Source organism: Megasphaera sp. ASD88 (genome assembly GCF_002287425.1).
In the GTDB taxonomy this organism is placed as follows: Bacteria; Bacillota; Negativicutes; order Veillonellales; family Megasphaeraceae; genus Megasphaera; species Megasphaera stantonii.
This window is the reverse complement of the sequence record NZ_NQXW01000013.1, coordinates 1-57,671: the sequence shown is the minus strand read 5'-3', so window position 1 is coordinate 57,671 and position 57,671 is coordinate 1. Positions and strand designations below refer to the sequence as shown.

At 55.7% G+C, this 57,671-nt stretch carries 48 protein-coding genes, 1 riboswitch and 1 other annotated feature; of the genes, 43 read left to right on the top strand and 5 right to left on the bottom strand.

Annotated features, from left to right (window positions below; translation table 11 throughout):
* Positions 1-643: 643 nt before the first annotated feature.
* Positions 644-1,069, bottom strand: coding sequence for a hypothetical protein (locus CJ260_RS12820; RefSeq protein ID WP_158221385.1), 426 nt, complete (start codon positions 1,067-1,069; stop codon positions 644-646).
* A 703-nt stretch (positions 1,070-1,772) separates the two neighbouring features.
* On the opposite strand from CJ260_RS12820, the gene CJ260_RS12815 reads away from it, so the two are divergent.
* From CJ260_RS12815 to CJ260_RS07870, 14 genes are all read left to right on the top strand, one after another.
* A complete protein-coding gene (locus tag CJ260_RS12815) occupies positions 1,773-4,205 on the top strand; it encodes an autotransporter outer membrane beta-barrel domain-containing protein (protein WP_158221384.1) in 2,433 nt (810 codons plus the stop codon).
* 6 nt (positions 4,206-4,211) lie between these two features.
* On the top strand, positions 4,212-4,649 hold the full coding sequence (locus CJ260_RS07930) for a hypothetical protein (protein ID WP_095629808.1): 438 nt from the start codon (positions 4,212-4,214) through the stop codon (positions 4,647-4,649).
* 108 nt (positions 4,650-4,757) lie between these two features.
* On the top strand, positions 4,758-5,135 hold the full coding sequence (locus CJ260_RS07925; RefSeq protein WP_095629807.1) for a winged helix-turn-helix domain-containing protein: 378 nt from the start codon (positions 4,758-4,760) through the stop codon (positions 5,133-5,135).
* Position 5,136: 1 nt separating this feature from the next.
* On the top strand, positions 5,137-6,156 hold the full coding sequence (locus tag CJ260_RS07920; protein ID WP_095629806.1) for a molybdopterin-binding protein: 1,020 nt from the start codon (positions 5,137-5,139) through the stop codon (positions 6,154-6,156).
* Between the two features lie 8 nt (positions 6,157-6,164).
* Entirely contained in the window at positions 6,165-6,656 is a 492-nt protein-coding gene (moaC, locus tag CJ260_RS07915; RefSeq protein WP_095629805.1) for a cyclic pyranopterin monophosphate synthase MoaC, read from the top strand.
* Positions 6,653-7,618, top strand: coding sequence for a GTP 3',8-cyclase MoaA (gene moaA / locus CJ260_RS07910; protein WP_095629804.1), 966 nt, complete (start codon positions 6,653-6,655; stop codon positions 7,616-7,618). Before moaC ends, moaA begins: the two co-directional genes overlap by 4 nt.
* Position 7,619: 1 nt before the next feature.
* On the top strand, positions 7,620-8,552 hold the full coding sequence (locus CJ260_RS07905) for an MOSC domain-containing protein (protein ID WP_095629803.1): 933 nt from the start codon (positions 7,620-7,622) through the stop codon (positions 8,550-8,552).
* A gap of 33 nt (positions 8,553-8,585) precedes the next feature.
* Entirely contained in the window at positions 8,586-9,422 is an 837-nt protein-coding gene (gene modA / locus CJ260_RS07900) for a molybdate ABC transporter substrate-binding protein (RefSeq protein WP_095629802.1), read from the top strand.
* A gap of 2 nt (positions 9,423-9,424) precedes the next feature.
* A complete protein-coding gene (gene modB / locus CJ260_RS07895; protein ID WP_095629801.1) occupies positions 9,425-10,096 on the top strand; it encodes a molybdate ABC transporter permease subunit in 672 nt (223 codons plus the stop codon).
* On the top strand, positions 10,093-11,115 hold the full coding sequence (locus tag CJ260_RS07890) for a sulfate/molybdate ABC transporter ATP-binding protein (protein ID WP_095629800.1): 1,023 nt from the start codon (positions 10,093-10,095) through the stop codon (positions 11,113-11,115). Before modB ends, CJ260_RS07890 begins: the two co-directional genes overlap by 4 nt.
* Positions 11,116-11,140: 25 nt before the next feature.
* On the top strand, positions 11,141-12,229 hold the full coding sequence (locus CJ260_RS07885; protein WP_095629799.1) for an XdhC family protein: 1,089 nt from the start codon (positions 11,141-11,143) through the stop codon (positions 12,227-12,229).
* 58 nt (positions 12,230-12,287) lie between these two features.
* A complete protein-coding gene (yqeC, locus tag CJ260_RS07880) occupies positions 12,288-12,971 on the top strand; it encodes a selenium cofactor biosynthesis protein YqeC (RefSeq protein ID WP_233127925.1) in 684 nt (227 codons plus the stop codon).
* The gene (locus tag CJ260_RS07875; protein WP_095629797.1) at positions 12,956-13,576 is read left to right on the top strand and encodes a nucleotidyltransferase family protein; all 621 of its coding nucleotides are present in this window, start codon (positions 12,956-12,958) and stop codon (positions 13,574-13,576) included. The genes yqeC and CJ260_RS07875 overlap by 16 nt, the downstream gene beginning before the upstream one ends.
* Before the next feature lie 454 nt (positions 13,577-14,030).
* On the top strand, positions 14,031-15,494 hold the full coding sequence (locus tag CJ260_RS07870) for an amino acid permease (RefSeq protein ID WP_095629796.1): 1,464 nt from the start codon (positions 14,031-14,033) through the stop codon (positions 15,492-15,494).
* Positions 15,495-15,667: 173 nt separating this feature from the next.
* Here CJ260_RS07870 and CJ260_RS07865 read toward each other — a convergent pair whose 3' ends face one another.
* Positions 15,668-16,558: a DMT family transporter gene (locus tag CJ260_RS07865; protein ID WP_095629795.1), complete on the bottom strand. Its 891-nt coding sequence runs from the start codon at positions 16,556-16,558 to the stop codon at positions 15,668-15,670.
* A gap of 142 nt (positions 16,559-16,700) precedes the next feature.
* On the opposite strand from CJ260_RS07865, the gene queC reads away from it, so the two are divergent.
* The 4 genes from queC to pyk all read left to right on the top strand — a co-directional run bounded on the left by queC (position 16,701) and on the right by pyk (position 21,778).
* Entirely contained in the window at positions 16,701-17,390 is a 690-nt protein-coding gene (gene queC / locus CJ260_RS07860) for a 7-cyano-7-deazaguanine synthase QueC (RefSeq protein WP_095629794.1), read from the top strand.
* Positions 17,391-17,420: 30 nt separating this feature from the next.
* On the top strand, positions 17,421-19,406 hold the full coding sequence (locus CJ260_RS07855) for a M13 family metallopeptidase (protein WP_095629793.1): 1,986 nt from the start codon (positions 17,421-17,423) through the stop codon (positions 19,404-19,406).
* Between the two features lie 202 nt (positions 19,407-19,608).
* Complete coding sequence (gene mgsA / locus CJ260_RS07850) at positions 19,609-20,001, top strand: methylglyoxal synthase (RefSeq protein WP_233127924.1); 393 nt, start codon at positions 19,609-19,611, stop codon at positions 19,999-20,001.
* Positions 20,002-20,029: 28 nt separating this feature from the next.
* Positions 20,030-21,778 (top strand): pyruvate kinase, encoded by a 1,749-nt coding sequence (gene pyk, locus CJ260_RS07845; protein ID WP_095629791.1) that lies wholly within the window; start codon positions 20,030-20,032, stop codon positions 21,776-21,778.
* Between the two features lie 195 nt (positions 21,779-21,973).
* Here the strand turns inward: pyk and CJ260_RS07840 are convergent, their stop codons facing one another.
* Positions 21,974-24,037, bottom strand: coding sequence for a transglycosylase domain-containing protein (locus CJ260_RS07840; RefSeq protein ID WP_095629790.1), 2,064 nt, complete (start codon positions 24,035-24,037; stop codon positions 21,974-21,976).
* A 344-nt stretch (positions 24,038-24,381) separates the two neighbouring features.
* Here CJ260_RS07840 and ppsA point away from each other — a divergent pair, with 344 nt between their 5' ends.
* From ppsA to CJ260_RS07810, 6 genes are all read left to right on the top strand, one after another.
* Positions 24,382-26,781 carry a phosphoenolpyruvate synthase gene (gene ppsA / locus CJ260_RS07835; RefSeq protein ID WP_087477874.1) on the top strand — a complete coding sequence of 800 codons (2,400 nt, stop codon included), beginning with the start codon at positions 24,382-24,384 and terminating at the stop codon, positions 26,779-26,781.
* Positions 26,782-26,907: 126 nt separating this feature from the next.
* On the top strand, positions 26,908-27,549 hold the full coding sequence (locus CJ260_RS07830; protein ID WP_087477873.1) for a helix-turn-helix transcriptional regulator: 642 nt from the start codon (positions 26,908-26,910) through the stop codon (positions 27,547-27,549).
* Between the two features lies 1 nt (position 27,550).
* On the top strand, positions 27,551-28,372 hold the full coding sequence (locus CJ260_RS07825; protein ID WP_087477872.1) for a pyruvate, water dikinase regulatory protein: 822 nt from the start codon (positions 27,551-27,553) through the stop codon (positions 28,370-28,372).
* A gap of 65 nt (positions 28,373-28,437) precedes the next feature.
* On the top strand, positions 28,438-33,315 hold the full coding sequence (locus CJ260_RS07820) for a phosphohydrolase (protein ID WP_095629789.1): 4,878 nt from the start codon (positions 28,438-28,440) through the stop codon (positions 33,313-33,315).
* A 1-nt stretch (position 33,316) separates the two neighbouring features.
* Positions 33,317-34,303 (top strand): lactate dehydrogenase, encoded by a 987-nt coding sequence (locus tag CJ260_RS07815; RefSeq protein ID WP_095629788.1) that lies wholly within the window; start codon positions 33,317-33,319, stop codon positions 34,301-34,303.
* Between the two features lie 14 nt (positions 34,304-34,317).
* Positions 34,318-35,403, top strand: a complete 1,086-nt coding sequence (locus CJ260_RS07810; protein ID WP_095629787.1) for a flavodoxin family protein — start codon at positions 34,318-34,320, stop codon at positions 35,401-35,403.
* A 58-nt stretch (positions 35,404-35,461) separates the two neighbouring features.
* On the opposite strand, the gene rpmB is transcribed toward CJ260_RS07810, so the two are convergent.
* On the bottom strand, positions 35,462-35,653 hold the full coding sequence (gene rpmB, locus CJ260_RS07805; RefSeq protein WP_087477868.1) for a 50S ribosomal protein L28: 192 nt from the start codon (positions 35,651-35,653) through the stop codon (positions 35,462-35,464).
* Between the two features lie 135 nt (positions 35,654-35,788).
* On the opposite strand from rpmB, the gene recG reads away from it, so the two are divergent.
* The 15 genes from recG to CJ260_RS07730 all read left to right on the top strand — a co-directional run bounded on the left by recG (position 35,789) and on the right by CJ260_RS07730 (position 53,647).
* Positions 35,789-37,831: an ATP-dependent DNA helicase RecG gene (gene recG, locus CJ260_RS07800; protein WP_095629786.1), complete on the top strand. Its 2,043-nt coding sequence runs from the start codon at positions 35,789-35,791 to the stop codon at positions 37,829-37,831.
* A 111-nt stretch (positions 37,832-37,942) separates the two neighbouring features.
* Positions 37,943-39,400, top strand: a complete 1,458-nt coding sequence (gene guaB, locus CJ260_RS07795; RefSeq protein WP_087477866.1) for an IMP dehydrogenase — start codon at positions 37,943-37,945, stop codon at positions 39,398-39,400.
* 21 nt (positions 39,401-39,421) lie between these two features.
* On the top strand, positions 39,422-40,153 hold the full coding sequence (locus CJ260_RS07790) for a WecB/TagA/CpsF family glycosyltransferase (protein ID WP_095629785.1): 732 nt from the start codon (positions 39,422-39,424) through the stop codon (positions 40,151-40,153).
* A gap of 14 nt (positions 40,154-40,167) precedes the next feature.
* Complete coding sequence (locus tag CJ260_RS07785; protein ID WP_087477865.1) at positions 40,168-40,806, top strand: phosphatidylserine decarboxylase; 639 nt, start codon at positions 40,168-40,170, stop codon at positions 40,804-40,806.
* Positions 40,803-41,477 (top strand): phosphatidylcholine/phosphatidylserine synthase, encoded by a 675-nt coding sequence (locus CJ260_RS07780; protein WP_095629784.1) that lies wholly within the window; start codon positions 40,803-40,805, stop codon positions 41,475-41,477. Before CJ260_RS07785 ends, CJ260_RS07780 begins: the two co-directional genes overlap by 4 nt.
* Positions 41,478-41,496: 19 nt before the next feature.
* Entirely contained in the window at positions 41,497-42,747 is a 1,251-nt protein-coding gene (locus CJ260_RS07775) for a glycosyltransferase family 2 protein (RefSeq protein ID WP_087477863.1), read from the top strand.
* The gene (gene surE / locus CJ260_RS07770; protein ID WP_095629783.1) at positions 42,748-43,500 is read left to right on the top strand and encodes a 5'/3'-nucleotidase SurE; all 753 of its coding nucleotides are present in this window, start codon (positions 42,748-42,750) and stop codon (positions 43,498-43,500) included.
* A 295-nt stretch (positions 43,501-43,795) separates the two neighbouring features.
* Positions 43,796-43,888, top strand: a riboswitch (glycine riboswitch).
* Positions 43,889-43,997: 109 nt separating this feature from the next.
* Positions 43,998-45,386 carry a sodium:alanine symporter family protein gene (locus CJ260_RS07765; protein WP_087477861.1) on the top strand — a complete coding sequence of 463 codons (1,389 nt, stop codon included), beginning with the start codon at positions 43,998-44,000 and terminating at the stop codon, positions 45,384-45,386.
* 235 nt (positions 45,387-45,621) lie between these two features.
* Entirely contained in the window at positions 45,622-47,061 is a 1,440-nt protein-coding gene (locus tag CJ260_RS07760) for a glucose-6-phosphate isomerase (RefSeq protein ID WP_095629782.1), read from the top strand.
* Between the two features lie 2 nt (positions 47,062-47,063).
* Positions 47,064-48,059: a UDP-glucose 4-epimerase GalE gene (gene galE / locus CJ260_RS07755; protein WP_095629781.1), complete on the top strand. Its 996-nt coding sequence runs from the start codon at positions 47,064-47,066 to the stop codon at positions 48,057-48,059.
* A gap of 85 nt (positions 48,060-48,144) precedes the next feature.
* A complete protein-coding gene (locus tag CJ260_RS07750) occupies positions 48,145-48,597 on the top strand; it encodes a hypothetical protein (protein ID WP_095629780.1) in 453 nt (150 codons plus the stop codon).
* An 11-nt stretch (positions 48,598-48,608) separates the two neighbouring features.
* Positions 48,609-49,721, top strand: a complete 1,113-nt coding sequence (locus CJ260_RS07745) for a type II secretion system protein GspD (protein WP_233127923.1) — start codon at positions 48,609-48,611, stop codon at positions 49,719-49,721.
* 53 nt (positions 49,722-49,774) lie between these two features.
* Positions 49,775-50,989, top strand: a complete 1,215-nt coding sequence (locus CJ260_RS07740) for an MFS transporter (protein ID WP_143747683.1) — start codon at positions 49,775-49,777, stop codon at positions 50,987-50,989.
* A gap of 99 nt (positions 50,990-51,088) precedes the next feature.
* Positions 51,089-51,305 (top strand) — a binding site (T-box leader).
* 144 nt (positions 51,306-51,449) lie between these two features.
* A complete protein-coding gene (locus tag CJ260_RS07735) occupies positions 51,450-52,898 on the top strand; it encodes a sodium:solute symporter family protein (protein ID WP_095629777.1) in 1,449 nt (482 codons plus the stop codon).
* Between the two features lie 113 nt (positions 52,899-53,011).
* A complete protein-coding gene (locus CJ260_RS07730; RefSeq protein ID WP_143747682.1) occupies positions 53,012-53,647 on the top strand; it encodes a hypothetical protein in 636 nt (211 codons plus the stop codon).
* Positions 53,648-53,694: 47 nt separating this feature from the next.
* Here the strand turns inward: CJ260_RS07730 and CJ260_RS07725 are convergent, their stop codons facing one another.
* Positions 53,695-54,603, bottom strand: a complete 909-nt coding sequence (locus tag CJ260_RS07725) for a metal ABC transporter substrate-binding protein (RefSeq protein WP_095629775.1) — start codon at positions 54,601-54,603, stop codon at positions 53,695-53,697.
* Between the two features lie 156 nt (positions 54,604-54,759).
* Here CJ260_RS07725 and CJ260_RS07720 point away from each other — a divergent pair, with 156 nt between their 5' ends.
* The 4 genes from CJ260_RS07720 to CJ260_RS07705 are packed head-to-tail and all read left to right on the top strand — an operon-like array spanning position 54,760 to position 57,495.
* Positions 54,760-55,434 carry a metal ABC transporter ATP-binding protein gene (locus CJ260_RS07720; RefSeq protein WP_095629774.1) on the top strand — a complete coding sequence of 225 codons (675 nt, stop codon included), beginning with the start codon at positions 54,760-54,762 and terminating at the stop codon, positions 55,432-55,434.
* Positions 55,427-56,230 carry a metal ABC transporter permease gene (locus CJ260_RS07715; protein ID WP_095629773.1) on the top strand — a complete coding sequence of 268 codons (804 nt, stop codon included), beginning with the start codon at positions 55,427-55,429 and terminating at the stop codon, positions 56,228-56,230. The genes CJ260_RS07720 and CJ260_RS07715 overlap by 8 nt, the downstream gene beginning before the upstream one ends.
* Before the next feature lie 12 nt (positions 56,231-56,242).
* The gene (locus CJ260_RS07710; RefSeq protein ID WP_095629772.1) at positions 56,243-56,722 is read left to right on the top strand and encodes a Fur family transcriptional regulator; all 480 of its coding nucleotides are present in this window, start codon (positions 56,243-56,245) and stop codon (positions 56,720-56,722) included.
* 2 nt (positions 56,723-56,724) lie between these two features.
* Positions 56,725-57,495 carry a serine hydrolase gene (locus CJ260_RS07705; protein ID WP_095629771.1) on the top strand — a complete coding sequence of 257 codons (771 nt, stop codon included), beginning with the start codon at positions 56,725-56,727 and terminating at the stop codon, positions 57,493-57,495.
* Positions 57,496-57,671 lie beyond the last annotated feature (176 nt).

The window sequence follows — 57,671 nt, the reverse complement described above, 5'->3', positions numbered from 1 at the left end:
AACAAGATGGAGTAGGCGATGGCGTTCGCATTGAAGGTAACGGTCAGGTTGAAGTCAATGGACGATATAATACGATTTCTGTTGGCGATGATGGGTTATATATTCATGAAATCAGTAATGCCAATTCTAAAATTGAAATTACTGCGACCAGCGCAGATGCCAATGGCGTAGGTAATACGATCAATGGTAAAAATGGTATTCACACAGACGGAGCAGGAACGGTTAATGTTATCTCAACCGATGGTGGAAACGTCATTCACGGAACGCAAAACGCTGTATATGCAAGCGGTTCGGGCACGATTACTATTAGTGCAACTGCGAATAATACCGGTGAAGGAATCTCTTGGCTAGCAGATTATGAGGACTATAATAACATATTAACTAGTGGTGGCAACGGCGTATATTCCGACAACACGGGTACAACAAATGTTATTGCTGATCATGATAATATCATAGCCGGTACGACGAACGGCATTTGGTCTGACAAAGCTGCAGGGACGATAAATGTAACAGCGGGCAATAATAATATTATTGGATTGTATGAAGATGAAAGTAAAACTATTACAAGTAAAGATGGTCTTAATGTTGGTGCTGGAAGTGTAAATTTAACTGCTGGATATAATAACTCTATTTATGGTACACATTATGGTGTTAGTGTTAGTAATGGTGGTAGTACAAGCATATCTTCTAAGTTAGGAAATAATACTATTTCTGCTGGTGAAAAAGGCATATATACTTCAGGAACGACTACTATATCTACTGTTGAAGGGAATAATGTTATAACAGGAAATACTTCATCAGGTATCCATGTAAACGAAAATGGTAGGATAGAATTAGAAACTGACAAAGGTAGTAATAGTATATCCGGTGGAACAGAAGGGGTTTTATTTAATTCTGCGGGAAATAAGATTAGCGCATATGGAAATAATAAGATTTCAGGTGGTGATTTTGAAAAACAGATAGGTTCAGGAATCAATAGTGCTCCTATAACTGAAACTAGTAGTTTAGAAATTGTTTCTTTAGCAGGAAATAATATTGTAAAGGGCGGAATGAGTGGTATTTTATTCAATCCAAATTCTCAGTTAATCATGAATGCTGCTCAAGGTATCAATAGTGTTAGTGGAGATATTAATGGCATTTGGGAAACTACAAACTCTTCGGTTACTTTGACGGCAATGAGAAATGAAGTATTTGCGAACAATGGTGTGTGGGCAGAACAAAATAGCAGTCTGGAGTTAAATGCAAATGGAGAAGATAATTATATCAAGACTGATAGTTATGGTGTGATTGCACAAACTACCTCTATTGTTAATTTAAATGCTATTGAAGGTCAAAATAGAATTGAATCTTCTGGCTATGGCATCTATTCCACAGATGATGGAAGTAAAGTTAAATTAGAGGCTGGAGAAAATACTGTTCTGGCTGATACTTGTGGTATTCAAGCAACCACATCTTCTGATATAGATATCATTGCAGGTAAAAGTAATAACAATGTTGATTCAAAACAAAACGGTATTTTAGCTCAATCAAATGGTACTGTAAGTCTTTTGGCTCAGTCAGGAAGCAATAAGGTCAATGCAGACAATGGCTATGCTGTATTTGCTTCTGGTGAGACGTTGATAGACTTGGACGCTAAATTAAATAATGTTGTCAGTGGCAATACCTATGGCATCGTTGCGAACCAAGGGGCTGTTACCTTGGATGCTGATGCATCGAATAGTGTTGAAAGCGTAAACCAAGGTGTGTATGCTTATTCTGGTGCAGATGTTAATATGACTGCTGGAATGGATAATATTATTCATGCCGGCAATACAAAGACGGTAGAAGGTTTTGGCACAAACTACGGCATTAATGCCCGGAGCGGCAGTGCTGTAACCTTAGACGCAGGTAATCAAAACGCCGTCTTAGGCGCCGTATTTGCTAGCAGGTCGGCTGATGATGCTATGACTAACGTTACCTTAGACGGCGCCAGCAACGTTGTCCAGTCTGCCGCGGCTATTGCCAACGCTGGCGGCTTAAATGATGGCAAGGAAGTCATTTCATCTCTCTATGCCGAACACGGCGCGCAGCTCAGCCTCAGCGGCGACCAGAACGTTATCCGCACCTATGCTGACAACACGAACGAAAACCAGCTCGAACGTACTGTCTGGGCGTATGAAACGGCTGATATTACTATCGACGGCCAGACCTATATCAGCACGGACCGCTATGAAACGAGCCCCAACAGCCTCGACATCGCCGTTGCTGCCGGCACGGCAACGGACTTGAAGGAAGATAAAGTCAACGCGCCCGTAGCTGACCGGGCAACCGTCAACATCAACTACGATTCCTATACGGACGGCGACGGCAACACCATACAGAGTTCCATTGAAGGCGATATTCTTTCTGCTTATGCCGGCGAAGTAAATATTACGCCGAAGAGCGATACGGCGAAGATAGATATTAAAGGCAATATCCTTGCCGGTAACAACGGCGTCTTAAACGTCAACCTCGGCAACGGCGGTACCCTCACAGGCCGCGCCGATGACTACGGCGACGCCGGCGTCGTCGACAATAGCGGCCACGGCACGTCCTTCTTCAACCCGGCCTTCAGCAGTAAAATTCTCAAAGGTGGCGAAGTCAACCTCACTATGGGCGAAGGCTCCAAGTGGAAGGTAACGGGCCAGAGCTGGATTACAACTGTCGACACGACGGGCAGCAGCAACGCCATCATCGACCTCGTTTCATCCAACACGGACAAGAATAGCTCGGCTCATGCTCTGACGATTTACGACATGAAGGGCGATGCGGAGTTCAAAATGAGCCTTGATGCTGACCGTAGCATCAGCGATATGGTATACATGAAGCATGCTGACGGTTCGTATGTAGTCAATGTCATCGACCCGGTTACGCAGCAGGACATGTATGCCGACAGAAGTGAAGGTGGCATCTTCGACGGCCTGCGCTTTGCAACGGTTGGCAAGGGTTCGAAGGCGACCTTCCGGGCTGTTACGTTGGACGGGGGCATCAACAACATCGAATACGAAGTTGGCACGGACAGCTATGATACGAGCAATGAAAACCATCATTATGACAGCTCGACAGGCGATGGCGTCGGCAATACGGAAAAACCGGGTACGGATTTGGTTGAAGGATTCTTCGGTAGCGATGGCACTCCGGGAGCACCGGAAGCTCCTGCTAACGGCATCATGATGATGGCTGCTCGGGCGGACGAAAGTCTGGGAACCAATACGGATGCCAACGGTACGGAAGTTGACGAAACGACGAACTTCAAGCTCATCGGCATCAAGAGCAGCGAAATCTCCGATGCTGGCAAGACCGTCGTAGCCATGTCACGTGTCAACTACTCCAACGCCGTATACATGGATCGCCTGAACAAGCGCATGGGCGAAGCTCGCTACATCGACGGCGACGAAGGGCTTTGGGTTCGTATGCGTCATGACCGCATCGGTAAGTCCGACGCCTTCCGCAGCATGAACACCATGATGGAATTAGGCTACGATACGCGGGTGAACGACCGCGAAGACGGCGAACACCGTCAGGGCGTGGCCATCGACTACATGCGCGGCACGGCGGACTACAAGAACGTAGCCGGCGAGGGCGACGTTCGCCGCGGCGGCATCTGGTTCTACGATACGTGGCTGGGCAACAAGGGACATTATACGGATTATGTCCTGAAGTTCGGCAGACTGTCCAATGATTTCGAACTGTACACGAGAACTCTCGGCGAAAAAGTCACCGGCGACTACAGCAACTTCGTCTACTCGGCCAGCGCTGAATACGGCCGCAAGAAAGACCTGGGCAACAACTGGTACATCGAGCCACAGGCGCAGATCCAGTACGCTCACGTTACCGACGCCGACTACACGACGAGCCAGGATACGCACGTCCAGCTCGACGCCATCGACAGCTTGATTGGCCGCGTCGGCTTCCGCCTCGGTAAGGACGTCGGCGAAAAGAGCACCTTCTATATTAAAGCCGACGTGCTCCATGAATTCCTCGGCGATCAGGATATCGAAGCCCGCGACGCCACGGGCCTCCTCAGCACGACCTACGAAAACGAAGGCACGTGGTACGACATCGGCCTCGGTTTCTCCCACCAGTTCAGCAAGGGCACCTATATGTACCTGGACATGGAAAAATCCATCGGCAATGACAACGAAGACACGTATCAGTTCAACTTCGGCATGAACTGGAAGGTCTAAGGAGCGGTGGAACGGGAAGCGAAGTGCCCGGTCTGCGGCAAGGTCTTTACGGCGCATCGCGCGACGGAGCGGTACTGCAGCGCGGCCTGCCGGCGCTATGCTTACCGCCATCGGGACGAAGCGCCGCCGTCTCAGCAGGCCAGCAGCGGAAAGACGCTGCGCTCCTTCTGCTGCATCCGCTGCGGCAAGTTGGTCGTCGTGACGCAAGGGGCGGACAAGCGGAGGAAATTCTGCTCGCCCCACTGCGAGCGGCTGTACTGGAAGCATTCCAAAAACGTGGAGTCCCAGCCCGTACAGCATGCCTTCAGCTGCCGGAACTGCGGCGTCCTAGTAGAAATACGGGACGCCAAGGACAGGCGGACGGCCTTCTGCAGCGCCGACTGCCGCAAGCAATGGTTTTCCCTGCATCGGAAAGCCGTCGCGCATCACAGCATAAAAGGATAGAGCAGTATGCAAAACGCTCGGACAAGTTGATTGTCCGGGCGTTTTCGTTTATACTTGATATAGAATCCGATATTCGTATGCGAGAATAACGATAAGGAGAGTCTTACGATGGAAGAGAGCGAATTGCACTGCAAGGTGACGGTGCGCATACTGGCCGATAAAAAGGCCTTCGGGCCCGGCGTGGCGGCCTTGCTGCGGGGCGTGCGGGACTGCCGCTCCTTACAAGGGGCGGCGCGGCAGATGGACATGTCCTATTCCAAGGCCTGGACGGTCATCCGCGAAGCCGAGCGCATCTGGGGATTTCCTCTGACGGAATGCCATGTCGGCGGCAAGCGCGGCGGCGGGTCGGTCCTGACGGCTCAGGGCGAAGCGGTGCTGCGGCGGTACGACGACATGGAGGAAGCGGTCAAAGCCGTGGCGGCGGAACAATTCGACCGCTTTTTCAGCCGCGAAGAACTGGAAAAGATAAAAGCAGGCGAGGTGTAATATGAAGAAAATCAAGACAGAAGAAGCGATCGGCCACGTGCTGTGCCACGACATTACGCAGATTATAAAGGACGTGTCCAAGGGGCCCGTATTCCGCAAGGGCCATATCATCCGGGAGGAAGATATTCCCGTGCTGCTGTCTGTCGGCAAGGAGCATGTGTATATATGGGAGTGCGACGACTCGACGCTCCACGAGAACGACGCGGCGGCCATCCTGCGGGATATTTCCATGGGGGCGAATATGCACGCTACGGAGGCGAAGGAAGGGAAAATCGAGCTCGTCGCCGACTGCGACGGCTTGCTTACGATTCGCCGGCAAGGCTTGCAGGCCGTCAATTCCTTGGGCGAGATGATGATCGCCTCGCGCCACGGCGGCTTTGCCGTCAAACGCGGCGACGTGCTGGCCGGGATGCGGGTTATTCCCCTGGTCATCTCCCAGGCGAAGATGGAAGCGGCCAAGGAAGCGGCCGGAACGGAGCCGTTGTTCAACGTCTTGCCCTTTACGGCCAAGACGGCCGGCGTCGTCACGACGGGCAGCGAAGTGTTTAAGGGCCGCATTGCCGATACGTTTACGCCGGTCATCAAAGAAAAGCTGGCTGAGTACGGCATCGCCGTGACGCAGCACGTCACGCTGGCCGACGAGCCGGCGGCCATTGCGGCGGCGATTCAGGATATGCTGGCCCAGGGAGTCGATATGGTGTTCTGCACGGGCGGCATGAGCGTCGACCCCGACGACCAGACGCCGCTGGCTATCAAGAACACGGGGGCGCGCATCGTGTCGTACGGCGCGCCGGTACTGCCGGGGGCGATGTTTTTGCTGGCCTATACGGACGACGGCCGTCCCATTGCCGGCCTGCCGGGCTGCGTCATGTACAGCAAGCGGACGATTTTCGACTTGGTTCTGCCGTCGCTGGCGGCTGGCGTGGAAATCCAAGCCGATGAGCTGACGCGCCTCGGCGAAGGCGGCCTGTGTCTGAACTGCCCCGTATGTACCTTCCCGAACTGCGGCTTTGGGAAATAGGAGGAGCTATGGAACATTTTACCCATATAGACGATAAGGGAAACGCCGTCATGGTCGACGTGAGCGGCAAGGCGGCGACGGCGCGGACGGCGACAGCTGCCGGGCGCATTGTCATGAGCCGGGAATGCTACGAGGCGGTGACGGCCGGAGACATCGCCAAGGGAGACGTCCTCGGCACGGCCCGCGTGGCCGGCATCATGGGGGCGAAGCGGACGAGCGAGCTCATCCCCCTGTGCCATATACTGAATCTGAGCCAATGCGCCGTCGATTTCATCTTTCACGACGAGGAAGGGGCTATCGAATGCCGCTGCACCGTCAAATGCCAGGGGCAGACGGGCGTGGAAATGGAAGCCCTGACGGGCGCGTCGGCAGCCCTGCTCACGGTGTACGATATGTGCAAGGCCGTCGACAAGAAAATGGTGATTACGGATATTCATTTGCTGGAAAAAATCGGCGGCAAGAGCGGGTATTTTTCTTTTGACGGACAGGATGACCTATGATAGATACATTAGGACGCCGTATCGACTACCTGCGCATTTCGATTACGGACCGCTGCAACATGCGCTGCCGCTACTGCATGCCTGACGGCATATCCGCCGTGGGGCACGGCGACGTCCTGCGCTATGAGGAAATCGTTGCAATCTGCCGGGCGGCCCTGCGCGTCGGGATTACGAAGTTCAAGGTCACCGGCGGCGAGCCCTTCGTCCGCAAGGGAGCCGTCGGCTTTATACGGGAGCTGCGGAGACTTCCCGGCGTTGAGTCCGTGACGGTGACGACGAACGGCTGGCTGTTGCCGCAAGTGCTGACGGAGCTGCGGCGCATCGGCATAGACGGCGTAAACATCAGTCTGGACAGCCTGGACAGGGAGCAATATCAGGCTATTACGGGCGTCGACGCCTTGCCCGAGGTGCTGCAGGCGGTCCGGCAGTGTGCGGCGTCGGGCTTGCCGACGAAGATCAACGCCGTCCTGTTGGCCGATACGAAGGAGCAGATTGCGCCTTTAGCCCGCTTGGCGGAAGAGATGCCTGTAGACGTGCGGTTTATCGAGCTCATGCCCATTGGCTGCGGCGCATACCAGCAGGGCTGCAGCGCCGACGAGGCCTTGGCGGTCCTGCGCGGTGTCTATCCCGATTTAGCGCCCCTGTCGGTCCGGCGGGGTAACGGCCCGGCGGCGTATTACGCCAGCCGCCAGCTGAAGGGATATATCGGGATGATCGCGGCGAATTCGCACGTCTTCTGCCGGCAGTGCAACCGCCTGCGGCTGACGAGCACGGGGGTTTTAAAGCCCTGCCTATGCTACGACGACGGCGTGGACCTGCGGGCTGCCGTCCGCTCCGGCCAAGGGGAAAATCTATTGGCGCAGGCCATAGAACAGGCCATACTCCGCAAGCCGGCGAGGCATTGTTTCGACGAAGCGAAGGCCGTTACGGAACGGAAGGCCATGAATGAAATTGGAGGCTAGTATGGGAATTGTAAGAGCTGTTTGTACGAGTCAGGCCAAGGGGACGCAGAAGCGGCCGGAGCCCTTCGTCCGCTGTCTCGTCGATTGGGGGATTGAAGGCGACGCTCACGGCGGCCGCTGGCATCGTCAGGTAAGTTTATTGTCTCAGGAAAAAATAGAAGAATTCCGCCGGCGCGGCGCGCCCGTATCGTACGGCGATTTCGGCGAAAACATCGTCGCCGAGGGCATTGATTTTTCGTCGTTGCCTGTAGGCACGCTCTTTCGCTGCGGCGACGTCCTTTTGGAAATGACTCAAATCGGCAAGGAATGCCACAGTCACTGTGCCATTTACCAAGCCGTGGGCGACTGCATCATGCCTCGTGAGGGCGTCTTCGCCCGCGTGCTGGAAGGCGGCGTCATTCGTCCCGGCGACAAAATCGTCGTGGAACCGCGGCAGGGGAAACGGCCCTATCAGGCGGCGGTGATTACCTTGTCCGATAAGGGAAGCCGCGGCGAGCGCAGGGACGAAAGCGGCCCTGTCGTCGCCGAAGCGCTGCGGCAGCGGGGCTACGACGTCGTAGAGGAGCTGCTGCTGCCTGACGGCATCGAGCCTCTCAAAAAGGAATTGATGCGGTTGGCCGACCAGCGGCAGCTGGACTTGATTTTGACGACAGGCGGCACGGGATTCGGGCCGCGCGACATGACGCCTGAAGGGACTCTCGCTGCGGCGACGCGGCAGGCTCCGGGCATCGCCGAGGCCATGCGGGCGGCGTCCTTGGCCGTGACGAAGCGGGCCATGCTGTCCCGGGCCGTCAGCGTCATTCGCGGCAAGACCCTTATCGTCAATTTGCCGGGCAGCCTTAAGGCTTGCCGGGAATGTATGGACGTTTTTTTAGATACGATTCCTCATGGGCTGGATTTGCTCCGCGGCGACGGCGGCGACTGCGCCCGATAGTATGAGCAAACAAACGGAAAGGATGAAGAACGTATGAAGTGGAAGACTGCCTTAGGTATGATATCGCTTCTCGTGAGTGTTGCCGTATTGGCTGGCTGCGGTGCTGAGAAACAGGGAGCGGCGGAGCAAGAGAAGACGAAGCTCACCGTTTTTGCGGCGGCCAGCATGACCGAAACGATGAACGAAATCGCCAAGGCGTATCAGCAGGAGCATCCCGATATAGAAATTGTCTATAATTTCGACTCGTCAGGGACGCTGAAGCAGCAGATTCAAAACGGCGCGGCCTGCGACCTATTCATTTCGGCAGCCCAGAAGCAGATGGACCAGCTCGATGCGTCGAAGGATGAAAGGGCTAATCCGGAGAAGCTGGATTTCGTGCTCCCGGGGACGCGGGTCGATTTGCTGGAAAACAAGGTCGTCTTGGCGACGCCGAAGGGAAATCCGAAGCAGATTACCAGCTTCGATGATATGGCGAAGAAGCTTAACGACGGCTCTATCCGCCTGGTCATGGGCAACAGCGACGTGCCTGTAGGCCAGTATACGCAGAAGATACTGGCTCATTACGGACTGGATGAACAGGCTGTTGCCGAGCAGGGCCGTATTACGTACGGTTCGAACGTCAAGGAAGTTACGACGCAGGTCAAGGAAGGCAGCGCCGACTGCGGCGTCATTTACGGCACCGACGCCTACAGCGCCGGCTTAAAGCCTGTCGACGAGGCGACGAAGGATATGTGCGGCCAAGTCGTCTATCCGGCGGCCGTGTTGAAGGCCAGCGCCGACCCGGAAGCGGCGAAGGCCTTCCTTCAATATCTCCGGAGCGACAAGGCCCTGGCCGTCTTTGAAAGCGTCGGCTTCAGCCGGGCGAGGTAAGTATGGACTGGTATCCTCTCTGGAACAGCCTGCGCATTGCCGCGATTTCGTCGGTTCTCGTCTTTTTTTGCGGTATCGCCGCCGCTTACTATGTGGCGAAAGCGCCGCGCCTCGTCAAGGGCGTCCTCGATGTCGTCCTGACGCTGCCCCTGGTCCTGCCGCCGACGGTATGCGGCTGGCTCCTGCTGCTGGTCTTTGGCCTGCGTCATCCCGTCGGCATGTTCCTCCATGACGTAGGTTTTCCCTTGGTCATGACTTGGTACGGCGGCGTCGCGGCTTCGGCTGTCGTCGCCTTTCCCCTCATGTATCGAACGGCCCGCGGCGCCTTCGAAAGCTTTGACGAGACACTGACCTGGAGCGGGCAGACCCTGGGATTGTCCAATACGTATATTTTTTGGCGCATCCGCATGCCCTATTGCAAGCAGGGCATTTTGGCCGGCCTCGTCCTGGCCTTCGCCCGGGCGCTGGGGGAATACGGCGCGACGAGCATGCTTATCGGCTATATTCCCAAGAACACGGCGACGATTTCGACGACGGTCTATCAGCTGTGGCGGACGAACGACGAATATGGTGCGTTCGTCTGGGTTCTCGTCAACATCGCGATCAGCGCCGTTGTCCTGGTGACGGTCAGCCTGATGGAACGGAAAAGCCGCCGAAGGGAGGTCTGGTCGTGATAGATGTGCAGTGTTATAAACGGCTCGGCCGGTTTTGTCTGGACGTGGAATTTCAGGCTCGCGGCGTACTGGGCCTGCTGGGGCCGTCGGGAAGCGGCAAGAGCAAGACCTTACAGTGCATCGCCGGCATTGAGCGTCCCGACCGGGGGCGTATCGCTGTCGGGAACCGCGTCTTTTTCGACGGGGCGAAGGGCGTGAATCTGCCGGTGCAGGAACGGCGCGTCGGCTATTTGTTTCAGCATTACGCCTTATTCCCCAATATGACGGCGGCCGAAAATATCGCCTGCGGCGTCCGGCGGCACGTTGGCCGGGGCGAACGGCGTGCCATCGTCGCGGCGATGATGGAGCGGCTCGGCTTGACGGGACTGGAAGGCCATAAGCCGTCCCAGCTGTCGGGAGGCCAGCAGCAGCGCGTGGCCCTGGCCCGTATATTGGTTAACGAGCCGGATATTCTGCTGCTGGACGAGCCCTTCAGCGCCTTAGATGCCGGCCTGAAGGAACAGGTCATGGCAGAGCTGACCGACGTGCTGCGCCAATTCGACAAGGATGTCGTCGTCGTAACCCACAGCTACGAAGAAGCGTACCGCCTGTGCCGCACCATCGCCGTCCTCCATGACGGGCGCATCGACATCATCGGCGAGCGGGACGCTGTATTCGCCCAACCCCAATCGAAGACGGCGGCGTCCCTCATGGGTTGCCGCAACATCGCGCCAGCCCGGAAAACGGGGCGGAGGACTGTCTTCGTGCCGTCGTGGAACTGCGAATTTACGGCGGCCTGCGACGTGAAGGATGAATTATGCGCCGTCGGCATCCGGGAGCGTTCGTTCAGCCCAGCCGTGCCCGTCAATTCGCACGCCGTTTCGATTACAGAAGAGACGAAGCTGCCCTTTGGGACCTTGGTCGCCTTTCGCTGCGACGGCCAGAGGCCCGACGCGCCGCCCCTCGTCTGGCTGGCCGAAGGCGGGCGCGCCGATACGTTGGGCGTGCGGCCTGAGGATATATTGCTGTTATACCGATAAGGACTATGCGGAAAGGATAGGATATATGGACGACGTATTTCTGAGATTGGAAGAAGAACTCCGCGCCGGCCGGCCGGCGGCGCTGCTGACGGTAGTGGAAAGTCACGGCGCGACGCCCCGCGGCGCCGGCAGTCGCCAGCTCGTATTGGCCTCCGGCGATACGGTGGGGACAATTGGCGGCGGCATCGGCGAGTATAAGGCCTGCGAGGCGGCGAGACGGGTTTTGCAGGACGGCGTATCCACACTGCTGGAATATGATTTGAGCCCCGGCGCGGCAGCGGATATGGGGGCCGTGTGCGGCGGTACGGTTATGGTCTTTTGCCAGTATATCGGGCCCGATGCGGCAGCCTGTATCGGAGCTATGGTTGAATCTGGCCGAAATCGCAGGCCCTATCTGCTCCTGTGCGATATGACGGAGCCTGAGCGGTGGGCTATGGCCGTTTCCGGGCCGGAAACGATATACTGCGGCGATAGACGACATGCGGCGGATTTGCAGCGGTTTTTACAGGATTGTGGAGAAAATCCTACATATAAGCCGCAGTTAATACAGTATAGTGGGAGATTACTATACGCTGAGTCCTTTTTTCCATCGAGCAGGGCCTTTATCTTCGGCGGCGGCCACGTAGCCTGCGCCCTGGTTCCCGTATTAGCCCGCGTCGGCTTTTCCTGCGTCGTCGTAGACGACCGGGAAGACTTTGCCAATGCCGAACGGTTTCCCGACGCCGAGTCCGTCGTCGTCGCCGACTTGGAGCACCTGCCGGATTTCCGCATCGGTGAAGACGATTACGTCTGCATCATGACGAGGGGCCACGTAGGCGACTACGTCGTAGAGCGGCAGATGCTGCCGCTGCGGCCTCAGTACATCGGTATCATCGGCAGCCGAAATAAGTTGCATTTCGTGCGGGAAAAGCTGCTGGCCGACGGCTTTGCAGCAGAAGAAATAGATAACACATACGGGCCCATCGGCCTTCCCATTTCTGCGGCGACGCCGGAGGAAATCGCCATCAGCATTGCGGCAGAGCTCATCGCCGTCAGGGCGCGGCGGGAAGGTCGGGAAAAGGCCGACGCGAAGAAGTGGAGGGCCGCCGATGTGCCGCATATTCTCCTGCCGTAACGGGGCGGCTGAAGAGATGCCGTCGCTGTGGCAGGGATTGGCATGCAGCTGTCCACTCTTGGCACGGAAGGAAACTGCCGTCGTCGCCTTTACCGGCTCAGGCGGCAAGACGACATGGATCTATAGGCTGGCAGAGGAACTGTGCCGGCAGGGAAAACGGGTCGCTGTCGCGACGACGACTCATATGTACGAGCCGCCGCCGGAACTACTGGCTGATGATGCCGAGACGATGAAATCGCTGCTGGAAGGGCGAGGCTTCGCCGTCATCGGGCAACGGGACGGCAGGGGTAAGATTACCTACGGCGGCGATGCTCTCTTTACTGCATGCCGCGCCTTAGCTGACGTCGTCCTCGTCGAAGCCGACGGGTCGCGGCAGCAGCCGCTGAAGTGCTTCGGCCCGCATGAGCCGGTCATCCCGCCGGATGCAGACTGCATCGTCCATGTGGCGGGATTATCCGCCTTGGGTCGTCCTCTGGACGAAATCTGTTTCCGCTGGGAACAAAGTCGATGGGAGCGGCGGCAGGCCGTTACGGACGAGGTCTTCGCCGCCGTCGTCCGTTCATGCCTAGCGTATTTGCGCCGGAGCTGGACGGTGCCGGTCATACCTGTTTTCAATCAGGCCGATGAGGAAGCGGCCCGGCTGCGGGGACAGGATTTGCTGCGCCGCCTGGACGAGCCCATAGGACTGATGACTTTTTTTGACAAGGAAGAACGGGAGGGTATACGGTGCATATCGCTTTGATTTACATGGCGTCGGGCTTCAGCCGGCGCTTTGGCGGCAATAAGCTGCTGGCTCCGCTGGCCGGCAAGCCCCTGTATCGCCATGGCTTTGACCAGCTGCAGGACGCAGCGCGGCGTATCAGCGTTTCCTTGTCGTGCTCGTGCTGCCTATACGTCGTCAGCCAGTATGACGAAATTCTGTCGTGGTGCCGGGCTCATGGTGCGATTGCCGTGAAAAATACGGCCGCCGGAGAAGGCATGGCTGCATCTGTCCGCCTGGGAGTAGAGACGTCTGCCGCCGCTGATGCTTGGGCCTTTTTCGCCGCCGACCAGCCCTTTCTTTCCAGCGAGATCATAAGCGATTTCGTCAAGCAATACGCGCAGTCGGGATGCGGCATAGGCTGCGCCGTATCGGGCAGCCGCCGCGGCAGTCCGGCGATTTTTTCCCATGTTTATAAAGACGAGCTGCTGGCCCTGCAAGGCGATAGAGGCGGCAGGGCGATATTGGAGACATACGAGGACGACCTATGGCAGTTCGCCGTGCCGGAAGGCGAGCTTTGCGATATCGATACGAGAGACGATTGGGAAGCGACGGAAAGACAGTTAGAAAAAAAGCGCTTGGATTAGAAAATCCAGCGCTTATTTTTATGGGCGAAGTTATATCGGCGAGGATTTGTGGGCATCCATCCTTGCTTTTCGGCAATGCTCGTTTGCTGCATTTTTTATTTAGATAGAACAGAATCCCCTATGCTTGCGCGAAGAAAAATCATAGGATTTTTGTAAAATATAAGATCTGCATACAATATAAAGATGAAATGATAGGAAATCCTTTGTATATACGGTATGGGAAGTCTTATTCGTAAATGTCATATGGCAAATGAATATTGAACATATAAAATTAACTGGAACGCCTGTTTTATAAAATATTTTCTAAATAAAAACACCGAAAATATAAAAATATAAAATAAAATTCGAAAATAACCTTTACAAATTAAAATAAGGGAGTATAATAAAGAACGTAATCGGAGCAGGGGGTTATACGTATAACTCCGATTACTAAGATAGGGGAAAGAGGGGTATTATGACTAAAAAAATATTTAGAACGAAAAGTATTAACGAGTTCATCTCCGAAACCAAAATGGACGGCGGGATGAACAAGTTCCTCGGCACGTTCGGTTTGACCATGCTGGGGATCGGCGCCATCGTAGGGACGGGGATTTTCGTCCTGACAGGCGTAGCGGCGGCAAATTATTCTGGTCCTGCACTGGTTATTTCATTTATTATCGCCGCCTTGGCCTGCGGATGCGCCGCCTTATGTTACGCTGAATTTGCCGCAATGGTTCCCGTTGCCGGCAGCGCGTACACCTATGGATATGTTGCTTTAGGTGAATTTTGGGCTTGGGTCATCGGTTGGGATTTGATTTTGGAATATGCCTTCGCCGTATCGACCGTCGCCATCGGCTGGTCCGGGTATTTTAACAACATTCTCATGAACTTGGGAATTACCTTGCCGACGGCGCTGACCATGGCTCCCCATGACGGCGGCATCGTCAACTTGCCGGCCGTTCTCATCTTAGCTGTCGTCGCCTTTGTCAACATCCGCGGCGTCAAGCAGAGTTCCTTCGTCAACAACGTCATCGTTGCCATTAAGCTGGCTGTCGTCGCATTGTTCCTCGCGCTGGGCTTCAGCCATGTCGACGCCTCGAATTGGGTTCCGTTCATGCCCTTCGGCTGGTCGGGCGTATTCGCCGGCGCATCGATTATCTTCTTTGCTTACATCGGCTTTGACGCTGTTTCCACGGCGGCAGAAGAAGTAAAAGACCCCCAGAAATCGCTGCCTCGCGGTATTATCTTGTCCTTGATTATCTGCACGATTTTGTACATCGCCGTTTCTGCCGTATTGACCGGCATGGTTCCCTTTATGCAGTTCCAGACGACAGCGGCTCCCGTTGCCTTCGCCTTGCAGGCTGTCGGCTATCACTGGGGTGCTGCGGCCGTATCGGTCGGCGCGATCTGCGGCCTTACGTCCGTACTGCTGGTCATGAGCTTTGGTCAGAGCCGCGTACTGTTCGTCATGTCCCGCGACGGCTTGCTGCCGAAATTCTTTGGCCACGTTCATTCGAAGTATAAAACTCCGGCTAGAAGCTCCGCTCTCGTCGGCGTCATTACGGCTATTACAGCAGGTTTCCTGCCCATCAACGCCGTAGCAGAAATGACCAATATCGGCACGCTCTGCGCCTTCATCATCGTTTCGGCTGCCGTCATCATCCTGCGGAAGAAGAACCCCAATCAGCAGCGCGCTTTCAAATGCCCGCTCGTGCCGCTTGTACCGGCTTTGGCTATCGTCTTCTGCGGCATCCTGATTTACATGCTGCCGCTCGTTACGCAGATTCGCTTCGTCGTTTGGCTCCTCGTCGGCTTGGCTATCTATTTTGGCTACGGCTACAGCCACAGCATCATTTCTAAGACGAGACGAAGCGCCGTTCCTGCCGGCTCTGCCGCTGCCAATATGAATCCGGCTGCGCAGCCGACGAAGGGGCATTAAGTTACAGTAGCCAGCCTTTTTCTGATAATGATATACTGACATGCATACGCTGAACCCCGCCTGCTGTTTATAGCAAGCGGGGTTCAGTCATATTATGGGAAGCACAAGAATACGAATTTTTATAGCAATTCGAATACAGTGGCTTTACGTAAGCTCGTATATGTTCGGTGTTGTTACGATTTTGAGCGATGAAACCGTGAGGACAGGGGCTTTGAGTTCTGCGCTACGATGAGAAGAATACCGGCTAATATCAGAACCATGCCGGCGGCAGTGCTGACATACAGCCTTTCGCCTAAGAAGAGGATGCCGCAGACGACGCCGACGACAGGGACGGCCAAGACGGCAATAGAGGCCTTGCTGGCTTCCATGCAGGTGAGGACGTAGTTCCAGAGGAAAAAGGCCAGGGCGGAGGCCAGGATGCCGTTGTAGGCCAGGCAGGCGACGGCCATAGGCGTCCAGTGTACCTGGCCTGTTTCCATACAGCTGGTGTAGACGAATAAGATGATAGAGCCGATGGTCATCTGCCAGGCCGTGTATTGAATCATATTGCAGTCCTTGCCTTTCAGCCTGCTGTTTTGATACTTGATGACGACGTTTGCTACGGCCCAGGAAATGGCGCCGCCGATAGTGATGAACAGGCTGGAGGCGTTGCCGAGGGAGTCGATGTGCATGAGGATAACCAGGCCGATCATGCTGACGACGACGCCTAAGGCCTTGCGCTTCGTCAGCTTTTCATTTAAAAAGAAATGGGCCAGGATGGCGACCCATACGGGCATGCTGTAGTTCAGGACGGCGACGAGGCCGGCGTCCAGGTCTTTAATGCCCATCTGCATGGCCGCGTTGTTGCCGGCGATCTGCAGCAGTCCCGTCAGGGCGATCCATTTCCAGTACCGCCGCGGCGGAAGGGGCAGCTTCAGCCAGGCGTTGACTGCCAGCAGGATGGCCGCGCCGACAGCGAAGCGGTAGCAGGCAAAGAGGACCGGAGGGAAAAAGAGCGTCGCCTCCTTCATGGCGACCCAGTTAAATCCCCAAATGGCGTATATGAGCAGCAGTGCTTTAATCATGATATCTACTCCCTTTACGATAGTGCGTTATGGTTTTTATTATAAAGGACAGCTGGGGGAATGCAAGGGATTTCGTCAGAAAAACGGCTTGGCAAAATATGGTATAATAGGGTCATCGTACAGATGGAAAGGAAGAATACATATGAAATGCATTGTACTGCTGAGCGGCGGCGTCGATTCGACGACCTGCCTGGCTATGGCTGTGGAACGATACGGCGCCGGTGAGGTAATGGCCCTGACGGCCTATTACGGGCAAAAGCACGCGAAGGAAATACAGGCGGCCCGCCAGGTAGCCGCCCATTACGGCGTGGCTCATAAAGAAACGAATTTATCCCAGGCCTTCGCCCTGAGTGACAGCTCCCTGCTGCAGGGAAGGGGCAGGGAAATCCGCCACGAGTCCTATGCGGAGCAGCTGAAGGAATTAGGCGGCGAAGGGACTGTTGATACGTATGTGCCCTTCCGCAACGGCTTATTTTTATCTTATGCCGCGGCGATTGCCGTCAGCGTCGGCGCCGAAACGATCTATTACGGAGCCCACGCCGATGACGCGGCGGGACGGGCGTATCCGGACTGTACGCCCGAATTTGAACAGGCCATGGCGACGGCTATTTACGAAGGATCGGGCCGCACGTGCCGCCTGGAAGCGCCGCTGCTGTCGTGGAACAAGGCCGGCGTTGTCAAGGAAGGGCTGCGGCTGGGCGCTCCGTACGAACTGACCTGGAGCTGCTATGAAGGCGGCGACAGGCCCTGCGGCGTCTGCGCGACCTGCATCGACCGGGCCAAGGCCTTTGCCGCCAACGGCGCAGTAGATCCGGCGCTGACGGCGCGATAGATTTCCGACTGTAAAGGAGTAAGGATACCGATGAGATATAGGACGAAACAACGCCTGACCGCGCTGGTGCTGACGGCGCTGCTGGCTTTCGGCACGGCCCAGGCCCAGGAGCCCGTTTCGGAACGGGACGACTTTTACTTAGCCGTCAACGGGCCGACGCTGGCGGAAAAGAAGATTGAGCCGACCGAGCCATCCTGGTCCTGGTTTAAGGAACAATCGCTGAAAAATACGAAAATTTTAGAACAGGAGCTCCATGAAATCGCTGCCAAGGAAGGCTCGTACGCGAAGGGGACGCCGGAGCAGAAAATCGCCGATTTATATCGCTGTGCTGTCGACATGGAACGGCGCGACGCGACGGCGCGGCAGCATCTGCAGGACGTCTTGGCTCCCGTGCGGCAGGCTGGAACGACGGATGAACTGACCCAGGCCCTGCTCCAGGTAAGGGAATCGTCCGGCGCGTCCGTATTTGTCGATTATACGGCGGACCGCATGCCCGATTCGCTGCGCTATGCCGCCCGCATCGTGCCGGCGGAGACGATTTTGAGCAAATACGAGCTGGAAAAGGAGCCGCAGCCTGGCGCATGGCAGGCCTATAAGACGTATATTGCCGACGTGCTGGCCGAGGCGGGGTGCCCGGCAGAGGAAGCGGCCCGGCAGGCCGAAGCTATTTTCGCCATGGAACAGAGCTGGGCTCCGGCCATGCTGAGCAGCGAAGAGCGAAACGACTTTGCCGTGCTGAATACGATGTATAGGCGGAACGAGATCGAAGCCTTCATGCCCCATATGAACGGCCGCCGCCTGCTGTCGTCGTGGAAGCTGACGAAGGAAGAAAAGCTCTTTCTGGCCGACGCAGCCTATCTTCAGAAGCTGGACGAAGCGTATGTCCAGGATAATCTGCCCCTGCTGAAGAGCTACGCCGTGTTCCGCATTATGGACGGCTTCGCTCCTTACGCTGACAGGCGGCTTCGCGATTTGCAGCGGAGCTATACGCAGTACCGCTTCGGCATCACAAAGAGCCGCAGCGACGAAGAGACGGCAAGCCGCATGGTTCAGGGCCTTCTTCCCTATGAATTTGGGCAGATTTACATGAAGGACCATTGCTCGCCTGACGCTGTACGGGACGTGAAGGCGATGATCGACGAAATCCGCGGCGTATACCGGGAGCGCTTGCTGAAAAACGACTGGCTCGATGAGGATACGAAGAAAGAAGCCGTAGGCAAGCTCGACGCCCTGCGCGTGTTTGTCGGCGGTCCGGCGGCGGACGACAAGCCGATCATTGAGGATATGCCCGACGTCGTATCCGAAGGGGACGGCGGCGACTTGCTGCGCAATATCATGCACAACGCCGTGCTGGTACAGGCTCAAGTACATCGGCTTATTGGGACTGATTTTGACCCGGATAAATGGTACGCCTTCCAGCCGCAGGACGTCAACGCCGCGTATATCCCGGCGAACAACAGCATTACGATTCCCGCCGGCATCTTGAATCCGCCCTTCTACAGCCCCGACGCCTCGTACGGTGCGAACCTCGGCGGCATCGGCGTGGTTATCGGCCATGAAATTTCCCATGCCTTCGACCCCAACGGCAGTCAGTACGATAAGGACGGCAATATGAAGAACTGGTGGACTGCCGGCGATTATGCGATGTTTCAGCAAAAAGCCGCGGCCTTTGCCCCTTATTACAGCCGCTATGAAGTAGGCGGGGGATTATATGAAAACGGGGCTCTCGTCGCTAACGAAGCCATTGCCGACTGCGGCGGCTTGTCCGTCGCGACGGAAATCGCCGGCGGAGACGAAAACACACTGCGCGATTTGTACCGCAATTTTGCCGCTATTTTTGCCAGCAAAATGACGCCGCAGCTGCTCCTGCAAAGCGTGCAGACCGACCCCCATCCCATCATGCAGGCCCGGGTCAACGGCGCTCTTTCGGCGACAGATTCGTTCTACGAGGCCTATGACGTAGAGGACGGCGACGGCATGTACGTCGCGCCGGAAGAGCGGGTAAAGCTTTGGTAATAGGTTTGTAATACTTGCATAGAATCTATAGTTTTTGGAGATAATGCCGTATTTAGGACTTGCATTATTGAAAGGGATACGGTACAATCAAGGACGAACAGTGCTCGAGCAACGCCGGGCACTGTATATATTGCCCACATGGGACGAAAAACGTACCAGTTGGAACAGTATTGCTGCGGATACAGAAAAAGGAGGTAAAGCCTTGGAAAAGTATGTTGCGCTCATTGCCCATGATGCAAAGAAACAGGATATGGTAGGATTGGCCTGTCAGTTTAAACACGTATTGCAGAAGTTCCCTTTGGTCGGAACGGGGGAAACGGGAAAGCGGATTGAAGAAGCGACGGGATTATCCGTCAGAAAAATGCAGCCCGGACCGCTGGGAGGAGACCAGCAGATCGGCGGCATGATCGCGTCGGGCGAAGTCGTCGCCGTCGTGTTCCTGCGGGACCCGCTGACGGCGCAGCCTCACGAACCGGACGTATCGGCCTTCCTTCGCCTGTGCGACGTGCACTGCATTCCGCTGGCGACGAACGTAACCAGCGCCCGTATTTTATTGACTTCGTTAGATACATCATTAGATTTGTTTCAGTCATAGAGTTGGTATTGTGTAAAGGAGATTACGCATGTTGAAAAAAACGAAAATTGTCTGCACTCTCGGCCCGAGTTCGAATTCCCAGGAAATCGTCGAACAGATGATTCAGGCCGGCATGAACGTCGCCCGCTTTAATTTTTCCCACGGTTCCCACGAAGAACACAAGGCGCGCATGGACATGGTTCGCGCCGCTTCTAAAAAGGTAGGCATTCCCGTAGCCCTGCTCCTCGATACGAAGGGCCCGGAAATCCGCCTCGGCAAGTTTAAAAACGGCTCCATCCAAATGGAAGAAGGCAAGGAGTTTACCTTGACGGCCCGCGACGTCGAAGGCGACGAAACGATCGTTTCTGTAAATTACAAAGAACTGCCTCAGGACGTAAAGGCCGGCGACCATATCCTCTTGTCCGACGGCCTGGTAAACTTGGAAGTCATCAGCGTCGAAGGCCAGGATATCCATACGCAGATCCTCAACAGCGGCAAGATGAGCGACCGCAAGCGCGTCGCCGTGCCGGGCATCGCCATCAATTTGCCGGCCGTTTCGGAAACGGACGCCGCAGACATTGAATTCGGCATCCGCATGAATATGGACTGGATCGCCGCTTCCTTTATCCAGCGCGGCAAGGACGTCGTGACGATCCGCAAGATTTTGGAAAAACACAACAGCCCGATGAAGATCATTTCCAAGATCGAATGTCAGGCTGCCGTTAACAATATCGACGAAATCATCAAGATGAGCGACGGCATCATGGTAGCCCGCGGCGATTTGGGCGTCGAAGTGCCGGCAGAAGAAGTGCCGACGCTGCAGAAGATGCTCATTCACAAATGCCAGGCAGCCGGCAAGCCGGTCATTACGGCGACGCAGATGTTGGAATCTATGTGCAATAATCCCCGCCCGACCCGCGCGGAAACGAGCGACGTCGCCAACGCTATCCTCGACGGCACGGACGCCGTTATGCTCAGCGGCGAAACGGCCAGCGGCATGTATCCTGTCGAAGCCGTAGAAACGATGGCCCGCGTAGCCATGTTCACGGAAAGCCAGTTTACGCCGCCGTCCCACCAGGACGAACACGCTTCGTCGTCTACGACGACGGAATCTATTGGCAAGGCCGTCGTAAAAATTGCCGAAGACCTTCACGCCGCCGCTATTATCGCGTCGACGGAACGAGGCAGCACAGCTCAGACGATTTCCAAGTTCCGTCCGGAATGTCCCGTCGTCGCCGTATCTCCTCATGAAAGCGTCGTCCGCCGCCTCCAGCTGAACTGGGGCGTCCAGGCTATCGTCGGCAAGGAAGCCAGCGATACGGATGAAGTCGTCGACAACGGCATCTTCGCAGCCCTCGACAGCGGCCTCATCAAGGCCGGCGACCTCGTCGTCCTCACGGCCGGCGTTCCCGTCGCCAAGTCCGGCTCGACCAACATGATCCGCGTTCAGGTCGTAGGCGATGTCCTCATCCGCGGCACGGGCATCGGCCGCAATTCGGCTATCGGCAAGGTCTGCATCGCAACCGACACGGAATCGCTGGAAAAGAACTTTACGCCGGGCTGCATCCTCGTCGTCCGTTCGGCTAAAGCGGAATGGGTAGAATACATGAAGAAAGCCGGCGCTATCGTATCGGAAGAAGTCGGCCTCACGAGCGAATCGGCCATCGTTGCCATTACCCTCGGCATCCCGACGGTCGTCGGAGCGGCTCATGCCGCCGACGCCCTGGAAAACGGCGAGCTCGTCACGGTAGACGCCAGCCGCGGCACGATTTTCCGCGGCGAAGCTAACGCGCGGTAATCTCCCCTCGCCCTCCAGCACATAGGGCTGACAATATCATAGGTATATTATAAACGCCATAGCGGCATTGGTTTCGGCCAAGCCCTATGGCGTTTTTGTCGTATATAGTGTGTGAAATAAAATAAGCCCGTCCCTTCGGCAGAGCAGATCTGCTGAAGGGACGGGCTTGCAGCCTCGGCATTGCATGCCAGTATGTTATTCTTCCTTGTTGTTGCGCGCGGCCTGCTGGACGGCCCGTTCTTCGGCGGCTCGTTCGCCGGTATCAGAAGATTCGTCGTTTTGCGCTGCCGGTTCGCGCGATTTCTGTCCCTTGTCCTTAGCTGCGTCTTTTTTGTCATCCGCTTTGGGTTTAGGTTCTTCTTTCGGCGGCGGCGCAATCGGTTCCATGCCGGCCGGGATGGCGAAGCCTTCGTACGATTCGTCCTGCGTGGCGACGGTCATGTAATCCCGCCAGATAGCTGCCGGAATCGTACCGCCGTATACTTCGCCCAGGCTGTGCGAGCCCGAGTCGTCGCCGATCCAGACGGCCGTGACGATCGTCGGCGTATAGCCGACGAACCAGGCGTCGACGTTGTTGTCCGTCGTGCCGGTCTTGCCGGCTGCGGGCCGGCCGATGGCTGCGCCCGTGCCGGTGCCGTGATCGATGACGCCTTCGAGCATATAGGTCATTTCATAGGCTTCTTTTTCCGACATGACCTGGGTCTTATTTTTATCCTGATTCAGGGTAGATTCGTTTTCCAGGACGTTGCCGTTGCGGTCCAGGATCTTGACGATGGCGACGGGTTTGACGTGGACGCCTCTATTGGCGAAGGTACCGTAGGCGCTGGCCATTTCCAGCGGCGTTACGCCCCGGGTCAGGCCGCCTAAGGCCATGGCCAGGTTGTCGTCGTCCTTTTCCATCGTCGTAATGCCCATCTTCTTGACGTTGGCGATGATATTGGAGGGACCGACTTCATCAGCCAGCTGGACGGCGACGGTGTTGACCGAAAGGGCCAGGGCGTCGGCCAGGGACATCTTGCCGCGGAAGGTCATATCGGAGTTCTGCGGGCTCCACGAGCCATACGAGATGGCCTTATCTTCCATTGTCGAGTACGGCGACATGTCGTGCTGCAGGGCCGTCATGTATACGAAGGGCTTGAAAGCAGAACCGGGCTGGCGGACGGCCATGGTGGCGCGGTTGAAGCTGTCCTGGCCGCGGCCGCCGACCATAGCCAGGATGTGGCCGTTTCTCGGGTCGATGGAGACGAGGGCGCCCTGCGGCTGGGTCAAGCCGTTTTCGTCCTTATAGTTGTCCGGCAGCTGGCGCAGGGCTTCCGCTGCGGCGCGCTGTTTTTCCAAGTCCATGGTGGTGTAAATCTTCAGGCCTTCCTTGTACAGGGCGTCGTCGCCGTATTTGGAGGCCACGAGCTGCGACACATAGTCGACGAAGGAAGCCGTATCGGCGTTGTCGTCGGTCTGCTTCATCTGCGTCAATTCTAAGTCGGCGTTTTTCGCTTCCGTACATTCAGCCTGAGAAATATAGCCGTATTTCACCATTTGGTCTAAGACGGTGTTCGTGCGTTTTTTCGCTTCTTCCAGATTATTGAAGGGCGAGTAGTAATTAGGGCTCTTGGGCAGACCGGCCAGCATAGCGCACTGCTTGAGGTTCAGTTGGTCGACGTCCTTGTCGAAGTACGTGCGGGCTGCCGTCTGGATGCCGTACGCGCCCTGGCCGAAATAAATCTGGTTCATGTACATTTCCAGAATTTCTTTTTTACTGTATTTCCGTTCGATTTCCAGGGCCAGCATGGCTTCCTGGATTTTGCGTTTCAGCGTCTGTTCCTGCGACAGGAAGGCGTTTTTCGCCAGCTGCTGCGTAATGGTGCTGCCGCCCTGGGCGATGCCGCCGCTGGTAATGTTCGTCACGATGGCCCGGCCGATGCCGATGGGGTCGATACCGATATGGTCGTAGAAGCGGTTGTCTTCCGCGGCGATAAAGGCGTTCTGCAAATGCTGGGGCACCTTGTTGATGTCGATAGGCAGGCGGTTTTGGTCGGAATGCAGGGTCGTCACGAGGCGGCCGTGAATATCGAAGACCTGCGACGACACGGCAGGCCGCATGTTGTTGCCTACCGTCGGCAGGCTTTGATAGGCGGCGAAAATGTAGCCGAAGGTCAGGCCGGCGATTACGACGACGCATAAGATAATCAGGAGTCGCAGACGGTGCATAGGTCCTGATGATTTTTTAGCATGTTTAGCTCTCCGTCTAGGCGTATACATAGATCCTCCTATATTATAAAACATAAATATAATATATAACTTTCAATAAGCAGAAATGAATCTTTGCTAATTTCTTATTATAGCATATTTATATACATTATCCTATATCGGAAGGGACTTTCGCGGCGGGAAAAGCCGGAAAGGGGCGAAAATCATTGCCGGAAGGGGCATTATACTATTTTTAGATAGTTACATAAGCAATACCGCACAAATAGTATATAATATATAAAAGAAATGTACAATAGATACTGAAAATGTGTTGACTTTTTCTAACAAATAAAGTACCATAAATGTAAAGGAAACAAATAAATAGCATATCTGCTTGTTCTAGGAGGTAAGAGGGAATGGATAGAGATAAGGCTTTTGTATTATGGTTTGATGAACTGCGCCGCGAGGACGTCGCTCTCGTAGGCGGGAAATCTTCTTCGCTGGGCGAACTGACGTCGCAGACGAGCGTACCCGTACCTTACGGCTTCGCTACGACGGCCGAAGGGTACCGTCATTTTATGCGCGAAACGGGCTTGGATGAAAAGATTAAAGAACTTCTCCAGGGCCTGACCGATGTAGAAGACCCCATTCAGCTCCGCAGCGTCACGGCAGCTGTCCGCGAAGCAATTTGCGCTGCCGATATGCCGGCTGATCTGGCCGAAGCGATTCGGGCCAGCTATGCAGAACTGGGCAAAAAAGTCGGCGAAGACAATCCCTTTGTCGCCGTCCGTTCCAGCGCTACGGCAGAGGACCTTCCCGACGCCAGCTTTGCCGGACAGCAGGATACGTATCTGAACGTCCAGGGCGCCGATATGGTAATCCAGAAGGTCAAGGAATGCTATGCCTCTACGTTTACCGACCGCGCTACGTACTATCGGACGAAGAAAGGCTTCGACCATCTGTCCGTCGCCTTGAGCGCCGCCGTCCAGATGATGGTATTCTCCAAGGCTGCCGGCGTTATGTTTACGGTCGACCTCGTGACGGGCGACGATTCGACGATTACGATCGAAGGCGCCTGGGGCCTGGGCGAATACGTCGTACAGGGTACGGTTACGCCGGATAACTTCCGCGTCAAGAAGGACGATTTGACGATTCTGGACAAGATGATCAATACGAAGCCCGTGAAGCTCGTCCGCAAGCCCGGCGGCGACTGCGAAGAACAGCTCGTGCCGGAAGAAGAACAGAAGATGCAGGTCATTACGGACGAACAGGTAAAAGAACTGGCAACGTACGCCAAGGCTATCGAACAGCATTACGGCTGCTACATGGATATGGAATGGGGCGTCGACGAACGGGATAACAAGGTATGGCTCCTCCAGGCCCGCCCCGAAACGGTATGGTCCAAGAAAAATCAGGAAAAGGGACAGGCCGAAGCGGCTCCTGCAGCCGTGACGACGGACCGCAAGGTCATCGTAAAGGGCCTGCCGGCCAGCCCGGGCAGCGCCGCCGGCAAAGCCCACGTCATCCTCGATCCGTCGAAGATCGAAGAATTTAAGGAAGGGGAAATCCTCGTTACGACGATGACCGCCCCCGACTGGGTGCCGGCTATGAAGAAGGCCAGAGCCATCGTCACCGACGCCGGCGGCATGACCTGCCACGCGTCGATCGTCAGCCGCGAGCTGGGCATCCCCTGCATCGTCGGCACGAAGAGCCGCAGCGTTGAAGCGACGACGACGATTCCCGACGGTGCGGATATTACTGTCGACGCGACGAACGGCATCGTATACGAAGGCACCGTCGCCGATATCGTAAAACCGAAGGAAGAAGCAGCTCAGGCCGGCGGCCAGGCGACAGTCGTCATGTCCGAACCGGTTCCCATTACGGGCACGAAGATTTACATGAACCTGGGCAACCCCGACTTGGCGGAAAAACACGGTAAGCTGCCCTGCGACGGCATCGGCCTCATGCGCGAAGAATTCATCTGGACGACGTTCATTCACGAACATCCCTTGTATCTCATCGAAATCGGCCATCCCGAACGCGTCGTCGACCAGCTGGCCGACGGCATGCGCAAGGTTTGCCAGGCATTGGCTCCGCGCCCGGTAACGCTTCGCCTCAGCGATTTCAAATCCAGCGAATACCGCAACCTCAAGGGCGGCGACAAGTATGAACCGCAGGAAAGCAGCGCTCTCTTAGGCTGGCGCGGCGCATCCCGCTACTACGACCCGAAATACGTCGCAGCCTTCCGCCTGGAATTGCAGGCCGTCCGCAAAGTCCGCGAAGAATACGGCTTCAAGAATCTGAACGTCATGGTTCCCTTCTGCCGCCGCGTCGACGAAATGGAAAAGATCGTCGGCCTCATGGCTGAAGAAGGACTCCACCGCGGACCGGACTTCAAAGTATGGCTGATGGCTGAAATTCCTTCCAACATCATCCTGGCGGATCAGTTCAATAAGTTTGTCGACGGGTATTCCATCGGTTCCAACGACCTGACGATGCTCGTCATGGGCTGCGACCGCGATAACGAAACGGTAGCTCCTCTGTTTGACGAACGCAACTTAGCCGTTAAGCGGGCTATTCGCCACTTGATCGAAGTAGCTCACCGGGATGGAAAGACCGTTTCCATCTGCGGCCAGGCGCCGAGCGTATATCCTGATTTTACGGAATTTCTCGTTAAGAGCGGCATCGATTCTATTTCCGTCAATCCCGACGCCGTTGTATCGACGCGCAAGAACGTCGCGCAGATCGAACAGCGTATGCTGATGGATTCCCTGACCGGAAAAGGCCGCGCAGATACAGAAGATTATACATGGTAAGTCGATGATATGAGAAAAGGCGGCGCCAAAAGAGTAAATTATTTCTTTTGGTCCGCCTTTTTCTTATGCATCTTGGAGTAAAATATGGTATGATAATAAGCGATTATCAGGAGGTGAAACCACAATATGTTATCGGAACGGCAGGGAACGATTTTGAATATCGTCAAGGAGCATAGTCCGATTACGGGACAGCACATTGCCGACCAGCTGCACGTGACGCGGGCAGCGCTGCGCTCCGATCTGGCGATATTGACGATGCTGGGACTGATAGACGCGCGGCCAAAGCTGGGATATTTCTTTATCGGCGATAAGGAAAAGGACTTGCTGTCTCAAAAGATCATGGATATCAGCATTGAGTCGTGTTTATCGCAGCCGGTCATCGTCGGCGAGCACACCAGCGCCTACGACGCGGTCATCGCTATGTTTACGGAAGATGCGGGAACGGTATTTGTCGCGACGGATAATATTCTGGCCGGTGTCGTATCCCGAAAGGATTTGTTGAAGACGGCTATGGGCAACAACGATTTGAGAGCTCTGCCGGTGCGTATGGTCATGACGCCGGTCAGCAAGGTCATTTACGTGCAGGCTGATGAAAAGGCGCTGGCAGCGGCGCAGCGCATGATAGAATATGAAATTGATTGTCTGCCGGTAGTTCATGTTCTCGATACGGATGAGGAAGATAAGAAGGATTTACAGATTGTCGGAAGAATATCGAAAACAAACATTACGCGGTTATTTGTTGAATGTGGATTAGGAAGGAGAACGTAAGGTGGCAAAACCGATCATTTACGCCTGCTCGGACTCGCTGGGAGATACGGCGGAACGCGTAGCCCGGGCGGCGGCCTGCCAGTACGACAAACAGGAATTTGATATCGTGCGCATGCCCTATATTCGTACGGAACAGCAGGTCGAAGAAATCGTACAAAAGGCGAAAGAACACAGCGCGATGATCTGCTGTACTATTATATCCCCGACGCTGCGGCGCAAGCTGCAGGAGTTGTCTAACGCGCAGAACGTTACCCTCGTCGACATCATCGGCCCGATGCTGGCCGGCGTAGGCACGCTGACCCATACGGAACCGACGATGAAGCCGGGCATGATTCATCAGCTCGACGAAGAATACTTCAAGCGCGTCGAAGCGATTGAATTCGCCGTCAAATTTGACGACGGCAAAAATCCGATGGGCTTCTTAAAGGCTGATATCGTCATCGTCGGCGTATCCCGTACGTCTAAGACGCCCTTATCTATGTATTTGGCTCATAAGCGGATCAAGGCTGCCAACCTGCCCTTGGTGCCGGAAGTAGCCTTGCCTCCGGAATTATTCCAGGTGCCGGCCCGTAAAATCGTCGGCCTCATTATCGATCCCTTTAAATTGAATTTTATCCGTTCGGAACGGCTGCGCAGCATGGGCCTCGATTCGAACGCCAGCTACGCCAACATCGAGCGGATCAATGAAGAACTGACGTATGCCCGCAACGTCATGCGCCGTCTTCATTGCCCGATTATCGACGTGTCGTCGAAAGCAATTGAAGAAACAGCAAATCTTGTCATGGAAATCGTCAAACGCAATAAAGAGTTGTATCACGAGTAAAATGGCATGAAAAAAGGACGCCATTTTCGGCGTCTTTTTTCGTATCTGCAAGCAAGGAGAAGGTTATGGAAGAAAAAAAATTAGACCTGAAGACCTTTTTGTACAAGGCCTTGTCTGATTCGGCCTTTTTAAAGGCTGCCGGCATGAAGCCCGGCGACGGCCCGGCGTTTATGAAGGCCAACGGCGTCATGAAGCTGGCCGGCGAATTGGAAGGGTGCCGCGACAGCCGGGGACGGTATGTTTCCGCCAAAGTGCTGGAGGCGGCGCGGCGGTACATATCCTGTTTGGCCGAAGAGCCGGAAGGCGGCTGGCTGGCCCATTGCTACTGCGCCGTCTTAGAGAGGCTCTTTCCGATTACGGCGGCTCAGTGGGAAGGCTGGGACGGCAAGCCCGTAGCGCACAGCGGCGACGGCGAATTCCGCCTGGGGCGCCTCGTGCTCATGCAGCTGCTGCACGGATTGTATCAGTACGAACGGGCCGTGCTGCCCTTTGACCCGACCGTCGATTTCGATTTTCTCGACGATGAAGAAATTATGAAGCAGGGCTATACGCGGGAATACCTGCACATGATCAAGATGCTGGAAGATCAGTATATCTATGAATTCATGCGCATCGGCTCGGAAATTTCCCCCTTCAACACGCTGGGCCATATTGCCGGCGTCCATTACGTCGCCCTGCATGCGGCGCGTCAGCTGGCCTTCCTCGGCGAGCCCGTCGACCTGGCCCTCATTTCCGGCGCGGCTCTGTGCCATGACCTGGGGAAATACGGCTGCAAGAAAAACGAAGAAAAGCGCGTGCCCTACCTGCACTATTACTATACCGACGCCTGCTGCCGCCGCGTCGGCTTGTCCGGCATCGGACACATCGCGGCTAACCATTCCGTCTGGGATTTGGAGCTGGAAAATCTTTCCGTCGAATCGCTGCTGCTCATCTACGCCGATTTCCGGGTCAAGAGTAGCCGCGACGCCCAGGGCAGGGAAGTCGTTCATTTCTATACTCTGAAGGAAGCCTTCGACGTCATTTTAGGAAAATTGGATAACGTAGACGAGGCGAAGCGCCACCGGTACCAGAAGGTATACGCCAAGCTGGCCGATTTCGAGTCGTTCATGCGGGAAAAGGGCGTCGTCGAGCTGCCGGCCGACCTTTCGCGGGACCACGTCCAGCCCGACGTTCCAGAGCCGCGGGAAATGGTGCTCCTGGCGGAGGGAGAAGTCGTCGAACAGCTGAAGTACGCGGCCATTGCCCACAACATCCGCCTCATGAGTATCTTCCGCGACGACAGCGATTTCGGCAACCTCATCGAAGCGGCCCGCAGCGAGCAGCTGTGGAAAAACGTCCGCACCTATATCGGCATTTTCGAAGAGTACTCGACGTACATGACAGAGCATCAAAAGGTCATGACGCTGAAATTCCTGTACGAGCTGCTGTCTCATAAAGAAGGGGACATCCGCTTCCAGTCGGCGGCCCTCATGGGGCGCATTGTCGCTAATTTCAACGAAAAATACACAAAGGAGCTGCCTGAGGGCGTGTCCCTTCCCCATAAGGTCGTCACGAGCCTGTCCCTGTTTGATCAGTATCTGGACATGATCATCTATCCGGAAATGCGGTTTACGGAGCAGCACAAGCTGTGGATCGGCTATTGCCTGAGCAGCTTCGTCGAAGCCGTACTGGATTCCTGCCCGGCGAAAGACCGCGGCGATTACATCCGCGTGATGGCCAAGTATTTCGAGCGCCGCAATTATCCGGAAGAGCGGTACATCATGCTCCTGAAAGTCCTGGACGACATGAAGCGCAGCGACATTCCCGGGGAATTTATGACGGCGGTCCACCCCTTCGTGGAAACGGCCCTGCAGTCTTCCTCCCAGAACCTGCGCGTCGCCGCCCTGAACACGAAGCGCTGCCTCTATGACGGATATACGGAGGAACAATATTACGACGACCTCCTGGCGGTGATGAATTTGCCTGCCGATAAAAAGGCCTTTTCCGAGCATGAAGGCAGCCTGTTCCTCATCGACTTGAAGATGGGGACCCACTGGGGCATCAAGGTCGCCAATATAGAGCTGATGATGCGGTATATGGACGATACGTGCGACAAGGGCGACGTCATGCATCTGGGCATGCATCTGACGAACCTTCTGAAAATCAGCGAGTCCATCTTTGTCCGCCAGGCGGCAGGGGAAAGCCTGCTGCGCATCGCTGCCAACATGACGTACTCGCAGCGCAATGAGCTGGCCGTCGAACTGTTCAACGGCCTGGAAATCGGCGATCCCCAGATATCGAAGTACGTGCCGGAATTCCTGGGCCGCATGATTCTGAAGCTGCCGCCGCAGGAATTTGACGAATTTATCAATACGATTTCGTCGCAGATTTTGACGGTCAACATTCAGCTGGCATCGTCTATCGTCAACACCGTCGGCGTCATTTTGGAAAACTTCTCCGAATTTGCCGAGGAGTTCGGAGACGACGGGGACGTCAACGAACGGCGTCAGCGCCGCCTGCTGTACATCATGATCAAGGCTTACGCCCACTACGACGACGAGCTGAGCCGCGACGCCTTCCGCGATATCGGGAAGTTTGTCTTTCACAGCCCGGTCATGGCCATGGAGCAGAAGGACTTTTTATTCCTGCACTGCTACAAAAAGCTCCTGGTTCTGCTCGACGAAAATCCCGAAGGTGTTCTGGACTTCTACAGCAACGCCGCCGTCCTGAATCATATTTACCGCTATATCGGCCATCATGAGTTCCAGAACGGCGCCTTTTCCTTCCCGCCGGCCCGCAAGGCCTGCTTCTACCCGGGGACCTTCGACCCCTTCAGCCTGGGGCATAAGGCCGTGGCCTGCAAGATTCGCGACCTGGGCTTCGACGTATATCTGGCCCTCGATGAATTTTCCTGGTCCAAGCATACCCAGCCCCGCCTCATGCGGCGCAAGATCATGAATATGTCCGTCGCCGACGAAGAGGACATGTATCCCTTCCCCGACGATATTCCCGTCAACATTGCCAATCCGAAGGACGTAGCCCGGCTGAAGGCGATTTTTGCCAAGAAGGACCTGTACATCGCCGTCGGGACCGACGTCATCGAAAACGCTTCGGCTTACAAGGCCGCGCCGACGAAGGATTCCATCCATACGGTAAACCATATCGCCTTCGCCCGCGAGACGAGGGAAAATGAAGGGCGGGACCACGACGACGGCGGCCACGGCATTACGGGAAAGGTCGTGTATTTGACTCTCGACAAATTCTACGAAGATATCAGCTCGACGAAGATCCGCGAAAACATCGACCTGAATCGCGACATATCCAACCTCATCGACGCCGTAGCCCAGAATTTCATTTACGACAACAACATGTACCTGCGCGAACCGGCCTATAAGCACGTCCTGGAAGCGCGGGAGCTGGGCATCGGCGCCTTTAAGCCCCGCGGCGCCGAAAGCCTGTGGCCGATCTGCAACAAGCTGTGGAATAAGGGGTACAACATGGATATCCTCGACAAGTACATCGAGCGGGAAACCGTGCGGACTCTGTACGTCGACGACGCCCGGCAGGAACGGACGATGATCGCCTATGCCGCGGCCCACCGCATCGGCACGCGGGATTTGCTGAAGGAAATCGGCGATTCCCAGCTGGCCTCGCATATCCGCAACGCCGCCGGCGGCAGCATCGCCTGCATTGGCTTCTTCTACGCCGACGACACGTCGACTATCGACAACGTGGCCCAGATTACCATTACGGAAATTCTGACGGAGCTCATTTCCCGCGACTTTGCCTACGCCGTGTACCGTCCTGTAGACGAAGCGGGCTACGACGCCGAAATCATCGACGCCCTCGAGCTGCAGGGCTTCGTCAACATCGCGCCGGAAGGCAGCGAGCATCCCCTGTACGTCGTAGATATGAAGTCGCCTATCGTCTTGTTTAAGGACGTCGAAACGGTCATCAAAAACCCCTTCAACAAGAATCCTCTCGTCCGCGAAGCCCTGCACGAAGCCCACAACAACTTGCTGGCCGTGCTCAAGCTGATTTACCCGGGCAAACTGCTCCTGTCCTTTAACATGAGCTCCTTCCACAACAAGATCATCAACAAGGTCGCCGAAATCAACGGCGTCTCTACTGTCGAGGACAAGAAAAAACGGCGCGGCCCCTATATGTCCGTGCCCTTCGGCAAGGCCCTGAGCAACGTCCTGGTGCCCAATACGGTGACGAAGAGCCTGCACATCGGCAAGTACTTCGACCGGTACGTCAAGGAATTTACCCTGGCCGAATCACATCATTATTCGCCTGTGGAAAATCAGGTCCGGACGATCAAGTCCTTTGACAGGCCGGTCATCCTCATCGACGACTTGCTGCACAAGGGCCACCGCATGCGGATGCTCACGCCGTACCTGGACAAGTGCGACATCGAAGTCAAAGAGGTCCTCGTCGGCGTCATGACCGGGCAGGCCATGGACATGATGGTCGAAAAGAACATGAAGGCCGAAAGCGCCTATTTCCTGCCGACGCTGGAAGTCTGGCTCAACGAAAAGGACTGCTACCCTTATATCGGCGGCGACAGCATCGACAACGCCCACAACTACAGCGGCTACGACAGCAACCCGGCTATCAACCTGATCCTGCCCTACGTCAATCCCGAGTTTGTCAGCCGCGGCGATTTCCTGGCTCATTACTGGTATTCCCTGACGTGCCTGCAGAACGCCGCCCACATCATGCGGGTATTGCAGGACGTCTATCAGGAAACGTACGAACGCCGCCTGACGCTGAAGCGCCTCGGCGAGGTCTTTACGTATCCCCGGATTCCCGACATCGACGTGGGCGTAAAATTCGATGAAAACATGGACCCGACCCGGTTCATTGAAAACGATATTGAGCGGCTCCTGCGCATGCAGTGGAAGGAAGGCTCCATGGAAGAAGATCTGATGCGGAGCGCCGCTGGAAGGGAAGGACGATAAGGTGCGGTATATTCATGAATTGCCCGGCGAGGCGGCGGTGACGTCGCCCTTGCCGCTGACGGGCAGCCCCTTGGGGAAGCAAACGTATAGAGTTCATATTTTGGCCTTGGGAGACGTGGGCATGACCATGCTCATCGGCCTGCGCCTTTTGGGTGCCGGCGTCGTCGAATCCATCGGCATCTGCGATATTAATGAACAAAATATCAGGCGGCTGGAAATGGAAATCAATCAGATTCGATATCCCTTCGCCGATTGGGAGGGAAGCGGCATGCCGTCGCTGCCTCCCGTGTACGCCGTCGGGGAAGAAGCGCTGTTTGACTGCGACGTATTCGTCTTCTGCGCCAGCAAGGGCGTGCCGCCTGTCGGCGCCCAGGGCGACGTGCGCATGGCCCAGCTGGCGGCGAATACAGAATTGGTACGCCATTTTGCCGAACTGGCCAAGGCGGCGAAATTTGCCGGCCTGGCCTGCATCGTGTCCGACCCGGTAGACCCGTTGTGCAAGGCCTTTTGGATGGCGTCGGGGCTCAGGCCGGCGCAGGTACAGGGCTACGGCTTAGGCGTCATGAACGCCCGGGCCTGCTACTATGCGGAACGCCGCGAAGAATTCCGCTCCTACCTGACCGAAGGGCGGGCCTTCGGGCCTCACGGCGGGGACTTGGTGCTGGCCGACAGCCTGACAGACTACGACGACGAGCGTTCCCGCGCCCTGACCGACCTGGTCATCGGAGCCAACATGGCCGTCCGCGAATTGGGCTATAAGCCGTACATTGCTCCGGCCTTGTCGTCGGCGGCCTTATCGATCCTCCTGACCCTGCGGGAGCAGTGGCATTACGGCTCCGTGTATTTGGGCGACGAAGGGGCCGGCGCGTTTTTCGGCATCCGGAATCAGATGACCCGGGACGGCATCGTATATGAAGACGCAGCCGTCTGCGACGCCCTGTACGAGCGGCTGAAAACGGCGTATATCAATCTGTGCCGCCTGGTGTAAAGGGGGAATGAAGCATGTTGACAGTCGTGAAGATCGGCTGGCGCGAATGCGCCGATACGAGCCGGTTAGAAAGCGTACTGACCTATGCTTTGCATGGATTGGAATACCGTGCCGTCGACGGCGCGGCCTTTGCCGAGGTCTGCCGTTCCGCTGCCGCCCTGCCGGCGGGCCGGGCCGTGCTGTTTGCCGTGGCCCTGCCTGCCGGCGGCTTCAGCTGCGAACACGCGCAGCTGATTTCGGCGTTGGCCCTTCAGGCCGACTGTCTGGACGGCTGGGCCGGCGCGGTTCTCGTCGACGGGCCGGGCGAATTATTTACAAAAAAAATAGGCCGCGAGCTGATTTTCATGGCAAATCAGGCTGGCTGTGCCTTTCCGGGGAAGCCCCTCGTCGAAGCGACGGGCTCTCTGTATAATTTTAATACGCAGGCCATGCTGCTGGACGCGACGAACCTGCAGGCCTATAAAGAAAGCGCGGCCTGTCTGGTACGCAAGACGACGGCCTTTGCCGCAGAGCTTTCTCGGGGACGCCGTCCGGCGCGCCGCGTCGTCGTGCTCCACGCCAGCAGCCGCAAGACGTCGAATACGCTGCTGCTGTGGGAAATGATACGGAAGAAGCTGCCTGCAGACGTAGACGTAGAAGAAATTTCCCTGCGCAACGGAGCCGTCGTCGACTGCCGGGGCTGCAGCTACGAGGCGTGCCGCCATTTCGGTGAAAAGGGCGAATGCTTTTACGGCGGCGTCATCGTCGAACGGGTCTATCCGGCCATTCGCGCCGGCGATGTCGTCGTCCTGATTTGCCCCAATTACAACGACGCCGTGAGCGCCAATATTACGGCTTTCTTCAACCGACTTACGGCCTTGTTCCGCAAGGACTTCGCATCCTTTTCACAGAAGAGGGTCTATGCTCTCGTCGTTTCCGGATACAGCGGCGGCGACATCGTAGCCGAGCAGGTCATCGACGCGATGAACTGCAATAAGAATTTTGCCCTGCCGCCGCGCTTTGCCCAGATCGAAACGGCAAACGACCCGAACAGCATTCTGCAGTGTCCCGGCGTGGAAGAGAGGGCAGCCGCCATGGCCGGGCGCATTGCCGGCGTATAACTGAAAAATGGCAATAAAAAAAGATGATTCGATAGGGAATCATCTTTTTTATATGAAATTAAGCATTGCGCTGTACTTTGCCGGAACGAAGGCAGCGAGTGCAGACGTTGATACGTTTTACTTCGCCGTCTACGATAGCGCGTACTCTCTGGATGTTCGGTTTCCAGGTTCTTTTTGTTTTCAAATGGGAATGGCTGACGTTCATGCCGGTCATCATTCCTTTGCCGCAAATTTCGCAATAGTTTGCCATTGGTTACACCTCCCTGCACCATCACAGTACAACATATAAATCCTATCATAAAACATAAGGTAAATCAAGTTTTATTTATAAAAAGTCTACAAGATATGATACAATAAATGTGAGAAAAAGACAAGGAGTTTTTTTATGGATGGGACACTTCGCCGGCTGAAGGGCATCGGCGCGCGGAAAGAAGCGCTGTTTGCCCGGCTGGGAATTCAGACGATCAGCGATTTGCTGCAGTATTTTCCGAGGGAGTACGAGGACCGCAGCCGCATATGGCCTATTGGCAGCGCGCCGACGCCGTCGCCGACGCCCGTATTGGTCTGCGGCACGGTCCGCAGCGTACAGGAGCTGCGACCGCGGCGGGGCATGACTATATTGAAGGTGCTCATCGCCGACGACAGCGGCGCCGTGGAGCTGACCTGGTTCAACCAGCCCTTTAAAAAGAAAGTATTTCACGTCGGTATGGACGTAGCGGCCTTTGGCAAGATCGAATGGGCCTACGGAAGGCGGCAGATGAATTCTCCTGAAACGGAGCAGGGCGGCCTGTCGCCGGAACAGGGCTTCGTTCCCGTATACGGCCTGACGGACGGCCTGCGGCAGAACGACGTGCGCAAGGCCGTGAGGGAAGCCTTGGCGGAGGCGGAGCGCTGTCCCTCCCTGCTGCCGGGATGGGACGGAGGCAGAAGCGTCTGCGGCGGATTCATGCCGGAGCTGCAGGCGTATGAGGCCATGCATTTTCCGCCGTCTATGGAAGTGCGCCGCAAGGCGCGGGAGCAGCTGGCCTTCGAGGAGCTCTTCGACATGCAGCTGGGCCTTTTGCTGCGCCGCCGTCAGGAAGGAAAACAAATGGGGATTAAATGCGGGCCGAACGGCAGCCTGCTCAAGCAGTTTATATCCCAGCTTCCCTTTTCCTTGACCAGGGGGCAGACGCAGGCTTTTTTAGATATACAGGCCGATATGGAAAGCGAAGTGCCTATGCAGCGGCTGGTACAGGGCGACGTGGGCTCGGGGAAAACCGTCGTAGCGGCCATGGCCCTGACGAAAATCGTCGAAAACGGATATCAGGGCGCTTTGATGGCTCCGACGGAGATTTTGGCAATCCAGCATTACGAGGAATTTCTCAAGCTGTTTCGCGGCCTTCCCGTGCGCGTCGCCGTGCTGACCGGCCGTACGACGGCCAAGGAGCGGGACGCCTTGCTGGAAGACCTGCGTTGTGGAAGCATTCAGATTCTTATCGGCACGCACGCGCTGATTCAGAAGGACGTCGCGTTCTGCGACTTAGGCCTCGTCGTGACGGACGAGCAGCACCGCTTCGGCGTGCGGCAGCGGGCCGCCCTGCAGGGAAAGGGCCGGGCTCCCCACGCGCTGTTCATGACGGCGACGCCCATTCCGCGGACCCTGGCCTTGTCTGTATACGGCGACTTGGACGTATCGTCCATACGGGAAATGCCTCCAGGCCGCAAGGTCGTCAAAACCTACGCCGTCGGCGAGGCGATGCGCCGCCGCGTATACGCTTTTATGGAAAAGCTCATGGCCCAGGGGCAGCAGTGCTACGTAGTGTGCCCCCTCGTAGAAGAGTCGGAAACGGTAGATTTGCAGGCGGCGACGGCTTTGTATGAAGAACTGCGTGCGACGGTCTTTAAAAACAGGCCGTGCGGCCTCGTCCACGGCCGCATGACCGGCAAGGAAAAGGCCGCCGTTATGGAGGACTTTCAGGACGGCCGTATATCCCTGCTCGTGGCGACGAGCGTCATCGAAGTGGGCGTCAACGTGCCCAACGCGACGGTCATGCTGATCGACGGGGCGGAGCGGTTCGGCCTGGCCCAGCTCCATCAGCTGCGGGGCCGCGTCGGCCGCGGCAGCCAGCAGGCGTACTGTATCCTGCTGTCCAAAGGCGGAAGCGAAGAGACGCGGCAGCGCCTGCAGTGGATGGAAAAAATACACGACGGCTTCGAGCTGGCGGAAAAGGATTTGCTCCTGCGCGGCGCAGGGCGGCTGTTCGGGTACGCCCAGCACGGGCTGCCCGATTTGAAGGCCGCCGATATCGTCCGCGATATTTCGCTGCTGACGGCCGCCAGGGACAAGGCGGCAGACTATTTGAAGGGCCCCGTCGACGAAGAGACGATTTACGCGGCTCTGGAGCGGCGGTTCGGAACGCGTTTTCAAGGTTTGCTAAATAACTAAGAAAATGTCATGAAAATATGTACAGATGACATCTTATCGGCTATAATAAAGGATAAGCTATTTAGGGGTATTTCCCTAGGTTTTTATATTTTTCAAAACAGAGGTGCAAAGATGAGATCTGATAAATTTGGTATGAAAGGTTTAACTTTTGATGATGTTTTGCTGGTACCGGCGAAATCCGACGTGCTGCCGTACCAGGTAGACGTATCGACGAATCTGACGAAAGATATCAAACTGAATATCCCTATGATGAGCGCTGGCATGGATACGGTTACGGAAGCCCCCATGGCGATTGCAATCGCCCGTGAAGGCGGCATCGGCGTTATCCATAAAAATATGTCTATTGCCGCTCAGGCGCGCGAAGTCGACAAGGTAAAGCGCTCCGAACACGGCATCATTATCGACCCCATTTTCCTGCATCCCGATAATTTGCTGGCCGACGCCAACGAATTGATGGGCAAGTACAAGATTTCCGGTGTTCCTATTACGGTTGACGGCAAATTAGTCGGCATCATCACCAACCGCGACATGCGCTTTGAAGAAGACATGAGCCGCCGCATCGGCGATATTATGACGAAGGAAAACCTGGTCACGGCTCCTGTCGGCACGTCCTTGGCTGATGCGAAGGCCATCCTGCGCCAGCATCGCATTGAAAAGCTGCCCTTAGTTGATAAGGACGGCAATCTGCAGGGCCTGATTACGATTAAAGATATTGAAAAAGCTACGAAATACCCGAATTCGGCGAAGGATTCCAACGGCCGCCTGCTGGCCGCCGCAGCTGTCGGCGTTTCCCACGACATGATAGACCGCCTGGATGCCCTCGTAGCCGCGAAGGTCGACGTCGTCGTCATCGATACGGCTCACGGCCATTCGGAAGGCGTATTGAAGACCTTGAAGGAAATTAAAAAAGCCTATCCCCATCTCCCGGTCATTGCCGGCAACGTCGCTACGGGCGCCGCTACGGAAGCCCTCATCGAATGCGGCGTAGACGCCGTTAAGGTAGGCATCGGGCCCGGCTCCATCTGCACGACCCGCATCATCGCCGGCATCGGCGTTCCCCAGATTTCCGCCGTATACGAATGCGCTAAAGTTGCACAGCGCTACGGCATTCCCATCATCGCCGACGGCGGCATCAAATACTCCGGCGACATGGCCAAAGCGATTGCGGCAGGCGGCAACGTCGTCATGCTGGGCAATCTCCTGGCCGGTACGGAAGAAAGCCCGGGCGAAACGGTCATCTACCAGGGCAGAAGCTACAAGGAATACCGCGGCATGGGTTCGCTGGCTGCTATGGAACACGGCAGCAAGGACCGCTACTTCCAGGAAGACGCCAAGAAGCTCGTTCCCGAAGGCATCGAAGGCCGCGTGCCGTATAAAGGCGCCGTCGCCGATACGATTTTCCAGATGGTCGGCGGCTTGAGAGCCTCCATGGGCTACTGCGGATGCCACAACATCAAGGAAATGATCGAAAACACGCAGTTCATTCAGATTACCAGCGCCGGTCTCCGCGAAAGCCATCCCCACGACGTCAATATTACGAAGGAAGCGCCGAACTACAGCGTAAACTAAGGGCAAGGTGGAGGATATACGTTGACTAGCACGATACATATCCTGTCCGTCCCCATTGGAAACGTCACGAAGGAAGAAGCCTGCGCCTTTGCCTTTAAATGCATCGAAGAAGGCAGGGCGGCTTCTATCGCGACGGCCAATGCGGAGATGGTCATGAGAGCGCAGTCAGATGAAGAACTGGCAGACATCCTGCGGCACGCGGACTTAGTCGTTCCTGACGGGGCCGGCGTGCTGTGGGCTGCCGAGCAGATAGGGAAGCAGTTTAAGGAGCGGGTCGCCGGCATCGATTTGGCCTGCCGTCTCGTCGGCGAAGCGGCGCTGCGGCAGACGCCGGTGTACTTTTTCGGCGGAGCCGAAGGCGTCGCCAGGGACGCGGCGGCCAATTTGGAAAAACAGGTAGGCAAGCTGCATATCGTAGGCACCCATTCGGGATTTTTTACCGACGAGGAAGAAAAGCAGATCATTGAGGAAATCCGTTCAGGCGGCACGCAGCTCCTGTTTGTCGCCCTGGGCGTCCCCAAGCAGGAAAAATGGATACGCGACCACCTGTATGAGCTGGGACCCTGCGTCTGCATGGGCGTCGGCGGTTCCCTGGACGTGCTGTCTGGCCGTCTCGACCGGGCTCCGAAGTGGATGCAGGAGCACCGCCTGGAATGGCTTTACCGGCTGCTGAAGGAGCCGACCAGAATCAAACGCATGATGGCTTTGCCTCAGTTTGTCGCCGCCGTAAAACGGGACAAAGGTGCAAAGTGATTTGAGGTGATGTCTTGAATAAACCGCTTATAATTGAAGATGGCTATATATTCATCGCAGTTCCGGCACTGTTGGCCGTGTTGGCAGGGTATTTCGTCAACGCTTACGCGGCGGCGGTTCCGGCGCTGCTCGCCTTGTATTTCGCCTATTTTTTCAGGAATCCTCATCGTACGATTCCGGAAGACGATACGGCGCTGCTGTCGCCTGCCGACGGCAAGGTCATGAGCGTCGAAGAAGTGTACGAAGATTTATACCTCGATAAGAAGTGCAGAAAAATCGTCATCTTCTTATCTGTTTTCGACGTTCACGTCAACCGGGCTCCCTTAGCCGGGACGATCGACTTTCAGCAGTATACGTGCGGCGGCTTCCGGCCGGCCTATAAGGACGGCGTCGGGTATGAAAACGAACGGTATTCCGTAGGGATTGAAAACAATCGGACGCGGATATTGGTAACGGTTATCGCCGGTATACTGGCCCGTCGAATCGTATCCTGGGTAACGCTGGGCGACACCTTGTCTCACGGTCAGTTGTACGGAATGATCAAGTTTGGCTCCTGCGCAGAAGTATACGTCGGCGACGACGTGGAAATTCTGGTCCAAAAGGGCGACCGCGTGCGCGGCGGAGAAACTATCATTGGGAGGATTGTCAAATGAAAAATATAATTCCATGTCTTTTTACGTCGGGAAATCTCGGATTCGGCGTATTAAGTATGATCATGACGCTGCACGGCATGTTTACCGCCGCCGGCATATGCATTCTGCTGGCCATGGCCTGCGATGCCTGCGACGGCCGTTCGGCCCGCGCCCTGGGCGTTGCCGGCGAGTTCGGCAAAGAATTGGACTCCTTGTCCGACGTAGTTTCCTTCGGCGCGGCGTCGGCGTTTTTGATTTACACCTATTCGTTGCAGGAATTGGGCTGGATCGGCGTCGTGCCGGCTATTATTTACGCGGCCTTGGGCGGTATCCGTCTGGCCCGCTTCAACTTGAATACCGGCGTCATTCACGGCTATTTCCAGGGCATGCCGATTCCTAACGGCGGCTGCCTCATCGCTACGTACGTCATTTCCGGCGTCCATCTGCCGGCGTGGCTGATCGGCATTTTTGTCGTCGCCCTGGGGTATCATCTGGTAAGCAAGATCCATAATCCTGATTTCAAAGGGGCCAGCCCGGATGTCCTCCATAAATCGGCATTGGCGATTTCTCTGATTTTCGGCGCCGTCGTGCTGGTTTTCGTCGACTGGCACCTCGTCTTTACGATGCCCTTCTTGTTGTATATCGTATTTGGATTAGTCAATACGGCCATGAACGCCGCTTCTGCGCGTTGATATATTAGGGAGATCGCGTATGGAACATATATTGGATATCATTATGATACCCATACAAGTTATCATTGTATTTTATACGCTGTATTATGTTACCTTGGCTGTTTTCGGCCTGATGAAGCGAAGAGAGCACGTTACGGCAGCACCTAAGAATACCTTTGCTGCCGTAATTTGCGCGCATAATGAGGAACGCGTCGTCGGGCAGCTGATCGATAACCTGAAAGACCTGAATTATCCGAAGGACATGTACGACGTATACGTCGTGGCCGATAACTGTACGGACAATACGGAAAAGATCTGCCGGGAACACGGCGCGATCGTCAAGGTGCGGACGAACAAGGACGAAGTCGGCAAGGGCTACGCTTTGGACTGGATGTTTGCGCAGATGCTGGCTCAGGAAAAGCAGTACGACGCCTTCGTCGTCTTCGATGCCGACAACCTCGTCCACCCGGAATTCTTGCGGGAAATGAACAACCATTTGTGCAAGGGCGAGCAGGTCATACAAGGCTATATGGACGCTAAAAATCCGACCGACACCTGGGTGGCCGGGACCTTTGCCATCGCCTTCTGGCTCATCAACCACATGTGGCACCTGGCAAAATATAATATCGGCTTGTCTACGGCCCTCGGCGGCACGGGCATGTGCATCGCGACGGATATCGTGCGGAAGTACGGCTGGGGATGCGACTGCCTGACGGAAGATATGGAATTTTCCATGAAAGTGCTGCTGGAAGGCGTGCGGACCTGCTGGGCCCACGACGCGATCATTTACGATGAAAAGGCTCTGGGGTTCATGCAGTCGTGCCGGCAGCGCAAGCGGTGGGCCCAGGGGCAGTGCGACTGCGGCGAGCGCTTTATTCCCAAGCTGTTTGTCCGCGGCATCAAGACGGGGAATATCCGCATGCTCGACGGCATCATTACCTTGTCTCAGCCCTTTTTCATGATGATGTCGACGATATACGCCCTGATGGCGTATATTAACTCGTATATTCCCTTGTACACCAACATCTTGTACCAAATCGTGCCGGTGCAGATGTGGACGGTCATCGGCGTCGTCCAGTACCTCATTCCGGTTATCGTGCTACTGCAGATCAAGGTGCCCTTAAAATCATGGGCCTATCTCGTCGTATATCCCCTGTTCATGTACAGTTGGATTCCCGTCAATTTTCTCGGCTTTAAGGACCGCCATAAGATGAAATGGAGCCATACGGAACATACGAGGGCTGTATCCTATGACAGCGCCGTGCTGCTGCGAAAGGAGAATAAAAAATAGATGCATATTCTGTTGACCAATGACGACGGCCTCCGCGCGCCGGGACTGCAGATCCTGAAGCGTGAGCTGGCGGCCTGCGGGTACAGGCTGACTGTCGTTGCGCCTAACGGCCAGCGCAGCGCCGCGTCCCATTCCATGACGATCAATAAGGCCTTGTACTGCCGGGAAGAGACCGATGAAGCGGGGATTCGCGAAATCGCCGTGTCCGGTACGCCTGTAGACTGCGTAAAAATGGCTATGGAATATTTCTTGGCTGAGGACAAGCCGCAGCTCATCATATCGGGCATCAACAACGGCTATAATCTAGGCAGCGACGTCTTGTATTCGGGGACGGTGTCGGCAGCTATGGAAGGGCCGTACTACCAGGTTCCAGCTCTGGCCGTATCGATGTATCCTCTGAATGAAGAACGGTGCGCCCAGACGGCCCGTCTCGTCCATGAATTAGTGGAAAAGGTCGTCGTAAGGGGCCGTTTCCCCGGCATATTGAACGTCAACGTACCGCCGGCCGGCGATATCAGCCTCGATAACGTCTGCGTCGTGCCGCAGACCGTACAGATTTATCACAACGTCGTAGCAGAAAAGCGCGATTTGGACGGCAGCCTGTGCTATCATATCGTAGGCGATATCGACATGGAAGGCGCGCCGGAAAACAGCGACGTGGCCTGCATACGGAGCGGCCGCATTGCCGTGACGCCGCTGCGGTGGCAGCAGACGGCCATGGCGGCTATTGACGACGTAAAGAGCTGTTTATAAAAAAAACATAAAAAGTCAAGAATTCCATTGCAGATTCTTGGCTTTTTTTGATAACTCGGAAACACGAAATTATACTTTTAAATATTGCGTGGCATATATTTGAAATATTAAATGAGATACATTGGCAGCAGACAGGTGTATTTTCTTGTTTTATCAAATTAGTACTTGCAAAATACATTTGTATGCCGTATAATGACAAGCAAGTCACATAGTGAGTGGATGAAGTTTACGGGAGAAGGTCGCAGACCTACCGAAGGAGTTAAACTCTCAGGTGCCGGAAGGCAGGACCGTGAATGGACACGACTCTGGAGAGTCCCGTATGGGCGCCGAAGGTGCAGGGTATCTTGACGATATCTAATCTCTCAGGCAAAAGGACAGAGAATAGCGCAATTATTTCATTATTTCTTTATGCTGTTTTTGACCTGTCTTCAGAGGTATGCTGACGACAGGTTTTTTGTATTTATTCCTAAAATAACAGTGTAAAGGAGTATGGTATTATGGTAGACATTTTGAACCAAATTGACAGCTTTGTGTGGGGACCGCCTTTATTGGTGCTGCTGATCGGCACGGGCATCATGCTGACGATCCGCCTGCGCCTGCTGCAGATTTTCCGCCTTCCTCATGCGCTGAAGCTGATCTTTACGGCAAAGAATCAGGGCGAAGGCGATATCGACAGCTTTAAGGCGCTGTGCACGGCCTTGGCGGCGACTGTCGGCACCGGCAACATCGTCGGCGTCGCTACGGCCGTCCATGCCGGCGGCCCGGGCGCCGTTTTCTGGATGTGGATGGCAGCGCTCGTCGGCATGGCGACGAAATACGCCGAATGCCTGCTGGCCGTCAAATACCGCACCGTCGATAAAAACGGCGAAATTTCCGGCGGCCCGATGTACTATATCGAAAAGGGCTTGGGACCTAAATTCAAGCCGCTGGCCTGCATTTTCGCATTCTTCGGCGTTCTCGTCGCCTTCTTTGGCATCGGCACTTTCGCCCAGGTCAATTCGATTGTAGAAATTACGCGCCTTACGGCCGACGTTCCTGTAGAATATACGGCGATTGTCCTGACCATCGTCGTCGCGGCTGTCACCATCGGCGGCCTCCAGTCCATCGCCCGGGCGGCGTCGAAAATCGTTCCGGCTATGGCCGTCATCTACGTCGTTTCGGCGGCTGGCTTCCTCATCATGTTCTACGAACAGATTCCGGCGGCTATCGAACAGATTCTCGTCTGCGCCTTTACGCCGACGGCTGCTTCCGGCGGCTTCCTCGGCGCGACGGTCATGATGGCAATGCGCAACGGGATTGCCCGCGGCGTCTTCTCTAACGAATCGGGCCTCGGCAGCGCGCCTATCGTAGCGGCGGCGGCTAAGACGAAATGGCCTGCCGAACAGGGCTTCGTATCCATGACGGGTACCTTTATCGACACGATTATCATCTGCACGATGACGGGCTTAGTCCTCGTCGTCAGCGGCTTGTGGACGAGCGACCTGAACGGCACGGCTCTGACGAACGCCGCCTTCCTGCAGGCTTATCCGACCTGGGGCAGCTTCATCCTCTGCATCGGCCTGACGCTCTTTGCCTTTACGACGATTCTGGGCTGGAATTATTACGGCGAACGGTGCGTGGAATACTTAGTCGGCGTCAAGGGGATCATGCCGTACCGCATCATCTTCATCGCCCTCGTAGCCTGCGGCGCCTTCATCAAATTGGAAGTTATCTGGATTTTAGCTGATATCGTCAACGGTCTGATGGCTGTGCCGAACCTGATCGCCCTCATCGGCCTCAGCGGCGTCGTCGTAGCCGAAACGAAACGGTACTACGCGCATTTAGCAGCTGAAAAAGAAGCGGAAAAGGCGGCTCTCGTAGACCAGAAGGTAACGGCGGGACACTAAATATAAGATAGGGCTTTTATCATAGGGGTATGATACAACTGCATTAGGAAGTTACGCGCCTCACGGGGAAAGGGGTCCCTGTGGGGCGCTGTTTGTTTGCCTTTGCTTTATCGTAATAGTATGCATATATTTTGTAAGTTTTCTGTAAGTACCGTTTTAGTCATGATGACGATTACTTATATATATGGTATAATACTTTTTATGAAGCAATATTTTCGAAAGGCAGTGAGTACGTATGGCAAAGATTACTTTAAAATCTGGTTTTGTATTTGACGTAGAAAATTTATACGGCCCGGGCAAGGTGACGGAAGAAGACGTCAAGGCCATGGAGCCGGCCTATACGAAAGCCCACGAAGCGGTTATGGAAATGCGCAAGACCGGCATCATGGCAGGTCATTTATCTAAAGACGGCGAGCCGGAAGCCGTACTGTTCCCGCAGCTTCCCTACATCGTGGAAGGCAATATCAACAATCCGGAACGGATCATGGCAATGGAAGAATTGGCCCGCCAGGTGCGCAACCGCGTCGACGCAGTCGTATTCTTCGGTATCGGCGGTTCTTATTTAGGCGGCAAGGTCCTCTTCGACGTGCAGTGCGGCGAATTTTGGAACCTCAAGAGCACGGAAGCCCGCAAAGGCTATCCGAAGGCCTTCTTTGCCGGCAACAACGTCGATTCCCATAAAGTCAGCGGCCTCATCGAATTCCTCAAGGCGGACAGCGCTGCGAAGTCCGGGTATACCGTCATGGGCGTCGTCATTTCCAAATCGGGCTCGACTATCGAACCGATGTCCAATTACATGGTCGTCCGCCAGGCGATGGAAGACGCAGGCATCAAATTTGAAACCGTCGCCGTGACAGATCCCCATGAAGGCGAAAAAGAAACGCTCCTGCACGGATTGGCGAGAAAATCGGGCTGGCCTATTTTCTATGTCCCCGATGGAGTCGGCGGCCGGTTCAGCGTGTTCTCCGAAGTGGGCCTCCTCGTCGGCGCTCTGGTCGGCTTTGATATCCGCCAGTTCTTAGCCGGCGCAAGGGATATGGACAAGGCCTGCCAGAATCCCGATATTTGGCAGAATCCGGCTTTGCTGAACAGCGTGCTGAAATATATTTCCGGCGCAAAATACGGCCGCGACCTGGAAGTTCTCATGCCCTATGCGGACAGCCTGAAATCCCTGTCGGAATGGTACATTCAGCTCCTGGCCGAATCTTTGGGCAAACGCCTCGACAAGCAGGGCAACGTCGTCAACTACGGCCGCACGCCTATCGTTGCCGTCGGCACGACGGACATGCACGCCCAGACGCAGGAACACCAGGAAGGCCCGAAGGATAAGGTCGTCCAGTTCGTTTCCATCGCCAACTGGAAGGACGACGTCGTCGTTCCCCACATGTACGACGAATATCCGAAGCTGGCTGCCTTCAGCGGTTTGCCCCTGAGCAGCATTTTGGAAGCGGCCCGCAGCTCGAATGCGGAAGCCCTGATCGGCGACGGCCGTCCCAACGCCAACTACATTTTGCCCGAATTGACGCCCTATCATTTGGGCGAAGTCATGTTTATGCTTTGCTTGTCCATTGCGTACGAAGGCGAATTCGCCAACGTCGACGCCTTCAATCAGCCCGGCGTGGAAGTGTATAAGAAATTCCTCGGCGGCCGTTTGAAGAAACTGCAGGAAGGTTAATTATGAACGTATTAGTTACAGGCGGCGCCGGGTATATCGGCAGCCATACCGTGCGGGCCTTGCTCGAACGGGGCTGCCGCGTCGTCGTCCTCGATAATTTATCGCGGGGCCATCGCGGCGCCGTGCCCGACGGCGTGCGCCTCGTCGTCGAAGATATTCATCACGTCGACGCCGTGAGCGCTCTTTTGACAGAAGAAGGCATCGACGCGGTCATGCATTTCGCCGCCCACAGCCAGGTCGGCGAATCGATGGAAAAACCGACGATTTACTATGACAACAACGTCGTCAGCTCGTACTGCCTCCTGGAAGCCGTACGCCGGGCCGGAGTGAAATATTTTGTATTTTCCTCGACGGCAGCTGTGTACGGCGAGCCGGAGCAGACGCCGATTACGGAAGATATGCCCTATTGCCCGACGAATGTATACGGCCAGACGAAGCTCATGATCGAGCAGATGCTGGCGCAGTTCAGCCGGGCCTACGGCCTGCGGTATGCGGCGCTGCGGTATTTCAACGCCGCCGGCGCGTCCCGCGACGGCAGCATCGGCGAGGACCATACGCCGGAAACGCACCTCATTCCGCTTATTTTGCAGACGGCCCAGGGGATACGGGATCATATCACTATTTTCGGTACGGACTATCCTACAGAAGACGGCACCTGTATCCGCGACTACATTCACGTCGTCGATTTGGCCGACGCCCATTGCCGCGTCCTCCAGTACTTGGCGGAAGGCGGGCAGCCCCAGGCCTTCAACCTGGGCTCGCAGCACGGGTTCAGCGTGCGCGATATGATAAGTGCGGCGAAGGCCGTGACGGGACGGGACTTTGCCGTTGAAGAAGGCCCGCGCCGTGCCGGCGATCCGGCGGCCCTCGTCGCGTCGTCGGAAAAAATCCGCCGGCTGACGGGTTGGCAGCCCCAGTACAGCCAAATTGAAACGATTATTGCCGACGCCTGGAAATGGCACAGCGGCCATCCGAACGGATACGATGATAAAGCGTAATCTGTCGGCCCTTCGGCATCTGGTAAGGAACGCAGCAGCTCATCACAGAAACACATGGCTCCCGTATGGAGTCATCCTGCTTTGTTTGGCAGGTATCTGGTGGGGCTGGGATGGCGTTCCGTCAGGGCGGCAGGAAATCATACGGGAGACGAAGAACGATACCAGTTCTTCGCCTCCCGTTTTTTCTGCCTCTGACAGGGATGCAGAAGAGGAGCGCCCTGAAGGCAGGCTGGTCGAAGGTACTGCGCCGTCTCTGCGGCGCAGGCCCCTGCCCGATATATTTGCCGGCAGCGCGCCGAAGAGCGCTGCCGATTCTGCAGAGAAGGCGCGGCCCGTTGCGGCGGCTCCGGCTGCGGAGCTTCCCGTCCTTTGCGGCACGATGGAGCATAACGGAGCCTATCTGGCTTTATTCCGCCATCGCGGGGAAACGCTGGTCTGCGCCGCAGGGGACAGCTTCGATGGATATACCGTCGTCAGCGTATATCAAGACGGCGCGCAGCTGGAAAAAGACGGAATCTGCGCGGCCGTAAGCATGTAAAGGAGATGACTATGAAAGTTTGCCGATGTATCCTCATTATGATGGCTGTCGCATGGTACGGGCCGGTTTGGGCCGGCAGTTCCTTGTCCGTTCACGTCCGCGAGGCCCCTGTCCGCTCCGTGCTGGAAGGGCTGGCCCGTAGCGGCAATATAAACCTCATCGTCGACGATACGGTGCAGGGGACGATGACCATGCATATAAACGGCGTTACCGTTGAGGACGCGCTGGACGCTATCGCTGCAAGTCAAAACCTGTATTACGAAAAAGAGGGGCCTGTGCGGACCATGACGGCCGGGAAGAAACGGGATGGAGCGAAATCCCTGCGGACGTGGAGGCTCCGCTACGCCGTCCCGACAGACGTGCAGGAGGCCGTCCGGGCTATGGTGCCCGACGGAGACGTCCGCTGCTACGACGATACGAATACGCTCGTCGTCGGCGCGACGCCGCGGGAGCATCGCGCCGTGCAGGACCTCGTCACGGCGCTGGATACGAAGCCGCGGCAGGTCGACGTCGAGGTAGAGATTGCCTCTATTGATCGGAGCGCCCTGCGCCATGCCGGCGTCGAATGGAATTGGTCCAGCGTGAGCGGCGGCGCCGGACATGAGGGATTTTCCTTCGCCGCCCAGATACAGGCGCTGGAAGAAAAGGGCCAGGCCTCCGTACTGGCCAGGCCTCGCATGGCTGCCCTGAACGGCAGGGAGGCGAGCGTCCTTATCGGCGATAAAATTCCCGTCGTGACGGAATACATGAGCGGCGGTGAAAAAACGGCGACGACGGAGTACAAGGACGTCGGCGTGAAGCTCCGCTATGTGCCGCGCATTCACGACGACGGGACGGTGACGGCGGCTATCGAGGCTGAAGTCAGCACGCCTGTATTTGTCAATGAAATGAAGGCCTACCGCATCGCCACGCGTCAGGCCAAGACGGTCGTTCGCATGCTGCCCGGAAGGACGCTGGTATTGGGCGGACTCATCCGCAAGGAAGACGTGGAGAGCCTGCGCAAGGTGCCGATATTGGGAGATATTCCGCTGCTGGGGAAATTATTCCGCAGCCATTATACGTCGTCCAAGGAGACGGAAGTGGTCATCCTGCTGCGTTCCTTCGTCCGGGAGGAGATTCCTTGACAGCCGGCGGCGGGGAGGAATATGATAAAGGCAGAAAAACGGCCTGTCTTGCTATGGACAGCAGCAGGCGGACGGAGAAAAGAGTGAAAGAGCATATGCGTGATGGAAAGCGGAGAGACCAAGTTCTTTTGTTGGCGGCGGGATTCTTTTATTTTTCCAGCCCCATGGCAGTTACGCCGATCATTACCGGATTTTCCGGCTCGTTGGGGGCGAGCGCGGCCCTGATGGGCCTTATCGGCGGCCTGATGAATCTTTGCTCCCTGTGCTGCCGGCCCTTTGTAGGAGCTTTTTCCGACAGGGTGAGGAAATACATATTATCCTGTATCGGCGCAGTGTGCCTGATCGCGTCCTGCCTTGGATACGTCTTCGCCTGGAGCCCGCAGGTCGTCATGGCGGCCCGCGTTATCAACGGCTTTGGCTTTGCCCTGTGCTCTATCAGCCTGTCGACATGGTTTTCCCTGCTGCTGCCGAAAGAGCATATGGGCGCCGGCATGGGCGTGTACGGCACGATGAACGCCCTGGCCATGGCCCTGGCGCCGGCCATTGGGATTTACTGCTATCATCATCTCGGTTACCGGGCGGCGTTCTGCGTCGCCACGGCCTTTGCCGCAGCGATCATCGTCCTTATCCAGTTCGTATCGTATAAAAACGAACCGCTGCCGCCGGCCGGCAAGGGCTTCCTGCCCGATCAGTTTGTCGATACAGGCGTCCTGCCCGTATCGTTCCTCATCATGGTGTTTACCATTCCGTACTGCGCTACCCAGTCCTTCCTGGTACAGTACGTGCAGGCGAAGGGGCTGCCCTTTTCTGCCGGCATGTTTTTTCCGGCCTATGCCGTAGCCCTATTGCTGCTGCGGACGGCGATGCGCGACCTGTTCGACCGCTTATCCTTTCAGTTTTTCTTCATTATGGCCTGCCTCTGCACGGCGGGCAGCATCCTCCTGCTGGCTGTCATGGACAGCTTTTGGGAAATGATCGCGGCGGCGGTGCTCATGGCCGGCAGCTACGGCGTGATGTGTTCCGTGTGCCAGGCCTTGGCTATCGTCGTGGCCGTCGGAGGGAAGCGGGGCTTGGCGAACAGCACCTATTATATCGGCATCGATTTAGGCATGGCCTTAGGGCCCTTGTTCGGCGGCCTGCTGTTCGGTGCGCTGCCGATTTCCTTCTTTTATCCTGTCCTCCTGGCGTCGCTGCCGGCGGCAGCGGCCATTTATTGGTATGGCCGGCGGCGCGTATTTTCCGCCCGGTCTTCTGCTCATGCAAAGTAAAACCTTTAACGTTTGAGAGATAAGAAAAATTACAGAAAAGCATATTGACAATTCTCTTATTTTTCGTATAATGAAATCACGACACAATATAAGTTCCCGATAAAGGTATAGACGGAAAAAAGTAGGGCTGCAAATACCCTCGCAGAGAGCCGGTGGGCGGTGTAAACCGGCAGGTGATGCAGCGTGAAGTTCTTTCCTGAACTGTGAGGCTGAACAGAAATCAGTAGGCCGATCCGGTATGGCGACCGTTACATTGCTATGAGTTGATCTGATTCGAGATTATTAGGGTGGTACCGCGGAGATGTTCGTCCCTTGGGTATCACCCTTTTTGTATTCTGGAATGCAGGTAAGCAGGGTGGTACCGCGAGTTCATCGTCCCTCATGGAGGGGCGATTTTTTTATATCAAACGGGAATCTAGCTATTATATTTCTTCATATCATCCAGTAGGAGGCAACCCAAATGAACAGTTCAGTTATTGTCGTAGGTTTGTACATTTGTACGATTTTCTTAATCAGCTGGTACACGAAGCACCGCGCTGCCGGGAAGGCGGAAAACTATATCCTGGCCGGCCGTCAGCTCACGACGCCGCTTATCATGGTTTCTATCGTCGGCCTGGCCGTCGGCGGCGCGTCGACTATCGGCGTTGCCGAACAGGCCTATAAAGCCGGTCTTTCCGCCGGCTGGTACACGACGGCCTGGGGCATCGGCGCGATCGTCATGGGCATGACCGTCGCTAAAAAATACCGCAGCCTCAACATCACGACGATTCCCGAAATGCTGGAACGGTATTACGATAAGAAGAGCATGATTATCGGCATCATTTGCCAGATCATCGTACAGCTCGTCGTCATGAGCATGCAGTACGTTGCCGGCGGCATGATTCTCGCCGCCCTTATGCCGGAAATCTTCACGCCGACGACAGGGATGCTCATGAGCGCTGTCGTCTTCATCGGTGTAACCCTGATCGGCGGCATGTGGTCGGCCAGCATTACGAACCTCATGAACGTGTCCCTGAAATACGCCGGCATCCTCATGGCCGTCGTACTGGCAGTGCGCATGGCCGGCGGCATGGATCAAATCCAGATGAACCTGCCCATGCCTCACGGCCTCGATTTCATCGACGGCGTAGGACCCATGACCATCGTTACGTGGATTATCGTCCTCATTACGGTCAACCTGTCCCTTCAGAGCATCATCCAGATTTCCCTTGGTGCAAAAGACGTGCACACGGCCCGCAAAGGCTTCATCATCGGCGGCCTGCTCATGTTGCCGATCGGTTTCGTCAGCGCCCTCCTCGGCGTCATCGCTTCGGAATTATATCCCAACATTTCGGCTACGGCTGCATTGCCCCAGGTCATCATGTCCCTCGACCCGTGGCTGGCCGGCATTACCTTGGCGGCTCTTTGGGCAGCCGACGTCAGCTGCGCCTGCAATCTCCTGCTCAGCTCGGCGACGCTGTATTCCCATGACATTCACAAACGCTTCGTCGACCCGAATATGTCCGACAGCAAGTACCTCAACGTCACCCGTATTTCCGTATTCCTCCTCGGCCTGCTTACGCTGAGCTTTGCCTTGACCATCAGCGGCATCATCTCCACGCTCATGGCCGGCCTCAGCCTCATGACGGCGTTCAGCGTCATCGTTCTCATGACGATGTATGCGCCGAAATACTGCTCCCGCGCAGCCGCCTTCTATACGATTCTGGCTTCGGTCGTCGTTCTCGTAGCCTGGATGTTCGTACCGGCCGTCCGCGTGCTGCCGCATGTCATTTATGCCGAATGGATCGTCTGCGGCGTCCTCTTCGTCGGCATCAGCGCCGTGACGCGCAGCAACGCCATTCACATGGAAGGCGTCGAACCGGCCGCCGTACAGGACGGCAAGACGAAGGCCGTACCGGCTCAGCACTAACGATAGGTTCCGCGAGTTTCCACGCGGCAGGTCCTATGGTATAATTAAATAACCTGCATATGAAAAATCCCTGTAAAGCGAGTCTCTTTGCAGGGATTTTTGTGCAGTTGATTGTGCTGATTGTATTCCTGTTCCGGCGAATTGAAGCCGTCGGAGGCAGGGAGGAGAAAGAGGTGATGGCGATGGAGAAAGGATCGGCCATTTCGCTGTATGAAGGGGAACGTATCTTGTGGCAGGGCAAGCCGGGCTGCTCGTGGCGCAAACTGGTTAAACCGTCGGATATACTGAAGGTTCCCATAGGACTATTGTTTTTTCTGTTTGCCCTATGCTGGGAAGGCGCAGCCTTGTCTGTTCCGGGCCTGTGGGGGATTGTCGCGCCCTTATTCGGCCTGCCTTTTATAGCGGCAGGAGCGTATGGCAGCGTTGGCCGCTTGGTCCATCGCCGCTGGCAGCGGCGGCAGATTGTCTACGTGCTGACGAGCGAGCGGATTCTTACGGTGTACCGCAGCCGCCTGGTCTGCCGGTTTTATCATACCCTGCGGTATTTGGAGAAGCGGGAAAACGGCGACGGGTCGGGGACGATTCTTTTCGACAAACGCCCTGTAGATTGGCATGATTTTCATTTTGCTTTTTTTAATGAACTCATACGGGAACGGGAATATGAATACGCCGCTATCGACGACGTCGACGCCGTTTGGGCTATCGTTGAAGCGCAGCGGCGCCGATGGATGAAGCCTGATGGCGAATGATAAAACGCGCCAGCAGATAGCTGTTGTTCTGTCTGCCGGCGCGTCTGCTATTTCAGGCTTTGGTAAATCTGTTCGATGTTGTCGCGCATGCGGTCTATATAGGTCGCAGTTCCTTCGGCGCTTTCGATGGTGTGGATCGTTTTGACCGACGCCCCTACTTCCTTGGCCAGGGTTTCCGAAATCTTGGGGCTGACCATGGTTTCGGAAAAAATCGTCTTCACCTTATGCTGCTTGCAGAAATCGGCCAGGCTGGCCAACTGCTGAGGGCTCGGCTCGCCGCTGGCAAAGACCGACTCGACGCTGCGCTGCGTCAGGCCGAAATCGCGGCACAGGTAGGCGAAGGCGGCGTGGCCTGTGACGAACTGCCGGTTCGGGACGGATTGGAATTTTTCCTGATATTCCGCCAGCACCTGCTGGAGTTGTTCGTTGTAAGCGGCGGCGTTTTCACGGTAAAATTCGGCGTTGGCCGGGTCGGCTTCGGCCAGGGCGGCGGCGATGTTCTGCACTTCCGTCTGAGCGGCCTGCAGGCTGAGCCAGCAGTGGGGGTCGTCGCGGCCGTGTTCGTGTATGTCGTGCTTGTCTGTATTGGCGATTACCTGGACGCCTTTCGAAGCGTCGACGGCGACGAGGTTTTTATTGTCTACGACTTCCAGCGTTTTATCCGCCCAGGGCTCCATGCCCAGGCCGTTGTACACGAATAAACGGGCATGGCTCAATTCCTTTAGATTTTTCGTCGTCGGCTGAAAATCGTGGGGCTCCGTGCCATCGGGAATCAAGGTGACGACGTCGACCTTATCCTTGCCGACGGCCTGGGTAAGTTCTTTCATCGCGTTGAAAGAGGCGACGACCTTCAGTTTGCCGTCGGACTGGACGGAGCCGTCAGATTGGGCGCCGCAGCCCGCAAGGAGCACAGCCGCTGCTATCATTGTGATACAGGCTGTAAGCCATGATTTCATAACATATCCTCCTCTGAAATAGGAATATATACGTATAGTATAAACTGTATCATAGCACTAATCCTCGTTCCTTGTCAATAAATGCAAATGCCTTGCATTTTCCTTTTCGCGACTATATAATAGAGCAGGTATTTTATATGATAAGAAGGAGCTGCTATGATTTCATTAGAAAAGGTGTCCTTTGCCTATGAGCATGGGCCCTATTTACTGCAGGATGTTACGATGACCGTGCAGGACGGCGATTATATTTCCGTCGTCGGGGAAAACGGCAGCGGCAAGAGCACCCTCATAAAGCTGATATTGGGGCTGCTGTCGCCGAGCCGCGGCACGATTTCCAATACCTTCCGCCGCTGCGCATACGTGCCCCAGCGGTTTGAAACGCTGAACAGCCAGTTTCCCATTACAGTCTACGAGGTGCTGAACTGCCAGCGCAGAATATTGGGATATAAGGATAAGGATATTATCCGACGCTCGCTGGAGCAAATGAACGTATATGAGTTAAAGGACCAGCTCATAGGCAACTTGTCAGGCGGCCAATGCCAGAAGGTGCTCATTGCCCGGGCCCTCATGGGCGAGCCTGATCTGCTCATTTTTGACGAGCCGTCGACGGGCATCGACGTCAAGAGCCAGATGGAGCTGTATCCCTTTATCCGCCATTTGAATCAGGACCGGGGCGTAACGGTCCTGACGGTAGAGCATAACCTGAAATTCGCCGCTAAGAATTCGACGAAGATGTTTCACGTCGTCAACGGCGGCGGCCATTTCTGCTCGCCTGAAGACTATATCCGCGAATACGTATCGGACAACATGGGGAGGGACAGCAATGTTTGAGTACGCTTTTATGCAGAACGCCTTTATCGTGGCCGTGCTGATTTCCATCGTATGCCCTCTCATCGGCATATTCCTCGTGCTGCGCCGCTATTCCATGATCGGCGACGCCTTATCCCATGCGTCTCTGGCCGGCGTAGCTATCGGCCTTTTGCTGGACGCCAATCCCATCCTCAGCGCCTTCGGCCTTACGTCGGTCTTCGGCATTCTCATCGAAGTGCTGCGCCAGCGGTTCCGCCAGTACGCCGAGCTGATACTGGTGATTATCCTGTCCTTATCCGTCGGCATTGCCATTACGATTATCAGTTCCGGCATGGTGCATACCAACGTGGAGTCCTTTTTATTCGGCAGCATCCTGACGGTGACGCGGGAAGACGTATGGTCAGTCCTGCTGCTCAGCATCGTGTCGATTTTGACGATTATCAAGCTGTACCCCCAGCTGGTCATGCTGACCTTTGACGAAGACGGGGCGAAGATCGCCGGCGTAAAGAGCCGTCTGATCAACTACGTCTTTGCCGTCCTCGTCGCGGCGACGATTTCCGTGTCCATCCGCATCGTCGGCATCCTGGTCATCAGTTCGCTCATTGCACTGCCGGTAGCTACGGCGCTGCAGCTGCGGAAGGGATTTCGCCGGACTATGGTATGGTCCGTCCTGTTCAGCTTTTTAGATATTATTCTGGGCCTGGGCATCGCTTACGGAATCGACGCTGCGCCAGGCGGCGTGACGGCGATTGTTTCCGTACTCATGCTGCTGGCCGTCATTGCATATAAAGAAACGGCGCAGGCCCGGCGGCTGTAAGGAGGTACAGCTATGGACGACATAATACAGAACGAGGCCCGTGCAGAATGCCTCCACCGCTGCGGATTAAAGAGCACGCGGACCCGCAAGCTGGTCCTGGATGCGCTGTACCGGCACGGCGGCGTGTTGACGGCGGAAGATATTTATCAGGAGCTCATCGGCCAAGGGCAGGGCATCAACTTTTCTACGGTGTACCGCATACTGGAAATGTTTACGGCCAAGGAGCTGACGGAAAAGCATTATCTGCCTGATTCCCGGAAATACGGCTTTTCCCTGCGGGCAATGGGCCATCGGCACCGCTTGATTTGCCTGAAATGCCGCCGCATCGTGGAAATCGACCACTGTCCCCTGGCGGGGTTTGAAGCGGAATTAGCTGAAAAGACCCAGTTTGATATTGTCGGGCACAATTTGGAATGGTACGGGTATTGCCCGGAATGCCGCGGCCTTGCGCCTAGCGGAGAAAAAACGATAAAGACGGCGAAGGAGGAGTAGATGTGGCCTTATGCAAAGAACGGCTGGAGAACTATATAGAAACGCATTGGCAGGACAAGGCCGCTGTGTCCGTGTACTGCCGTCCTCTGGATGGCGGCGACGACTTTTTCTATCGCGACCGGGTCATGCCGTCGGCCAGCTTGATCAAGGTACCCATCATGGCCTGCGTCTTCCGTCAGGAAAAAGAGGGACAGTTGTCCTTTGATGCGGCCTATTCCGTTTACGGCAATGTCGAAGGCGGTTCGTTTTACGGCCTGCCCGAGGGGACGGAAGTATCTCTTCGTACGCTGGTGTTTCACATGATCGTCGAAAGCGACAACACGTGTACAAATATGCTCATCGATGTGCTGGGCTTCGACGCCATTAACGAGGAAATCCGGCGGCAGGGCATGGAGAATACGCTGCTGCGGCGCAAGATGATGGATTTCGAGGCGGCCCGCCAGGGGAAAGAAAACGTGACGTCCCCCGGCGATATGGGGCGCTTGTTTCTGCGCCTGGCCTCCGGGACCTGCGTCGACGGGCGGCGCGACCAAACGATGCGAGCTATCCTGGCCCAGCAGGAGGATAACTGCATTTTGCCGGCGCAAATTCCCAATACCGTGGCGGTAGAACATAAGACGGGCGAGCTGGACGGCATATATCATGACTGCGGCCTCGTCTGGAAGCAGGGCCGGCCCTATGTGTGCTGCCTCATGGCCGACGGGATAGTTCATGAAGCCCAGGCCATTTACGATATGTCGTATTTGGCGCGCTTCCTATATGATGAAATATAAAAACTGCAGCAGTGCCGGCGCATAGGGCATTGCTGCAGTTTTTTTAACGGGCGAATTTACAATACAAGTGCAACACCTATAAAAAATGACACATAGGTTTCTGATATAATAATGCTACCAAACAAAATCTATATCTCGGAGGAAACCTATGTGCCACTATCATCATCTTACTCTAT

Excerpts from the sequence above, each read along its gene's own strand:
- CJ260_RS12815 (WP_158221384.1), top strand. The coding sequence starts at position 1,773 with ATGACTGCTGGAATGGATAATATTATTCATGCCGGCAATACAAAGACG.
- CJ260_RS07925 (WP_095629807.1), top strand. The coding sequence starts at position 4,758 with ATGGAAGAGAGCGAATTGCACTGCAAGGTGACGGTGCGCATACTGGCC.
- CJ260_RS07920 (WP_095629806.1), top strand. The coding sequence starts at position 5,137 with ATGAAGAAAATCAAGACAGAAGAAGCGATCGGCCACGTGCTGTGCCAC.
- moaC (WP_095629805.1), top strand. The coding sequence starts at position 6,165 with ATGGAACATTTTACCCATATAGACGATAAGGGAAACGCCGTCATGGTC.
- moaA (WP_095629804.1), top strand. The coding sequence starts at position 6,653 with ATGATAGATACATTAGGACGCCGTATCGACTACCTGCGCATTTCGATT.
- CJ260_RS07905 (WP_095629803.1), top strand. The coding sequence starts at position 7,620 with ATGGGAATTGTAAGAGCTGTTTGTACGAGTCAGGCCAAGGGGACGCAG.
- modA (WP_095629802.1), top strand. The coding sequence starts at position 8,586 with ATGAAGTGGAAGACTGCCTTAGGTATGATATCGCTTCTCGTGAGTGTT.
- modB (WP_095629801.1), top strand. The coding sequence starts at position 9,425 with ATGGACTGGTATCCTCTCTGGAACAGCCTGCGCATTGCCGCGATTTCG.
- CJ260_RS07885 (WP_095629799.1), top strand. The coding sequence starts at position 11,141 with ATGGACGACGTATTTCTGAGATTGGAAGAAGAACTCCGCGCCGGCCGG.
- CJ260_RS07870 (WP_095629796.1), top strand. The coding sequence starts at position 14,031 with ATGACTAAAAAAATATTTAGAACGAAAAGTATTAACGAGTTCATCTCC.
- CJ260_RS07865 (WP_095629795.1), bottom strand. The coding sequence starts at position 16,558 with ATGATTAAAGCACTGCTGCTCATATACGCCATTTGGGGATTTAACTGG.
- queC (WP_095629794.1), top strand. The coding sequence starts at position 16,701 with ATGAAATGCATTGTACTGCTGAGCGGCGGCGTCGATTCGACGACCTGC.
- CJ260_RS07855 (WP_095629793.1), top strand. The coding sequence starts at position 17,421 with ATGAGATATAGGACGAAACAACGCCTGACCGCGCTGGTGCTGACGGCG.
- pyk (WP_095629791.1), top strand. The coding sequence starts at position 20,030 with ATGTTGAAAAAAACGAAAATTGTCTGCACTCTCGGCCCGAGTTCGAAT.
- CJ260_RS07840 (WP_095629790.1), bottom strand. The coding sequence starts at position 24,037 with ATGTATACGCCTAGACGGAGAGCTAAACATGCTAAAAAATCATCAGGA.
- ppsA (WP_087477874.1), top strand. The coding sequence starts at position 24,382 with ATGGATAGAGATAAGGCTTTTGTATTATGGTTTGATGAACTGCGCCGC.
- CJ260_RS07830 (WP_087477873.1), top strand. The coding sequence starts at position 26,908 with ATGTTATCGGAACGGCAGGGAACGATTTTGAATATCGTCAAGGAGCAT.
- CJ260_RS07820 (WP_095629789.1), top strand. The coding sequence starts at position 28,438 with ATGGAAGAAAAAAAATTAGACCTGAAGACCTTTTTGTACAAGGCCTTG.
- CJ260_RS07810 (WP_095629787.1), top strand. The coding sequence starts at position 34,318 with ATGTTGACAGTCGTGAAGATCGGCTGGCGCGAATGCGCCGATACGAGC.
- rpmB (WP_087477868.1), bottom strand. The coding sequence starts at position 35,653 with ATGGCAAACTATTGCGAAATTTGCGGCAAAGGAATGATGACCGGCATG.
- recG (WP_095629786.1), top strand. The coding sequence starts at position 35,789 with ATGGATGGGACACTTCGCCGGCTGAAGGGCATCGGCGCGCGGAAAGAA.
- guaB (WP_087477866.1), top strand. The coding sequence starts at position 37,943 with ATGAGATCTGATAAATTTGGTATGAAAGGTTTAACTTTTGATGATGTT.
- CJ260_RS07780 (WP_095629784.1), top strand. The coding sequence starts at position 40,803 with ATGAAAAATATAATTCCATGTCTTTTTACGTCGGGAAATCTCGGATTC.
- CJ260_RS07775 (WP_087477863.1), top strand. The coding sequence starts at position 41,497 with ATGGAACATATATTGGATATCATTATGATACCCATACAAGTTATCATT.
- surE (WP_095629783.1), top strand. The coding sequence starts at position 42,748 with ATGCATATTCTGTTGACCAATGACGACGGCCTCCGCGCGCCGGGACTG.
- CJ260_RS07765 (WP_087477861.1), top strand. The coding sequence starts at position 43,998 with ATGGTAGACATTTTGAACCAAATTGACAGCTTTGTGTGGGGACCGCCT.
- CJ260_RS07760 (WP_095629782.1), top strand. The coding sequence starts at position 45,622 with ATGGCAAAGATTACTTTAAAATCTGGTTTTGTATTTGACGTAGAAAAT.
- galE (WP_095629781.1), top strand. The coding sequence starts at position 47,064 with ATGAACGTATTAGTTACAGGCGGCGCCGGGTATATCGGCAGCCATACC.
- CJ260_RS07745 (WP_233127923.1), top strand. The coding sequence starts at position 48,609 with ATGAAAGTTTGCCGATGTATCCTCATTATGATGGCTGTCGCATGGTAC.
- CJ260_RS07740 (WP_143747683.1), top strand. The coding sequence starts at position 49,775 with ATGGACAGCAGCAGGCGGACGGAGAAAAGAGTGAAAGAGCATATGCGT.
- CJ260_RS07735 (WP_095629777.1), top strand. The coding sequence starts at position 51,450 with ATGAACAGTTCAGTTATTGTCGTAGGTTTGTACATTTGTACGATTTTC.
- CJ260_RS07725 (WP_095629775.1), bottom strand. The coding sequence starts at position 54,603 with ATGAAATCATGGCTTACAGCCTGTATCACAATGATAGCAGCGGCTGTG.
- CJ260_RS07720 (WP_095629774.1), top strand. The coding sequence starts at position 54,760 with ATGATTTCATTAGAAAAGGTGTCCTTTGCCTATGAGCATGGGCCCTAT.
- CJ260_RS07715 (WP_095629773.1), top strand. The coding sequence starts at position 55,427 with ATGTTTGAGTACGCTTTTATGCAGAACGCCTTTATCGTGGCCGTGCTG.
- CJ260_RS07710 (WP_095629772.1), top strand. The coding sequence starts at position 56,243 with ATGGACGACATAATACAGAACGAGGCCCGTGCAGAATGCCTCCACCGC.